This window comes from Clostridium tagluense (genome assembly GCF_003865095.1).
Classification (GTDB): Bacteria; Bacillota; Clostridia; order Clostridiales; family Clostridiaceae; genus Clostridium_AD; species Clostridium_AD tagluense.
Genome location: NZ_BHYK01000018.1, coordinates 1 through 57671 on the forward strand (window position 1 = coordinate 1; position 57671 = coordinate 57671).

47 protein-coding genes, 1 tRNA gene and 1 pseudogene (1 of these 49 running past the window's edge) are annotated in these 57671 nt (G+C 30.9%); 34 read left to right on the forward strand and 15 right to left on the reverse strand.

Annotated elements, in window-relative coordinates; all coding sequences use genetic code 11:
* The first annotated feature begins 422 nt into the window (after positions 1-422).
* Both Ctaglu_RS15280 and Ctaglu_RS15285 read left to right on the forward strand, forming a co-directional pair.
* Positions 423-2180, forward strand: coding sequence for an ABC transporter ATP-binding protein (locus Ctaglu_RS15280; RefSeq protein WP_125003216.1), 1758 nt, complete (start codon positions 423-425; stop codon positions 2178-2180).
* Position 2181: 1 nt separating this feature from the next.
* Positions 2182-3888 carry an ABC transporter ATP-binding protein gene (locus Ctaglu_RS15285; protein WP_125003218.1) on the forward strand — a complete coding sequence of 569 codons (1707 nt, stop codon included), beginning with the start codon at positions 2182-2184 and terminating at the stop codon, positions 3886-3888.
* Positions 3889-4099: 211 nt separating this feature from the next.
* Here the strand turns inward: Ctaglu_RS15285 and Ctaglu_RS15290 are convergent, their stop codons facing one another.
* Together Ctaglu_RS15290 and Ctaglu_RS15295 are read right to left on the reverse strand one after the other, a co-directional pair.
* On the reverse strand, positions 4100-4291 hold the full coding sequence (locus tag Ctaglu_RS15290; RefSeq protein WP_125003220.1) for a hypothetical protein: 192 nt from the start codon (positions 4289-4291) through the stop codon (positions 4100-4102).
* Positions 4292-4725: 434 nt separating this feature from the next.
* Complete coding sequence (locus tag Ctaglu_RS15295) at positions 4726-5574, reverse strand: hypothetical protein (protein WP_125003222.1); 849 nt, start codon at positions 5572-5574, stop codon at positions 4726-4728.
* Between the two features lie 350 nt (positions 5575-5924).
* Between Ctaglu_RS15295 and Ctaglu_RS15300 the strand changes: the two genes are divergently transcribed.
* A complete protein-coding gene (locus Ctaglu_RS15300) occupies positions 5925-6521 on the forward strand; it encodes a TetR/AcrR family transcriptional regulator (protein WP_185732730.1) in 597 nt (198 codons plus the stop codon).
* Positions 6522-6614: 93 nt separating this feature from the next.
* Here the strand turns inward: Ctaglu_RS15300 and Ctaglu_RS15305 are convergent, their stop codons facing one another.
* From Ctaglu_RS15305 to Ctaglu_RS15315, 3 genes are all read right to left on the reverse strand, one after another.
* Positions 6615-7934 carry an amino acid permease gene (locus Ctaglu_RS15305; protein WP_125003226.1) on the reverse strand — a complete coding sequence of 440 codons (1320 nt, stop codon included), beginning with the start codon at positions 7932-7934 and terminating at the stop codon, positions 6615-6617.
* A gap of 76 nt (positions 7935-8010) precedes the next feature.
* Complete coding sequence (locus Ctaglu_RS15310; protein WP_125003228.1) at positions 8011-8970, reverse strand: L-threonine 3-dehydrogenase; 960 nt, start codon at positions 8968-8970, stop codon at positions 8011-8013.
* 77 nt (positions 8971-9047) lie between these two features.
* Positions 9048-10241 carry a glycine C-acetyltransferase gene (locus tag Ctaglu_RS15315; protein ID WP_125003230.1) on the reverse strand — a complete coding sequence of 398 codons (1194 nt, stop codon included), beginning with the start codon at positions 10239-10241 and terminating at the stop codon, positions 9048-9050.
* A 157-nt stretch (positions 10242-10398) separates the two neighbouring features.
* Between Ctaglu_RS15315 and Ctaglu_RS25250 the strand changes: the two genes are divergently transcribed.
* Both Ctaglu_RS25250 and ppaX read left to right on the forward strand, forming a co-directional pair.
* On the forward strand, positions 10399-10548 hold the full coding sequence (locus Ctaglu_RS25250; protein WP_185732731.1) for a hypothetical protein: 150 nt from the start codon (positions 10399-10401) through the stop codon (positions 10546-10548).
* Between the two features lie 574 nt (positions 10549-11122).
* On the forward strand, positions 11123-11770 hold the full coding sequence (gene ppaX / locus Ctaglu_RS15320; protein WP_125003232.1) for a pyrophosphatase PpaX: 648 nt from the start codon (positions 11123-11125) through the stop codon (positions 11768-11770).
* A gap of 184 nt (positions 11771-11954) precedes the next feature.
* Here ppaX and Ctaglu_RS15325 read toward each other — a convergent pair.
* Positions 11955-13613, reverse strand: a pseudogene (locus Ctaglu_RS15325) (oleate hydratase); the annotation flags it as partial.
* Positions 13614-14024: 411 nt separating this feature from the next.
* On the opposite strand from Ctaglu_RS15325, the gene Ctaglu_RS15330 reads away from it, so the two are divergent.
* Positions 14025-14930, forward strand: coding sequence for an MBL fold metallo-hydrolase (locus Ctaglu_RS15330; protein ID WP_125003236.1), 906 nt, complete (start codon positions 14025-14027; stop codon positions 14928-14930).
* 46 nt (positions 14931-14976) lie between these two features.
* On the opposite strand, the gene Ctaglu_RS15335 is transcribed toward Ctaglu_RS15330, so the two are convergent.
* Positions 14977-15061 (reverse strand) — tRNA-Leu (locus Ctaglu_RS15335).
* A gap of 88 nt (positions 15062-15149) precedes the next feature.
* Positions 15150-15947 carry a hypothetical protein gene (locus tag Ctaglu_RS15340; RefSeq protein WP_125003238.1) on the reverse strand — a complete coding sequence of 266 codons (798 nt, stop codon included), beginning with the start codon at positions 15945-15947 and terminating at the stop codon, positions 15150-15152.
* A gap of 490 nt (positions 15948-16437) precedes the next feature.
* Here Ctaglu_RS15340 and Ctaglu_RS15345 point away from each other — a divergent pair, with 490 nt between their 5' ends.
* From Ctaglu_RS15345 to Ctaglu_RS15365, 5 genes are all read left to right on the forward strand, one after another.
* Positions 16438-17400: a methionine ABC transporter ATP-binding protein gene (locus Ctaglu_RS15345; RefSeq protein ID WP_125003240.1), complete on the forward strand. Its 963-nt coding sequence runs from the start codon at positions 16438-16440 to the stop codon at positions 17398-17400.
* Positions 17393-18058: a methionine ABC transporter permease gene (locus Ctaglu_RS15350; protein WP_253199364.1), complete on the forward strand. Its 666-nt coding sequence runs from the start codon at positions 17393-17395 to the stop codon at positions 18056-18058. Before Ctaglu_RS15345 ends, Ctaglu_RS15350 begins: the two co-directional genes overlap by 8 nt.
* Before the next feature lie 62 nt (positions 18059-18120).
* The gene (locus Ctaglu_RS15355; RefSeq protein WP_125003358.1) at positions 18121-18924 is read left to right on the forward strand and encodes a MetQ/NlpA family ABC transporter substrate-binding protein; all 804 of its coding nucleotides are present in this window, start codon (positions 18121-18123) and stop codon (positions 18922-18924) included.
* Positions 18925-18984: 60 nt separating this feature from the next.
* Positions 18985-20058 (forward strand): uroporphyrinogen decarboxylase family protein, encoded by a 1074-nt coding sequence (locus Ctaglu_RS15360; RefSeq protein ID WP_125003360.1) that lies wholly within the window; start codon positions 18985-18987, stop codon positions 20056-20058.
* Positions 20059-20238: 180 nt separating this feature from the next.
* Positions 20239-21687, forward strand: coding sequence for a lipopolysaccharide biosynthesis protein (locus Ctaglu_RS15365; protein ID WP_185732732.1), 1449 nt, complete (start codon positions 20239-20241; stop codon positions 21685-21687).
* Positions 21688-21746: 59 nt separating this feature from the next.
* Here the strand turns inward: Ctaglu_RS15365 and Ctaglu_RS15370 are convergent, their stop codons facing one another.
* Positions 21747-22424 (reverse strand): YARHG domain-containing protein, encoded by a 678-nt coding sequence (locus Ctaglu_RS15370; RefSeq protein WP_125003246.1) that lies wholly within the window; start codon positions 22422-22424, stop codon positions 21747-21749.
* A gap of 386 nt (positions 22425-22810) precedes the next feature.
* Complete coding sequence (locus Ctaglu_RS15375) at positions 22811-24529, reverse strand: methyl-accepting chemotaxis protein (protein ID WP_125003248.1); 1719 nt, start codon at positions 24527-24529, stop codon at positions 22811-22813.
* 368 nt (positions 24530-24897) lie between these two features.
* On the opposite strand from Ctaglu_RS15375, the gene Ctaglu_RS15380 reads away from it, so the two are divergent.
* The 13 genes from Ctaglu_RS15380 (at position 24898) to Ctaglu_RS15440 (ending at position 41461) form a co-directional block, all read left to right on the forward strand.
* Entirely contained in the window at positions 24898-25821 is a 924-nt protein-coding gene (locus Ctaglu_RS15380) for an NUDIX hydrolase (RefSeq protein ID WP_125003250.1), read from the forward strand.
* A gap of 137 nt (positions 25822-25958) precedes the next feature.
* Positions 25959-27449, forward strand: a complete 1491-nt coding sequence (locus Ctaglu_RS15385) for a nicotinate phosphoribosyltransferase (RefSeq protein WP_125003252.1) — start codon at positions 25959-25961, stop codon at positions 27447-27449.
* 43 nt (positions 27450-27492) lie between these two features.
* On the forward strand, positions 27493-30180 hold the full coding sequence (locus Ctaglu_RS15390; protein WP_125003253.1) for a sigma-54-dependent transcriptional regulator: 2688 nt from the start codon (positions 27493-27495) through the stop codon (positions 30178-30180).
* 307 nt (positions 30181-30487) lie between these two features.
* On the forward strand, positions 30488-30805 hold the full coding sequence (locus tag Ctaglu_RS15395) for a PTS sugar transporter subunit IIB (RefSeq protein ID WP_125003255.1): 318 nt from the start codon (positions 30488-30490) through the stop codon (positions 30803-30805).
* Positions 30806-30898: 93 nt separating this feature from the next.
* Positions 30899-32227, forward strand: a complete 1329-nt coding sequence (celB, locus tag Ctaglu_RS15400; RefSeq protein WP_125003257.1) for a PTS cellobiose transporter subunit IIC — start codon at positions 30899-30901, stop codon at positions 32225-32227.
* Between the two features lie 120 nt (positions 32228-32347).
* Positions 32348-32665, forward strand: coding sequence for a PTS sugar transporter subunit IIA (locus Ctaglu_RS15405; protein ID WP_125003259.1), 318 nt, complete (start codon positions 32348-32350; stop codon positions 32663-32665).
* A 52-nt stretch (positions 32666-32717) separates the two neighbouring features.
* Complete coding sequence (locus tag Ctaglu_RS15410; RefSeq protein WP_125003261.1) at positions 32718-34031, forward strand: 6-phospho-beta-glucosidase; 1314 nt, start codon at positions 32718-32720, stop codon at positions 34029-34031.
* A 91-nt stretch (positions 34032-34122) separates the two neighbouring features.
* Entirely contained in the window at positions 34123-34383 is a 261-nt protein-coding gene (locus Ctaglu_RS15415) for an HPr family phosphocarrier protein (RefSeq protein ID WP_125003262.1), read from the forward strand.
* A gap of 38 nt (positions 34384-34421) precedes the next feature.
* Positions 34422-35510 carry a DUF871 domain-containing protein gene (locus Ctaglu_RS15420; RefSeq protein ID WP_125003264.1) on the forward strand — a complete coding sequence of 363 codons (1089 nt, stop codon included), beginning with the start codon at positions 34422-34424 and terminating at the stop codon, positions 35508-35510.
* Between the two features lie 174 nt (positions 35511-35684).
* Positions 35685-36872, forward strand: coding sequence for a hypothetical protein (locus Ctaglu_RS15425; protein ID WP_125003266.1), 1188 nt, complete (start codon positions 35685-35687; stop codon positions 36870-36872).
* A gap of 18 nt (positions 36873-36890) precedes the next feature.
* Entirely contained in the window at positions 36891-37574 is a 684-nt protein-coding gene (locus Ctaglu_RS15430; protein ID WP_125003268.1) for a response regulator transcription factor, read from the forward strand.
* 82 nt (positions 37575-37656) lie between these two features.
* Positions 37657-39039 (forward strand): sensor histidine kinase, encoded by a 1383-nt coding sequence (locus Ctaglu_RS15435; protein WP_125003270.1) that lies wholly within the window; start codon positions 37657-37659, stop codon positions 39037-39039.
* Positions 39040-39376: 337 nt separating this feature from the next.
* Entirely contained in the window at positions 39377-41461 is a 2085-nt protein-coding gene (locus tag Ctaglu_RS15440; protein ID WP_125003272.1) for a methyl-accepting chemotaxis protein, read from the forward strand.
* 167 nt (positions 41462-41628) lie between these two features.
* On the opposite strand, the gene Ctaglu_RS15445 is transcribed toward Ctaglu_RS15440, so the two are convergent.
* Entirely contained in the window at positions 41629-42276 is a 648-nt protein-coding gene (locus tag Ctaglu_RS15445) for a hypothetical protein (protein WP_125003274.1), read from the reverse strand.
* Between the two features lie 386 nt (positions 42277-42662).
* Between Ctaglu_RS15445 and Ctaglu_RS15450 the strand changes: the two genes are divergently transcribed.
* Positions 42663-43796 carry an SPFH domain-containing protein gene (locus Ctaglu_RS15450; RefSeq protein ID WP_125003276.1) on the forward strand — a complete coding sequence of 378 codons (1134 nt, stop codon included), beginning with the start codon at positions 42663-42665 and terminating at the stop codon, positions 43794-43796.
* A 76-nt stretch (positions 43797-43872) separates the two neighbouring features.
* Positions 43873-44991 (forward strand): hypothetical protein, encoded by a 1119-nt coding sequence (locus Ctaglu_RS15455; protein WP_125003278.1) that lies wholly within the window; start codon positions 43873-43875, stop codon positions 44989-44991.
* Between the two features lie 119 nt (positions 44992-45110).
* Here Ctaglu_RS15455 and Ctaglu_RS15460 read toward each other — a convergent pair whose 3' ends face one another.
* Together Ctaglu_RS15460 and Ctaglu_RS15465 are read right to left on the reverse strand one after the other, a co-directional pair.
* Positions 45111-46106: an anti sigma factor C-terminal domain-containing protein gene (locus Ctaglu_RS15460; protein ID WP_125003280.1), complete on the reverse strand. Its 996-nt coding sequence runs from the start codon at positions 46104-46106 to the stop codon at positions 45111-45113.
* Entirely contained in the window at positions 46099-46602 is a 504-nt protein-coding gene (locus Ctaglu_RS15465) for an RNA polymerase sigma factor (RefSeq protein WP_125003282.1), read from the reverse strand. The genes Ctaglu_RS15460 and Ctaglu_RS15465 overlap by 8 nt, the downstream gene beginning before the upstream one ends.
* A 206-nt stretch (positions 46603-46808) precedes the next feature.
* Between Ctaglu_RS15465 and gpmA the strand changes: the two genes are divergently transcribed.
* From gpmA to Ctaglu_RS15485, 4 genes are all read left to right on the forward strand, one after another.
* Positions 46809-47546, forward strand: a complete 738-nt coding sequence (gpmA, locus tag Ctaglu_RS15470) for a 2,3-diphosphoglycerate-dependent phosphoglycerate mutase (protein ID WP_125003284.1) — start codon at positions 46809-46811, stop codon at positions 47544-47546.
* 152 nt (positions 47547-47698) lie between these two features.
* Complete coding sequence (locus tag Ctaglu_RS15475; protein WP_233439807.1) at positions 47699-49456, forward strand: sigma 54-interacting transcriptional regulator; 1758 nt, start codon at positions 47699-47701, stop codon at positions 49454-49456.
* A 273-nt stretch (positions 49457-49729) separates the two neighbouring features.
* Positions 49730-50968 carry a threonine synthase gene (thrC, locus tag Ctaglu_RS15480; protein ID WP_125003286.1) on the forward strand — a complete coding sequence of 413 codons (1239 nt, stop codon included), beginning with the start codon at positions 49730-49732 and terminating at the stop codon, positions 50966-50968.
* 29 nt (positions 50969-50997) lie between these two features.
* Positions 50998-52485 carry a pyridoxal-phosphate dependent enzyme gene (locus Ctaglu_RS15485; protein ID WP_125003288.1) on the forward strand — a complete coding sequence of 496 codons (1488 nt, stop codon included), beginning with the start codon at positions 50998-51000 and terminating at the stop codon, positions 52483-52485.
* Between the two features lie 178 nt (positions 52486-52663).
* Here the strand turns inward: Ctaglu_RS15485 and Ctaglu_RS15490 are convergent, their stop codons facing one another.
* The gene (locus Ctaglu_RS15490; protein WP_125003290.1) at positions 52664-52999 is read right to left on the reverse strand and encodes a hypothetical protein; all 336 of its coding nucleotides are present in this window, start codon (positions 52997-52999) and stop codon (positions 52664-52666) included.
* A gap of 266 nt (positions 53000-53265) precedes the next feature.
* Here Ctaglu_RS15490 and Ctaglu_RS15495 point away from each other — a divergent pair, with 266 nt between their 5' ends.
* The 4 genes from Ctaglu_RS15495 (at position 53266) to uppP (ending at position 57022) form a co-directional block, all read left to right on the forward strand.
* A complete protein-coding gene (locus Ctaglu_RS15495; protein ID WP_125003292.1) occupies positions 53266-53946 on the forward strand; it encodes a response regulator transcription factor in 681 nt (226 codons plus the stop codon).
* A 2-nt stretch (positions 53947-53948) separates the two neighbouring features.
* Positions 53949-55322: a sensor histidine kinase gene (locus tag Ctaglu_RS15500; protein ID WP_185732733.1), complete on the forward strand. Its 1374-nt coding sequence runs from the start codon at positions 53949-53951 to the stop codon at positions 55320-55322.
* A 154-nt stretch (positions 55323-55476) separates the two neighbouring features.
* Positions 55477-56157 carry a VTT domain-containing protein gene (locus Ctaglu_RS15505; RefSeq protein WP_125003296.1) on the forward strand — a complete coding sequence of 227 codons (681 nt, stop codon included), beginning with the start codon at positions 55477-55479 and terminating at the stop codon, positions 56155-56157.
* 76 nt (positions 56158-56233) lie between these two features.
* Positions 56234-57022: an undecaprenyl-diphosphatase UppP gene (uppP, locus tag Ctaglu_RS15510; RefSeq protein ID WP_125003298.1), complete on the forward strand. Its 789-nt coding sequence runs from the start codon at positions 56234-56236 to the stop codon at positions 57020-57022.
* Positions 57023-57079: 57 nt separating this feature from the next.
* Here the strand turns inward: uppP and Ctaglu_RS15515 are convergent, their stop codons facing one another.
* Positions 57080-57671, reverse strand: partial view of an amino acid permease gene (locus tag Ctaglu_RS15515; protein WP_125003300.1) — the final stretch only. Its footprint extends 869 nt past the window's final position; only the last 592 of its 1461 coding nucleotides appear in the window; its start codon lies off the right edge, out of view — the gene reads right to left on this strand; it ends in the stop codon at positions 57080-57082.

Consider the following 57671-nt stretch of genomic DNA (forward strand, 5'->3'; position numbering starts at 1 on the left):
CATTGGAATTCGCAAACACAAGAAAAGGCTATTGGAGAATTTCCAACAGCCCAATTATGACTCGCTCATTAACAAATGATACTTTAAAGAGACGTAACTACATATTCTTTTCGGATTATTATAGCCACGTTAAACCGTAAACTAATGAAACGCCGTATACCGAACGGTACGTACGGTGTTGTGAAAGGGGCGAAACATTTTAATTGTTAGCCTCTATTCGATTTTATGGGAACGTGAAAAGCTAAGCAAATCCTTGTTTGTTGTTAAAAAACTCTAAATAGCAATCCAAATTTAATAACTGATATTAAATATCAAATGAAAAGCAATTTCAAAAAGGTACATTTACAAATTAATGGAGTAGATAATATTTCTGCCATGAAGTATTCTTTAGTTACAAAAAAAAGAAATGGCAGGTGAAAGTTGTGAATGAAAAAAAACAAAATTCTTTATCAATATTATTTAAATGGGCAGGAAAAGAAAAATACAAGCTATACTTTTCTATGTTTTGTGGCTTTGTAAGTGGGTTAATGGTGATAGCTCCATATATTGCAATATACAAAATTATAGAAAATATATATTTTAAACAACTAACGAGAGAAATACTACTTCAATATAGTATTTTACTAACAATTTCAATTATATTAAGATATTTTTTTATGGCAGTTGGCATAGTAGCCTCTCATAAGGGAGCCTATAATGCACTTTATAATGTTAGATGTATGATTATAAATCATATGGCAAAAATACCTTTAGGATATCTTAATGAAAAAAGTGCTGGAGAAATTAAAAAAGTAATTAGTGAAGACATAGAAAAGTTGGAACTTTTCTTAGCACACCATCTTTCAGAAATTTTTATGTATTTAAGTGGACCAATAGCTATATTTGGTTATTTATGTACTGTAAATCCTATTTTAGCTCTTATTACGCTAATTCCAATACCTATTTGTGTATTATTGCAGTTTATGATGTTTAAAGGTCAAAGCACTAGAATGAATGAATTAAACAAGGTAACTGGAAATTTAAATTCAGTAATGATTGAATATATAAATGGAATGAAACTTATAAAAGCTTACGATATGGGGGCTGATTCTTATAAGAAGTATAAAGGAGCTATTGATGAGCAACATAGTTTATGGAAGAAAATTGCTTATAAAATGGGACCCTTGTATGCAGTTTTTGTAATAGTCCTTCAATGTGGAGTTGTATTTGTAATTCCTATAGGTGGGTTCATGTACAATCATGGAAGTGCTAAAGCTGGGGCTTTAATATTATTTGCATTTGTAGGAAGCCTTTATCTATCAGAACTTCGTCCGTTAATGGAACTTGGTTCAAATTTTTCTCAGGTTCTTAATGGAATTAATAATGCAAAAGCAATTATCGAAATACCTGCTTATGAAAAGGGGGACAAGGCGTTTCCAAATAATACAGAAATTAAACTTAAGGATGTAAGCTTTTCCTATGATGGAAAGATAAATATTTTAAATAAAGTTAACCTTACTATTAAAGCTGGCGAAAAAATAGCTTTTGTAGGAAGGTCTGGAGCTGGAAAAAGTACCATGATGCAGCTTATTTCAAGGTCTTTTGATACAAATAAGGGGAGAATTTTAATAGGCGGAAAGGATATAAAAGAGATAGATTATGAAACTCTTCTTCAAAATATATCCATAGTGTTTCAAAATACTTTCTTAACAAAAGAAAGCATACTTGAAAATATAAAAATGGGTAAAGAGGCAAGCCTTCATGAAGTAAAGACGGCAGCTAAAAAAGCACAGATTCATGATTTTATTGAAAGTCTTCCAGAAGGATATGATACGAAAGTAGGGAGTTATGGATCGCGTTTTAGTGGAGGAGAAAAACAAAGGATTGCCATTGCAAGAGCAATACTTAAAAATGCACCAATACTTATACTTGATGAAGCTACCTCAGCTGCGGATCCAGAAAAGCAACAGGAAATAGATGTGGCTATAGATGATTTGTGCAAAAATAAGACAGTAATTATTATTGCTCATAGACTTAATATAGTGAGAAAATGTGATAGAGTGGCCATAGTAGAAAATAATACAGTAACAGATATAGGAGTTCATGATGAACTATTAAAAACCAATGAGTATTATAGACAAATATGGGACTTTTATGATAAATCTAAGAATATTCAGTATTCTGTAAAGGCAGGTGAATAACATGGAAAATCATACGTGGATAAAAAAGGATAAAAGATTAATTGTTTCAATTTTTCTTAATATAATAGAAGGGATACTTACAGGTTCTGTTCTTGGAAGCATATTTTTAACCATAGATTCATTATTTCAAAATAAATTTGATTTAAGTAAGCTGATAAACTTATGTATATTAGTAGCATGCATATTCATTGTACGTTTAGTATTGTATTCTATAGGATATACATTAGGGCATGTGGGTGCGTCATCTACGGCAAAAGGTATAAGACTTTTCCTCGGAAATAAGATAAAAAATCTTCCTCTTATAAATTTTTCAAAATATAAGACAGGAGAATTTATTAATGTAGTAACTCATGATGTAAATAACTACGAAGATATCTTAGGCCATAAAACTGGAGAAATAGCTAAAAATTTAACTTTAAGTACTGTAACCTTATTATTTTTATGCAGTGTTGATATTAGTATTGGTGCAGTAAATTTAATTATTGCCTTGTTAATTATTCCTTTCATGATTATATCTTCTAAAATGGTAAAGAAGTATGGAGGAATGAAAAAGGATATACTCAATGATAATGTTAGTGATTTAGTTGAATATATAAATGGTATCCAAACCTTTAGAAGTTATGGACTTGGTGGAGTAAAAAATAAAAAAATAAATAGATCATTAAAGAATATAAGTGATATAAGTTATAAATTTGAATCTAAAGTAGTACCCATAGGTTGTATTTATAGGGTAGTAGAAGATATAAGTGTCCCATTATCCATTATTCTTGGAGGGTACCAATGGATTTTGGGTGAAATATCCTCTTCGCAGTATGTTATTTGTGTAATTTTAGCATTGTTTATATCACAACTTATGGGGAATCTATTTATAGATTTAACCAGTTATAAAAATCTTATGATTTCAAAAAAATCTATGGATAATTTGGCAAAACAAAAGGAAGATACTTACTTAGAAATTGAATTTGACCCAGCTAATTATGATATTGAATTTAAAAATGTTTCTTTTAATTATATAAAAGATCAACCTATTTTAAAAAATATAAGTTTTAAAGCCAAAAATGGTGAACTTACTGCTATTGTAGGAGATTCAGGATCTGGAAAATCTACAATACTTAACCTTATTTCAAAATTTTATGAAATAGAGCAGGGTGATATAAAAATAGGAGGAGTAAATACTAAGAATATCAATGGGGAGAGAGTCCTTAAAAATGTTTCAATGGTATATCAAGATGTTTTCTTATTTAATGATAGCATAAAAAATAATATAAGATTTGCAAAACCTGAGGCTTCAGACCAAGAAATAGTAAGTGCGTGTAAAGCTTCCAATTGTCATGAGTTTATTTCAAAGTTAGAAAAGGGATATGATACTTTCATTGGTGAAAATGGGAATAGGCTATCAGGCGGAGAAAAACAGCGTATTTCTATTGCAAGAGCGATACTTAAAGATAGTCCCATAATTCTTCTTGATGAAGCTACAGCATCTTTGGATATAGAAAATGAATTATATGTTAAGGAAGCAATATCAAAGCTTATAAGTAAAAATAAAACCTTAATTATAATTGCCCATAATCTTTCTGTAGTTAAAAACGCAGATAATATTTTAGTTGTATCTGATGGCAAAATTATTGAACAAGGTAATCATGAAAAACTTATAAAAAAACGTGGAAAATATTATTCAATGTGGGGAGTTGAAACGTCTATACATTGACGTGGTGTTAGTATTGCAGTTCCGCAGGAGATGATAAATAGGATGATATATTTAATATACCATCCTTTGTAGAAATATAAATATTTCTTAAACATGCACATTTTATACTGAAATTACATACAATATAATTGTTTAGTCTATATGATAGAGATACCGCAGGACACAACAGATTAAGAATCAGTAGTTTAAAATAGATAGTACGCCTAACTATCTATTTTATTTTTTCAGGGTCTTTAGCCACTTCGATACCAAACTCTGTTTCAGACTGATCTGGCAATTTGGTACGAGCCTTTATATTAAAATTTACTTTATCTTTAGAAAAACAAATTACTGCGGATGTCACACAAAGAACAGCTATTAAGGTAATACAAAACAGCATGAACATTTGGATACTATCCGACATTTAATTCTTACCCCCCTCCAAATTTGTTCCTGCGGTGTCCCATAATTAGGGAGGTATTAAATCTATTGTGAAAATATTAACTACATGTAAAAATATGGTATAAGTATAATATATACCTATTTTGAATTTAATTCAATATTTAATATAATACAATAAACTACAAGAAATATCCTTTTTTTGTTCGTTCTATCCTTCGTTTAGGTACTAAAATGTATTATATATTTTCATTTCTATGTTTGGAATACTGCTTGAATATTTAATCATTATACATAAAAAACATGCAATAAATAGCAATAAAAATTTTTAAGTTTTTGTTGCTATTTAGTATATTTGACTTACACAGTAAAAGCGAAAAGGTTATCCTTAGAAGTATCATTTTTATCGTAGGAAATGTCACCTTTATTTATTAAGAAATTTGTTGGGGGATTATGAGCTTAGGAGCTTATGGATTCAACTTGGCCACGGCGGAAGCTGACTCTAGATTTTCCAGTGTGAAGCTGCCAAGTGTGCCAGAATACATAAGGTATAATCAATATTGCGTTTATGATACCCCAATATTTCAAGACATTTGGATTGAACCATGCTGAAGAATCCATTATTGCAGGGAATAGGTTTGGTAGGCAGGCGCGAAATAGCATATGTGTTGCCAATGTGTATACCCTAGAAGTAATGTAAAGTTCTGGACGTCCTTTGATAATTGGATATATTTCCGCAGCCATTAGGATACATACTGAACTTGCAAAGAAACTATGACTTTCACCATACACGAAGCATAAATTCCAGGTTGTATATAGGAAGTTCCAAGCAATTGTAGTGTATGAGATTAGATCGCCACGGTCTCCATGCTCTGAGGATAGCTTCCAAAACTTTGGAGCATAGGGCATAGTTACGCAAAGTAAGAAACCACAGAGTGAGTTGAAGTAGTTTCCTGTTTGAAGATCTTTCACAGTGGCTTCCATGATATTAAGAAATAGAACACCAAAGAGGACCCAAAGCACCCAGTCTTTTTGCAGTGCTGTCCAAAATTTGCCCTGCCTCTTTTCATAGTGGGCAACTCTAGAAAATCCTAAAAATATGGTTGGAATTATAACGCTTATAATTTTAAACCAACGAAACCAACCTACTACTCCTCCTGACATAAGCCAAATCGGAAAAGTTAATAGTGATGCAAGCCAGAACCAGTTTGAAAACTTGCAGTATTTGCGCATGCAACCTACGATAAACATGAGTAATGTAAAATACGAAGCCATGGAAAGTACATACTTCCATACAGGAATGTTCATAATAATGCCCCCCTTTTTTTCATAAAATCACAAAATGCACAGAATACTAATATTTAGTAATCCGTCAAGTGAGGGACATTGAAATAAACAACAAGTCAGTATGTATGCTAGTCTATTTTCATGTCCCTAAGATAAATAATGCAGTTGTATTGTTTAAGATGTAAAGCATAACATAACAAGTGTTCGGTATAATAATTAGTATAGCACCATTTATACGATTGTCAATATATAACTGTGAAAAAATCCTATATTACAAAAAATAAGGAATATTTTATTTTTATAGAAGAGATGAAATGTAAGAAATATGTTATAATTGGATGGGAAACAATAGGCTTGGAGGTGTAAAGCACATGTCAATAGATGGGAAATCGCGTATTATTCAGGCGGCTAAGTGTGTCATTAGTCGAAGTGGTATAGCTGGTGCCACCATGCGAGGTATTGCTGAAGAGGCAGGTCTTAGTACCGGGGCTATATACCATTATTACAGAAGCAAAGAAGATATTCTTTATGAAGTAATGGATGAGAGTCTTTCTGAAACATTGCGCATAGCTGAGAAATCCAAGGGAGTAAAACGCAGTAGTGAGGAGCTTATTGAAGAAATATTTGAAAATATAGTTAAACGATTTGAAAAGACTGATGAAAATCGTATTCAGTTATATCTAGCTCAGGAAGCCATTCAGGGCAACTCTGAACTTAAAGAAAAATTCAAGGATAAATATCAAGAATGGGTAAGTAGGACAGAAGAATTAATGCAGCATATGTATGGGAAAGTACCTACTAAATATAATAAGGCATTGTCATCCCTTCTTATTGGAGCAATAGATGGCATTGTTATGCAATTTCTACTGGGTGCAAATCCAGCGGAATTAGATGACATTTTAAAAGTATATCATCATATTCTTAAAGATGGAATTCCAAATTTTTTAGACCAATTGGCTGAAATATAAAATGGACTTTAAAAAAACTTAAAAAAATTAAATTAAATAGAATATGAGCCTAAATTTTAATTCACTGCGAATTGAGATTTAGGCTTTTATATTTTATTTAGCAGTTTTATTTTTTCTCATATAATATATAGGTAATCCTATTGCTGTAACTACAAGACCTAATCCTGCATTAAGAGGTTGAGTAAACATAGTATTTATTATTATATAAAGTCCTCCTACTATAGCTATAATGGGAATTACAGGATAAAGAGGTACTTTATAAGGTCTTATAAGATCTGGTTTCTTCTTCCTAAGAACCATTACTGCAATAAATGTCATGACATAGAAAATCCAAAGTACAAATACTAACAAATCTGTTAATTGATTAAAATTTCCTGATAATGTCATTACTATTGCGATAACTCCAATTAAAATACCAGAGTTGATTGGAGTACTAGTTTTAGGAGTTAATTTTGATAACCATTTACTCCCCGGTAATTTATTTTCTAGTGCCAAAGCATATGGAACTCTCATTCCTGTTAGTATATTACCATTTAAAGTTCCAAATATTGATACCAAAATTCCAACGGTAATAACTTTTCCACCAGCTGCTCCAAAAAGTAATGTTGCTACATCTGTAGCTGGCGTTTTTGTTGCTGCAAGTGCAGATGCCGGTAATACAAATAGATACGCCATATTAATCAATATGTAGGCAGCCATTACAAATAACAGTCCACCAATAATTGCTTTTGGCAAATCTTTTTTTGGATTTTTTAATTCACCTGCTATATTTCCAACGTGTATCCAACCATCATAAGCAAACATGGTTGCTAAAAGTGCTGACCCCAAACTTGTAGCTATTGGATGGGTAGCAACTGACACTGGAAATAACCTTACTACTCCACCATTACCATTAATAAATCCAAAAACGATAATTGCAAGTATAGGAACCATTTTACCTATTGTAAATACAGTTTGAATATTTCCACCAACTTTTGCGCCTAAACAATTCATAACTATTAAAAATATAATGCTTATTATTGCTATTATAATTAACATTTCATCACCCAAGCCTAACAATGAAACCGCTTGGGTTGCAAATATTATTCCGAGTGCAGCTATATTGGCTGGGAAAGATATCACTGTTTCAACCCAACCTAATAGGAATCCCCAAACTTCTCCATATGTTTCCTCGAGCCAAACTATCATTCCACCAGTTTTAGGTATTGCAGCTGCCACTTCGGCTGCTGTAAGTCCTCCAGCTATAGTTATTAATCCTCCGATAATCCATGCAATCATTCCCAGGCCTGGTGCTCCCGTTGCAGTATAAATAGCTGTAGGTTTAAAGAATACTCCTGAACCTATAACCATGCCTATAACAACTGCACTTGCTGCTAAGAGGCCAATTTCTTTTTTTAATGTGTTTTTTCCCAATTAAATTTCCTCCCTTACATGTTATTTTAATGTACATTTTTATTAATTTAGGGTTATAGAACTTCTTAAATAAATATTATTTAGCGCCAATTCCTTTAGCACTTAATTTTTCAAGCATATCTGTAGTCATTTTTGCCAAATCATATTCAGCTTTAAAACCCCACTCATTTTTAGCACAAGTTGGATCAATTGAATTTGGCCATGAATTAGCAATTCCTTGTCTTATTGGATCTACATTATAATCCATAATAAAACCTGGTATATGTTTTTTAATTTCAGCAGCTATTTCTTCTGGTTCAAAACTCATAGCTGTAATATTAAATGCATTTCTGTGAATCAATTTTGAACCATCAGCTTCCATTATTTTAATTATTGCATTTATTGCATCTGGCATATACATCATATCCATTTTTGTTCCTTCACCAATAAATGAAGTGTATTTACCAGATTTTAATGCTTCATAATATATATCAACAGCATAGTCGGTTGTTCCTCCGCCTGGAAGAACTTCATAAGAAATTAGTCCTGGGAAACGTACTCCTCTTGTATCAACTCCAAATTTCTTAAAGTAATAATCACATAATAATTCTCCTGCAACTTTGTTTACACCATACATAGTTGTTGGTCTTTGAATTGTATCTTGAGGAGTATTATCTTTAGGTGTAGATGGACCAAAGGCACCTATAGAACTTGGGGTAAAGAACTGGCAATTTAATTCTCTAGCAACTTCTAAAGCGTTTACGAGTCCACCCATATTTAAATTCCAAGCCAGCAGTGGTTTCGCTTCAGCAGTTGCTGATAATAAAGCTGCTAAATGAACTAATGTATCTATTTCATATTTTTTAGCAAGCTCGAGCATAGTTTTATGATCAGTTACATCTAACAATTCAAAGGGGCCGTTCATAACTACTGGGTTACCCTCTAGCTTTCTTAAATCTGTAGCTATTACATTATCATTACCATAAATTTCTCTCATTTTCATTACGAGTTCTGAACCTATTTGCCCTAATGCTCCTGTTACTAATATTTTTTTCATTTGTTTCCCTCCCTATTAACTGATTATTGTTGACAATTTGTATTAATTAGGTGCTTTGCTGGAATTTGATATAAATTTTATTTTATAACATTCATTTCTCTACCAACTTTTGCATAAATAGCTAGTGCTTCATCTAACATTTCTTTTGTATGCGCTGCGGTGGGCATATTTCTCACTCTACCAGTACCTTTTGTAACAGTTGGGAATACTATTGATTTTGCGTAAACCCCTTCTTCAAAAAGTTTCTTACTAAATTCTTGAGTTTTAAGTTCATCTCCTATAATGCATGGAGTAATTGGAGTTTCACTATTTCCAATATTAAAACCAAGCCCTTTTAAACCCTTCTTTAAATAATTTGCATTCACCCAAAGTTTATCATGCAATTCAGTACTTTCTGTAAGAATGTTAATAGCTTCAATAGCAGCACCTGCTGCTCCTGGGGTTAGTGATGTTGAGAATAGGAATGGTCTAGCACGAACCATCAGCCAATCTATCAAGTCCTGTGTTCCAGCCACATATCCTCCTACAACTCCAATTGCCTTAGATAGTGTTCCGATTTGAAAATCAATTTTATCTGACAAACCAAAGTGATGCACAGTACCTGTACCTTTTCCCATTACTCCTGAACCGTGAGCGTCATCTACGTATGTTATTAAGTCGAATTCTTCTGCTATTTTTACAATTTCCGGAAGCTTAGCAACATCACCATCCATAGAGAATACACCGTCAGTAATAACCATAATTTTTTCATATAAGCCTGATTCTACTGCCTCTTTTGCCTTATTTCTTAAATCTACCATATCTGAATGTTCTACCCTTATGATTTTGGCACCAGATAATCTGCACCCATCAATTATTGATGCATGGTTTAAGGAATCTGAAAGAATAGCATCTTTTTTGTTCATTACTGCTGAAATTGCTCCCATATTGCAATTAAATCCTGACTGGAAAGCAATAGCTGCTTCTGTATGTTTAAATTTAGCAAGTTTTTGTTCTAATTCAGTATGAATTTCTAAAGTACCATTTATTGTTCTAACGGCACCTGCTCCTGAACCATATTTCTTAGTTGCTACAATTGTAGCTTCAATCATTCTAGGGTTAGTAGCAAGACCTAAATAGTTGTTTGAAGAAAGGTTTATTAATGTTTTGTCTCCAATTGTAATTATTGGTCCATTTTCGCTCTTTAAAACATTTATTACGTTATATAAACCTTTACATTTCAAATCATCTAAATTTTCTTTTAAGAATTTTCCTAATATTTTACTTCCCATGCTAACATACCTCCAAATTATTTTATATTGCCATAATATCTTAAGCCCTTCGTAAATACTAGGAGTAAATTATGGAAATGCGCCTGTTTAGATAGTTAGATATGGAGATTTTGAAAATAAAAACAGATGTTAATGAAGCCACCTATTAAAGAAAATAATGAAAAATTATAAGGAAGTTGTAATAGTTGCGGATCATTCTAAAATAGCAGATATTCAGAATGTTAATGTAATAGTTTCTGATGAAGAACCGCCTAATGAGTGGAGTAATAGTTTGAATGAATATGGAATTGAGTGGATTAAAGCATAATTTGTGTAGTGGGGTAGTAGCGACTACCTAAAAAAGGAGTTCAATTTATGAACTCCTTTTTAGTATATAATATATTTAATTTTGAACTATGTCGAGTGTAGCAACTGTTTTTCAATTAAAGTATTTTTCTTTGTCTTATAACATATCTTAAAGACCTCTTACTTATAAAACTGTACTACCCTCTAAAAACTCTGAAAATTTAATTTGAACCATTGGACTATCCCCTTTCTATTAGCAAGTTTTTGTTTATCTAATGAAAGTTAATATCTAAGTGGAATCACTTCCACTTGTTGTACTGGTATTAAATTTTGTTATTTTGTCTATGAATTGATAATAACATGGAAAAAGGTATTTGTAAAGAGTTATTTTTAAATAATAATTAATATTATATAAATAATAAAAAATTGGGGAATGAGGGTGTAGTGTTTAGGTAAATAGTGCATAAGGTAAGAAAAAACGATATAATAAAATAAGTTCAGAAACTAATTGCTATTGTAAATAAGTGATGTAGAATTGATAATATAAAAAAATATTATAGTAACTCTGCTACTGGAGTTAAGAAGGAGAAAATTTTATGGCTATTCGGAATATTTTGTTTGATTTAGATGGGACGTTGTTAGATACTAATGAATTAATTATACAATCATTTCAACATACTTATCAAAAGCACTTGAATAAACAGGTGGATAAAGAGAAAATCATTAAAAACTTTGGGGAAATTTTAAAAATTACATTAGATAGGGAATTTGGTGTGGCAAGTGAAGAAGCTATTAAAACATATAGAAGCTTTCAAATTGAAAATTTCGAAAAGCTAATTACCATCCACAGTGGTATAAAGGAAGGGGTAATAGAGCTTCATAAACAAGGGTATAAGCTTGGAATAGTAACCTCGCGTTTAAATGATTCCGCCCTTAGGGGATTAAACCATTTTGGACTTAAAGATTATTTTGAAAGTATTGTAGGAGCAGATAATACTGATGTACATAAGCCAGATCCTACTCCAGCATTTATGGCTTTAAAGGAATTGGGAGGAAAACCTGAGGAGACATTGCTTGTGGGTGATAGTCCCTACGATATTTTATGCGGAAAGAATGCAGGGATTGCATCTGTGCTTGTTGGGTGGAGTGCACTACCTATGGATCTTCTTCTTAAGTATGAGCCTGATTATGTTGTAGATAGCATGGAAGAACTGGTGTCATTGGTTGGAAAATTAAAGGATTAATCCGAATTATCGGATTAATCCTTTCTCAATTGATGCATATAGTCTTTGATGGATATTTAGATAATTCATTCTGCGGTAAGCTAATTCAAACAATTTGTTGCCAATTAAGGGCGTACCATTTGGTATTGTAGCCAAAGCTGAAAAAGATGGTTTTAAAGCCCATGACTCCTTAATATTATTTAAATTATTTTAGTAATGATTTTATTGCAACTAGTTCTTCACGTAGGTTACCATCCTTCATCATTTCAAGTCCGGAATTAAGTAGTACGCGAACATCATGCTGTCCTTTATAAATAGGGGTTAGTCTTTTATTTAGATTTAGGAATTTATAAACAGCAATTTGTGCACCTCTTACGGAATAATCCATAGTAAATACTACATCATCTTTTATTTCACAGAATTGTCCAAGTAATGCTAAGTTAGTTGAACCTTCTGGTATGTTTGCTGGTCTATCACCCTTTGCTCTAGTTAAAAATTGTGCCGTTGTAAAAGGTAATATACATGGAATACAAATAGATGTTTTAAGAATCTTCTTCATATCATCTTTAAAGTTTAGGTGATATAATACCTCAGTTAATATTTCCTCACCAGTACAATCTACCATTCTCTTCTTTATGAAATCACCCTTTGCATATGGGAACAGTGAATATCCCCAGATAATTTGTACAGTATCAGGTTGATTAAGAAAATGTGGTTGATTGTGTAAAACTATTGTCATGAGCCATGAGGAATCTCTAAATGTCATATGAGCACCAGTACCGGGCTTATTTCCTGAGAATTCTACTATTTTCTTAAACATTGTTGGGTCTTTAAGGGTAACTGTGAAAGACTCCCACATTGATTCTTCTACACGGTCATCAAAAACCTGTGGCTTACCAAACTCAGGACGTCCATTGGCTATTTTCTCCCAAAGCTCCCATGCTCCACCTACATGTTTGTCATTAATTTTTGCCGGAGTAGTCATAGATCCAAGGCTTGTACCAGCAGTTAAAGAACCAATAGTAACAAAAGCAAAATCCTTATTTCCAATTTCTATTCTAGTTTCTTTTCCGTTTTTAACACATTTGAATGCTGTAACTGTAGTTTCAGTATCTGATGGCTTAAATTCTAAATCAGTTACGCTACAGTTTAATTCAAAATTAACACCTTGTGACTTTAACCATTCTGTCATAGGTAATAACATTGAATCATATTGATTGTATGGTGTACGGCGTATTCCAGATAAATCTTTTAAACGTGGTAATTCTTGAATAAATCTATGAATATATCTCTTCAATTCTACAGCACTGTGCCAAGTCTCAAATGCAAAGAGTGTAGTCCACTGAAGCCAAAAATTTGTTTTGAAAAATGAGTCTGGGAAACACTCTTGAATAGTTTTTGTGCCCAAAGAATCTTCTGAGTTTACAATTATATCCATCAATGCAAGTCTATCAGCGCGAACAAACCCTAAAGTTGATACATCAGTTATTTTAGCATCATTATCTATTAATCTTGCCTTTGCAGAGGTATGAATTTTTTTGTTAAAAGCATTAAATTCATCCAAGATTGAAACTTTAGGATCGGTTAATGAAGGTATACTTTCCATTATTCCAAAAGTACAAGCATAAGCTTCCCTATCAAACATTCTTCCACCACGAATTACATAACCATGCTCAGCATCACCATTTCCATCCATACTACCACCTGTTATATTTAATTCTTCATATATATGAATATTTTTACCTGGTACATGTCCATCTCTAATTAAATATATTGCAGCCGCCATCGATGCAAGTCCAGCACCAACCATGTAAGCATTTGTTTTTTCTACATCAATAGTTTGATCAAAATTAAATTTCATTTTAAACCCTCCATTTGAAAAATTATGCCATAAGCTATGAGCCTAAACAAATTTTATATTTACCAAGTTGTCAACTTGTTATAAGACCAGTATAAATCTAACCATAAATATTGGGTACAATCACTTTTGTAAAACTGTCTGAAAATTATACATATATGTTAAAGTGTATGGTTTTGCTTAAAAACTATAAAAAAAAGCCAATTGGCATTGATTATAAATATTCTGATGGTATTAATCCATCTTATACTGTATTATAGAAATACAAAACGTGAGATTTAAAATTTATTATTAATGTTTGTCATGAATGAGTTTTACTAAAAAAAAGAAAATGTACGTTAATAATAAAAAAAGAAAGGAAGTGACTATTTGGTGTTTTTGTGTACTAATAGCACACTATCTCGCTAAATATAATACATGGAAATAAAAGAAATAAAGGGAAATACATTTTGTATCGATACTGGAATGACATATATACCTTTTTATAAAATTAATAATGAAGAAATTATTATGTTGGATTCAGGGTGGGCAGAAGGTGAAAGAGAAGGAATAGATAAGCTTTTGGAAAAAAATAAGTTTAAGGTAGCTGCTATAATATGTAGCCATGCACATATAGATCATGTAGGAAATAATGAATATTTGAAGAAAAAATATAACTGTACTATAGCTATGCCAACCTATGAAGCTCTTATTTGCAGTTCCACAGTGAATCTCAAACTTTATTATAATATCCAAACATTATCCGAAGTTACAGAGCATTTTGGACATATGGTTTGTGAAACGGACATTATGATTTCGGATAACCAAGATAGCATAACTGTTCGGGATATTAAATTTAAGATTATACATACACCAGGGCACAGTCCAGCACATATATGTATCACTACCCCTGATGATGTTGCATATCTAGGGGACACTCTTATAAGTTATGAAGTAATGAGGGGTGCTAAAATGCCCTACGCTTATATACTCAGTGAGGATTTGAAAAGTAAATTAAAGCTTTATGACTTAAAATATAGCAAGTATGTGGTGGCACACAAAGGTATGTACGATGATATTACAGAACTGATAACTGATAATATAAACTTTTATAAGGGCAGGGCTTCAAGAATATATACTGTCATTGAGGGTTCTATGACAATGGAAGATATCCTCAAGGCTGTTATTGAAAATTTTAATATTCATGTAAAAAGCAAATATAGATATACCATAATAGTAAGAATGTTAAGGTCTTATGTTGAATATTTAAATGAAACAGGAATGATAGAGCTAAACATGGATAAGGGATTTCTTAAATATTCAAAAGCTTCATCATATATGTAGTAAATTTTGAGAAATAAAAAAAGCACTCATAAAATGAATACTTTTTTGGTGCAGATGACAGGAATTGAACCTGCACGCCGTAAAGCGCTAGATCCTAAGTCTAGTGCGTCTGCCAATTCCGCCACATCTGCGTAAATTATTATCAATGAAAACGTTTCATTGATAATAATTATGATATCATCTATCCCTATATATGTCAACATAATATTTTATTTATTTTTAAAGTAAAGCATTTATTATTTTGGTTTCATTGTCTTTAGTTATTGTGCCTACAGCAACAAGGGTATCTAGCCTTCTATGCAATTCTAGTTTTTGTGAATCATCATTGGAAATTTTAGCAAGATTTATTACCGCGGCCCTTTGATCACCATTGATAGTTCCTATTGAAATTAACTTATCAAGTTTGGATAGCAAAATATCATTAATAGTTTTAGAGGTAGATTTTTTACAATAGGTAAAGCTATTTAATATAGTGATTTCTTGATTTTTACTTATAATTTTATTTGTAACAAGGGTATCAATATCTATAAGCCCCTCTGTGCTAGCTTCAGAAGTAGGAAATAAATTCATAATTTCTTTTTTCTGAAGCTCAGTAATAGTTCCCAAATCTATAAGGCTGTTTAGTCTAGAACTAAAATTATCCTTAATAGCTTTTGAAATAGAATTTTTATAATTTGCAAAAAGATTGGTTATAATAGCTTCATCTGTTTTAGAAACCTCTCCAGTAGTAGATAATTTATCAATACTTGGGTTTGGTATTGGTTGTTTATAAGTTACAAGATATTTTATCACAGAGGCTTTTTGAAATTGATTAATACTGCCCGAAGTAACAAGACCATCTAATTTATTTATAATATTGATACTGTTTTTATAATGTTGCGCATTTGAAGTGTTGGTATTTCGTGATTCACTATTTGATGAAGTAAGTGCGTAAGCGGATGAACCTGAACCAGATACTGATACTATAATTGCTAGTGCAGCAATTTTGTTAAATTTAACTTCTTTTATTTTTTTCATTATTATTTCCTCCAATATGTATATTTTATTGTGTGAAATCTGAAATTTAATCATAAATATACCATATCTATAGCCTATTACATTTTAATGACAATGGGGTGGCAAAATTATTAACTTTTAATGAAGGCTATAAAAAACAAACTCTAGATTTTCATTGGGCTAAAAATCACTAAAGGTCAATTTTATAAAAGTCAAGTTTTATAGGAAAAACTTATTGTAAATTGATCATCTATTGGCATTTCTTATAATTATAGAAAATGTTTAATCATGATGATACAATACTAAAGTATCATATGGATATAGATACTATATAATATGGTTTTGAATTGCTTTTAAGATTTAAAGAGCGAGTGGCTGTCAAAAAGTTTGGCAGTTTATTTTATGTTCAGCGTGCTTGCTCAGTTTATAAGATAATATGGAGGCTCTTAAAAATTACAGTAGAAGCATTAGATTTTATAAAAAAAAAAATATTTAAAAGGAGCTACAATAAATGATAGAAATATCAAATTTACAAAAATGTTATGGAGATATAAAAGTATTACGTGATATAAATGTGGAAATAGATGAGGGAGATATATATGGCCTTTTAGGAGTAAGTGGAGCAGGGAAATCAACTCTTTTAAGGTGTATAAATGGACTTGAATCATATGAAGGTGGCAGCTTAAAAGTAAATGGTGTAGAAGTAAAAGATTTAAAAGAAAAGGAACTTAGAGAGTTTAGGAAAAATATAGGGATGATATTTCAACAATTTTCTCTACTTGAAAGAAAAACTGTATATGAAAATGTAGCATTGCCTATGAATTGTTGGGGATATAAAAAACAAGATATAGATAAAAAAGTAAAAGAGTTATTAAATTTAGTAGAACTTGGAGATAAGTTAAATTCTAAACCTAGGGAGTTAAGCGGAGGACAAAAACAAAGAGTTGCTATAGCGAGAGCACTTACGCTAAATCCACAAATATTATTATGTGATGAAGCAACGTCATCATTAGATCCGAGTATAACAAATTCTATTTTAGAATTGCTTAAAAAGATAAATAAAGAGCTAGGTATAACTATAGTAGTAGTTACACATCAAATGAATGTAGTAAAAAAAGTGTGCAATAAAATGGCAATATTAAGCAGAGGAAATTTAGAAGCAAAAGGAACAGTAGAAGATATATTTATGGACAAGCCTAAGGTTTTAGAGGAACTTTTGGGAGAACCAGAATATAAGATAAAACCAAAAGAAGGAGTAAATATAGAAATAATAGAGAGAGATAATATTCAAGACCATTCACTTTTATCTAGCTTAGCAATAGAGACAGGTGTTAAATACTCTTTGGTATGGGGAGGGACAGATAAATACAGAGATAAGATATTAGCATCTTTTATTATAAATATAAATGAAAATGATAAATTAAAAGTTACAAATTATTTAAATAAACAAGATATTGAATGGAGGGATGCATAAGGTGGATGAAATTTTAATAATGATGGATAAAATAATTGTTCCTAGTTTATGGCAAACAATATATATGATAATATTATCCACGTTTTTATCTACTGTAATTGGATTTATATTAGCCATAGTACTCGTAGTAACGGATGGAAAAGGCCTTAAACCTAATAAAATAATTTATGGTATGTTAAATGCAATAATCAATGTATTAAGATCAATTCCATTTATTATACTTGCAGTAGCTATAATACCATTTACAAGAAGTATTGTAGGAACATCTATAGGAGAGAATGCAGCCATAATTCCATTAACAATAGCTGCAGCACCATTTATTGCTAGATTAATAGAAAGTAGTTTAAAAGAAGTAAATCCTAGCTTAATAGAAGCAGCTAAATCTTTTGGGGCTTCAACTAGTCAGATAATATTTAAGGTAATGATAAAGGAAGCTATACCATCAATAAATTTAAACTTAACATTGGCTACAATAACTATATTAGGGTTAACAGCAATGGCAGGTGCAGTAGGAGCTGGAGGATTAGGAGCGGTTGGGCTTACATATGGTTATCAAAGTTTTAATGATACTGTAATGTATACGACTTTAGCTTTATTAGTGATAGTAGTTGGAATTATACAATTTGTAGGAAATGCTATTTATAAAAAATTAAAATAAAAATATTTTACACATTTTGAGGAGGATTTAAAATGAAAAACAAAAGCATAGGAGGATTTAAAATGAAAAAGAAAAGTATGGTAGGTATTTTAGTGGCTCTAACATTAACACTGGGAATGGTTGGTTGTGGAAGTAAACCACAAGCAAGCAAAGAAACAAAGGGTAAAAAAATTATAACAATAGGAACTTCAGTTATATCAAAGGATGTTTTAGAAGAGGCTCAGAAAGTATTTAACAAAAAAAGCAGTATTTACGAAATGAAAGTAAAACTATTTGATGATGCAATAACACCTAATATGGCAGTTGATGATGGAAGCATAGATGGTAATTTTTATCAATATGAAGATTATTTAAACAATTTTAATAAGGATAGAAAGACAACGTTAAAGCCATATGGTAAGCCGGTTTTCGCATTTCAAATAGGGTTATATTCGAATAAGGTTAAGAAAATATCTGATATTAAAGATGGAATGACAGTTGCAGTATCTAATGATAACTCTAATAGAGCATTAGCATTAAAGCTATTGGAGAAAGAAGGAGTAATTAAGATTAAAGATGACATTAAAGTACCAAATGTTTTAGATATTGCTGAAAATAAACATAATTTAAAATTTGTTGAAATGGAAAGACTAAATTTAGCAAATGCATTAAATGATACTGATATGGCTATAGTTATGGCGGATGTTATGCTGAAAGCTGGTAAAAATTCAGAAAATGCTTTAGCTTTTGCACAAGAAGAAGGTATTGTTTTAGTAACAAAAGAAGAAAAAGAGTGGGCAAAGGAAGTTGAAGAAGCTTTAACTAGTAATGAAGTTAAAACCTTTATAAAAGAAAAAAGTAAAGGAACAAAAATACCTCTATTTTAATTTATGAAATCTAATGATAAAAAATTAAAATACTATAAATTAGAAAGGGAAGGTGGAAGAGTGGCAATTTTTAGAGATGAAATGACGTCTATTGAGAGAAGAGAAGCTTATTTTAGAGGAGAAGAAGTAGATAGATTACCTTGTGCTATTATGTTTGAAGAAACAGCAGCAGTATACGCAGGTATAAATGTTAAAGAATATTATTTTGATTCTGATAAAATGCTTCAAGCTGAAAAATTTATAGTAAGAGAATTTGGAGCAGAAAGCTGTGGAATTAATGTAACATTAAGAGGAATGGCTGAAGCTCTTGGAAGTAATATAGGATATAGCGCTACAAGAGCTTCGTTTTTAATAGATCCTGTTTTAAAAGATTATAAAATGTTAGAAAGCATGGATATTGTAAATCCTTATAAAGACGGTAGACTTCCAATAATATTAGAAGCATTAGGTAAGATAAAAAAGGAATTAGGAAATGAGGCAAGTGTAGGAAGTGGAGTATCAGGGCCTATTAGTGCAGCTGCTTTAGTTAGAGGCACGGAGAATCTTATGAGAGATTTTATACAAAACAAAGAAGGCCTACATAAGCTATTAGAATTTATAACAGAGTGTAACTTGGCTTATGTTCGAGCAGTTTATAGGGAACATGGATTAGTCTGTGGTATAGGGGATCCAGTATCCTGTGGGAATTTATTAAGTCCTAAGCTGTTTAATGAATTTTCAAAGCCATATCTTAAAAAAACTATAGATGGAATATATAAGATAACAGGTAAAAAGCCATCCCTTCATATATGTGGAAAAACAAAAGGGATTTGGAGTGAATTACGTGATTTGAATATATCAGCTTTTAGTGTTGATAATTGTGAAGATATGGAAGAAGTGAAAAATGTACTGGGGAACAAGATGTGTTTAGTTGGAAATATTGATCCTGTTTCTGTCATAAGAAATGGAACAGTTGAGGATGTGTATAGAGAGGTTAAAAGCTGTATACAAAAGGCAGCGGATAGTCCAAAAGGGTATATAATTGGAACAGGATGTGATATTCCTAGCGGTGCTCCAATTGAAAATATAAAAGCAGTTATAGAGGCAACTAAAAAATATAGTGGTAGAGTTTCTATTGGAAAAAGAAATAATTAGAATATTAAAATGGTTATAATTTATAGAAAAGTATACAATATAATCCTGTTAAGGAGTATAATTAACACTGCATATGAACTGCTGTCCATATGCAGCTTTTTTTTATGTTTTCTTGAGATTAAGGCATCCTCAAAATAACAAATTAGCATAATGGAAATACGATCAACAGGGGGCATACTTATGAGAACAAGTAAACTTATTAAAAATTCTGCAATATATACTATTGGAGATTTATTGCCAAAAGTAATTTCAGTTTTGATGATTTCAATATATACAAATCCGGCTATCTTAAGCATTAGCCAAAAGGGAATAGTAGATCTTATAATGCCTATTGGATCTATATTTTCTACTTTCTATTTATTAGGGTTAGATGCAGCGCTGAATAGATTTTATTATAGTGATAAAGATGAAGAAAAGAGAAAAGTACTTATTAGTACTTTATGGATATTTTTATTTGCATATACTTTGATATTAAGTGTGGGTTTAATTATATTTGGACAAGGATTAAGTAAGTTAGTATTTAAGAATATACCCTTTGACCCATTCTTTAAATTAATGATTATAAATTGTTTTTTTTCAACTTTTACTATAATGCCATTAACTCTTTTCAGAATGAAAGAACAAGCATTAAGATTTGGTATATTCAACATATTAACCACATTTTTAAATGTAAGCTTTTGTATTTATTTTGTAGTTTTTTTAAAACAAGGAGCAGAAGGAAATATAAAGGGATATATACTGTGTAATTTGGTATTTGCAATAGTATATCTAGCATTAACATTTAAGGATTTAAAATGTAAAATTTCCTTACCTATTTTAAAAGAAAGCTTAAAGTATGGTATTCCCCTTATTCCACATGCTATCGGCGGATGGGTTCTTAATGTTTCGGATAGGTGGTTTATTGATAGATACAGAGATCTTACACAGGTAGCCATTTATGGATTAGCCTATCAAATAGGTTCATTACTAGATTTCTTAATTGGAGCAATAAATAAGGCATATGTGCCATTTTTCTTTAAAACTATAGATGAGGATGAAAATGCTAAAACAATATTTGAAAATATATTAAAATATTATTCAGTGTTAATACTATCATTAGGTTTAGGCATTGCTATGTTTTCCAAAGAAATTATTATATTATTGGCTCGCAGTAATGCTTACATCGTAGCATATAAGATAATACCTATAATTGCATTAGTTTCAGTTGTTCATGGATACTATTTTATGAGTGTGAATAGTATATTTTATGCTAAAAAGACTAAGTTTTTAGCAACGGTAACAGCTATATCAGCAGTTATTAATATAGTACTTAACTTTATATTTGTTCCTAAGTATGGGATGTATGCAGCAGCATATACAACGCTAGTAGCATATTTATTTTCTTCTATTGCCACCTATATTGTTGCACAAAACTGTTATTATATAAAATGGCATTGGAATGTTATTATTACGAATATGGCAATATGTTTGGGTGTTTATTTTGTAAGTATGATAGGGTTTGGTAATATATTTATCAATATTTTTTACAAAACAGTTATATATATGGGATATATTTCAGTATTATTTATGTTTAAGATACTTTCCTTTGATAAGTTTTTATATTATAAAAGCAAGATTTTGAAAAGATAAGAGGTATTTAGCATATAAATAAATTTAAGGGACTGATATCATATCAGTCCCTAGGGTAGTTATTTTTCATATTTTGAAATTAATTGTATGTTATACATTTCTATATCGGTTAATTCTCCATCAGAGCCTTGAAAGTCAGGATTTGGTTTATACCAAGATTTTTTTTCGAAATAACTCTTAAATTGTTCAGCTTTAAATACAAAACCATGTCTAGCATAGATTTCATTTCTAGCCAAGGTTAAGTTTTCTTTGACTAATTTAGAAACATCAGATTCTGTTAGATTTTCACTTGCACTTTTAGGAAAAATGTAATAATCCGGGGAATTGAGGTTACTTATATCTGTTTTATCTGCAGATGCAGGAACAGCTGGTTTTATATTAGCATCTTTTTTAGTGGTAGTATCAGTAGGTGTAACCTTATTTTTTGTGGTTGTCTTCTCCGATTTTTTAGAACTATCAGAGAAAAATTTTGAAACTGAAATGTAATAGCTTCCAAAGCCTACAGATAAAAGGAGTATTAAAATACCAAGTATAATAAAAACTTTTGGTTTAGTAGATTTAGTATGAATTTTTTTTGAATTAGTTTGGTTAGTATTAATTTCTTTTGAAGAAGTATTAAAATCTAAGCTTGGTTTTTTTTCAGTAGGTATTAAATTATTATATATATTTTTACTACCACATTTTCTGCAAAAATTCGTGCCATCTTCTAATTTATAGCCACATTTAGAACAATACATAAATTATCCTCTCCTCACTAAGGTGTATAATAGATAGTATACTAAAATAAAGGTAGCTTTTAAAGCTTATAAGATAGAAAACCCAACAATTCATAATAATTTTATATTGTGAGCTTCCTTTATATACATATTTTTCACCTAAAGGACTATCAATAATGAGAATAGAAAGGTTATGTAAACTAAGAAAGTTTAACTGTAGTGGTGTGAGGCAAGCACACCTAACTTTGAACCGGAAATTAAAATGAAGTCCTGGACTTATAAGTCCAGGACTTCATTTTTAGGACATGGTCTTTGTACACTTTAGTGATACCCGTATTTACTTCAATGCAAATTCCATTATTGCTAATTTCCATAAATGCAATGAATAAAAAACATAAAATAATAAATTATATTTTAAACTTCTGAATTATCTCAGTAAGCTTTTGAGAAAGTTCTGCTTGTCCTTGTGCTGTTGATGCAACTTGTTGTATAGCAGCTGTAGTTTCATCTATGCTCTCTTTTATTGTTTCTGATTGTTCGCTTGATTTTTGTGATGTCTGGGCCATGTTTTGAATAGATTCACTTACTTGCCCAACTGTAACAGTAATACTCCTAGACATAGAAGTAATTTCCTCAGATATTTTGCTTACAATATCTGCATCATTATAATACTGATTACCTATTTCTACATAGGCATCAAATTGTGCTTGTACATCTGTATTGATAAACTTTAATATATCACTACCTGTATCTATACTGCTTTTAAATGCTTGATGAACTTTCACAATAGTTTCTTGAATGCTTGTTACTGCTTGTGAAGATTGTTCTGCAAGCTTTCTTACTTCGTCTGCTACCACTGCAAAGCCTTTGCCATTTTCTCCTGCTCTTGCTGCCTCTATTGCAGCATTTAATGCAAGTAAATTTGTTTGATCTGCTATACTTCCGATGGTATCTGCCATAAATTTTATACTATCTACTACTTTTCCATCTTCAATTGCTTTTAACATCTTATTTTGTTTTTCAGTATATATTTTTCGAGTCTCCTCTAAAGCTTTCTGACTATTACTTTGAACTTTTATAGCTCTTTCTTTAGACTGTTTTGCATTATGACTTCCTTCCATAGCTTTTGAAGTTAGTTCATTAATACTTGAATCTACTTCTTCCACAGAGGCACTTATTTCCTCTGTGGCTACACTGGAAAGTTGAGCACCAGAAGTAATAGTATTTATTGCTTCATCAATAATTTCAGTTTTGCAAGATAACTCTTCAACAGTTGCGGATAACTCTTCTGAGGAAGCACTTAAATCCTGTGAATTTTCCATAATTATTTTTACTAAGCTACTCATGTTTTCCTGTGCAGCATTTAAAGCTATAGCTGTTTGTCCAAATTCGTCTTTCATTGTAATCGTGATTGCAGTTGAAAAATCGTAGCAAGATAACCTACTAGCTAAATCTTTTATTTTGTTTAATGGACCCACTATTTTCTTACTTAATATGTATGCCATAAAAATTATAATTAAAAATGCTATAGTTGTATAAATTATAATAGAATTTTTAACACTGTTAAACTGAGCTATATTATCTGAATTTTCCTGTTCAGCTGATTTCCCATTTATGTCGATGCATTCTTGTAGTTTTGAAAGCATAGCAATTGTAAGTGTAGCTATATCTGAATTATAGATTTTAGTTGCTTCATCATAATTATTAGATTTTACAAGTTCTATTACCTTATTTTTTGATTCTCTATATTTTAATAAGTGATTTTTAAAATCATCATAAATTTTATCCTCTTTTTTTGATATTGTATTTATACTATCGTATTCACTCATATATTTTTCATCTTTTTTACCTAAATCATCAATAGTTTTTATCAGATTATCTAAATTACTTCTATCTCTTTCGAAAATGATTTTTAGCATATTAGAATTAGTTTCATTTATACCACCACGCATTTCTTCTAAATCCCTAATAGATATTAAGTTATTACTGTACATTTTATTTCCATTTTTACTTATTTTTGAAGAACTTAATATACCCTCTACTCCTATTAAAACCATAAAAATACAAATCACTGAAAATACAAATATAATTTTTTTTCTTACACTTAAATTTACAAAAAAATTCATTTTGACGCTTCCCTTCTTTTTTATAATATATTTTGAAATCATGGTGATTATTAGAAATCTATGAAAACTAGAATATGTAACTATATATTTTCTTTAGAACTATTTTCAAGGTTGCACAAACAATTGAATATTAACATATTATTGTATCAAAAAGTCGAAAATATATACAAGATGCCTATAGGGCGTTTATATAGCTATTTAGTAGGCCTGAATTACAACCAAATCATGAAAAGATTAAATCTTTAGTAGTTGTTTCAAATGTATTGACTTTGTACTAAAATGGTGCTAAGGTTATAGTATCAAAACAATACAAAGGTTGCTGATTCTACATAGTCATAAAAATAACAAATAAGAAAGGAAAACTGATTATGAGAAATATAGATATGAAAAATAAAGACGGATTAACTGAGAAGCAGTTTTTAGATAGTTACATACCAGGAGATTATGATAGGCCAGCGAATACAGTGGATATGTTACTTTTCACGGTAGATGATGTACCCGTAGAGGGGAAAGACCCAGATAAAGCACTAAAATTGCTTTTAATAAAAAGGGCAGACCATCCATACATGGGATGCTATGCTATTCCAGGAGGGTTTGTACATATTGATGAGGCCTTAAGTACTGCTTGCTTTAGAGAATTGAAAGAAGAAACTAATGTTGAGAGCGTATATTTTGAACAGTTAAAAACTTTCGGTGATTTAGTACAGCGGGATCCAAGGATGAGGGTTATTTCAATAGCTTATTTAGCATTAGCTGATAAAACTAATATTAAGGAAGTAGCGGGAGATGACGCAAGTTTTGCACAATGGTTTACAGTAAGAAAGGATTTTATTTCTTCTAATAATTCAGGAATAGAGAGAGTGGATACCTACAATTTAACTTTTGTTTCTGATGACGGTGAGATTAAGATAGGGTATCTTGTCACTGAGAGATTTATTAAAAATGGTGTTATTTCAATTAAAGTACCTTCTTATGAGCTTTTAGGATGGAGTAAAGAGGGACTTGCCTTTGATCATATTGATTTGGTGTATTGTGGCATTGAAAGATTAAAAAATAAAATAGAATATACACCTATAGCATTTACCCTTCTACCTAAATATTTTACGCTAAGAGAAATTCAAAAAGTTTATGAAGCAATACTACATTTAGAAAAGCCTTTTTCAAGAGCTAATTTTAGAAGAAAAATTAAAAAAATGGTAATAAAGACTGAAAAAGAAAAATTAACATCAGGAAGACCTGCAATCTGTTATATGTTTAATGAAAGTTGGGAACATAGTTTTTTTGATGAATAATGGAAATAAAATATTAAATTAAAAAAGAGGGATTTATATGATGGCTTTAATGAAAGTTATTTCACTATGGGAAATGCAATCAAATGGTATAGAAGTAGTAGATAGTATAATTTAACAATTAAGAGGGAGCGATATAAATGAGTAAAATATTAAACAAATTCAATCTTAAAGATGAAAGAAACCTTTCAATGTTAATGGATTTTTACGAACTAACAATGTCAAATGGATATTTTGTAAATGGGCTTTCAGATACTATTGTGTATTTTGATATGTTTTACAGAAAGAATCCAGATGGAGCAGGTTACTCAATAGTTGCAGGATTGGAGCAACTTATTGATTTTATCAAAAAGCTTAAATTCACTGGAGAAGATATTGACTACTTAAGAAGTAAAGGAATTCTAGCGGAGGAATTTTTACAATACTTATTAACCTTTAAATTTACTGGAGATATTTATGCAATACCTGAAGGAACACCGGTATTTCCGAATGAAGCACTTGTAACTGTTAAATCTAAGGTAATTGATGCACAACTTATTGAAACAATGCTTTTATTAACAGTTAATCATCAAAGCTTAATAGTCACTAAGGCCAATAGAATTGTTAGGGCTGCAAAAGGGAGACCAGTTTTAGAACTGGGAGCAAGAAGGGCACATGGAGCTGATGGAGCTATAATGGGCGCAAGAGCTTCTTATATAGGTGGCGTTGCGGGTACCGCAACTGTAATGGCAGAAACAATGTTTGGAGTTCCTGCAACTGGTACAATGGCCCATTCCTGGATACAATTATTTGGAGATGAATATAAGGCATTTGAAACCTATGCAAAAACTTACCCTGATTCCTGCACACTGCTTGTTGATACTTATAACGTTTTAAATAGTGGTATTCCTAATGCCATTAAAGTTTCCAGGGATGTGCTAGAACCTATTGGAATGAGATTAAAAGCAATTAGGCTAGACAGTGGGGACCTTGCATACCTTTCAAAGCAAGTAAGGATTATGCTTGACGATGCAGGTCTTACAGATTGTAAGATAGTAGCTTCAAACAGTCTAGATGAATATATCATTACTGATTTATTAAATCAAGGTGCTGAAATAGATATATTTGGTGTTGGTGAAAGAATGGTTACCGCTAAATCAGAACCAGTATTTGGTGGAGTTTATAAATTAGTAGCTGTTGAAGAAGATGGAGAGATTTCACCAAGAATTAAATTAAGTGAAAATGAAGAAAAAATTATCAATCCAGGATACAAAATGATTTGGAGATTATATGACAAAGATACACATAAGGCAATTGCTGATGTTATCACGTTGGCGGAGGAGGTTATAAATGAATCAGTACCTTATAATATCTTTGACCCAGTTTATACTTGGAAGAAGAAAAAAGTCACTAATTTTTATGCTAAAAAGCTTCAAGTTCCAGTTTTCCTTAAGGGAGAATGTGTATATGAATTACCAACCATAGAAGAAATAAGAATTTACTGTAAAAATCAAGTAGACAGCATATGGGAGGAAGTTAGGAGATTTTCTAACCCTCATAAATACTATGTAGATTTATCTTTGGAACTTTGGCTTGTTAAACAGGAATTAATTCAAAGGTATAGGAATTCAGAAGAGAAAAACAAAAAATAATTTGTTATTCCCCCAAAAAAAATAATAATAGAGGGGTGTAAATATGAAGAGAATTGATATTATTTATGAAAATTTAAAAGCTATATGTTATCAAGATGGAATTAATGCAAACTATTTAGCAGAAGCATTAGGGCTTACTAGAGCGAATGTAAGTAGTGATTTAAATAAATTATGTGTTGAAGGTAAAGTAAAAAAAAGTAATAGTAGACCTGTATTATTTACTGTTAATTATGAAAAGGTTCAGTGCAAGAATGAATGTGTATTTGACAGATATTTAAGAGAAAATAATAGTCTATCAGTAGCAGTGGAGTACGCTAAGGCAGCTATATTATATCCGCCTAAAGGAATGCATACGCTTATTTTAGGCGAAACAGGTGTTGGAAAATCAATGTTTGCAGAACTAATGTACAGATATGCATTAGAAGCAGGTAAAATCAAGAAGGATTCTCCATTTATAATTTTCAACTGTGCAGATTATTCAAATAATCCACAACTTCTTTTAAGTCAGTTATTTGGTGTGAAAAAGGGCGCATATACTGGGGCTGATAGCGATAGGCAGGGTTTAATAGAAAAATCACAGGGGGGGATATTATTTTTAGACGAAGTTCACAGATTACCATCTGAAGGTCAGGAAATGCTCTTTACAGTTATGGATAAGGGTATATTTAGAAGGCTTGGAGAAAGCGAAAAGGAAAGAACCTCAGAAGTGATGTTCATTTCAGCTACTACTGAAAATCCAGATTCTAATTTGCTTACAACTTTTACAAGAAGAATTCCTATGATTATAAAAATACCTAGCTTAAAAGAACGCGGATTTCAAGAAAGATTTAAGTTAATAAGAACTTTTTTCACAGAAGAATCTCATAGGCTAAGCAGAGATGTTTCAGTGTCCATTAATTCCTTAAGAGCACTTTTTAGTTATAATTGCAAAAATAATGTTGGACAACTTAAAACAGATATTCAGCTTTCTTGTGCTAAGGCATATGCTGATTTTTTAAGTAATAAAAAACAGGTCGTAAAAATAAATAGCTCTGATTTGCCTGTTTATGTTAGAGAAGGTTTATATAAGGAAAAGGAGCATAGGCAAATTTGGAATAGTATTATTGGTATAGATAACAAGTATTACGTGTTTAATAATGAATCTAATGAGGAAATTTTCGATTTTGAGAAAAAACAACAAAGCATATATGAGATTATTGATGAAAAAGCTAATGAATTAAGAGCTAAAGGAATTAGTGATATTTGTTTAGAAAAAACAATGGAAGAAGATATTGGCAGATATTTTGCGCAATATATAAGTAGAGTAAACAATAATATAAATGTATCTAATATTAAAAATTTAGTAGATCCATTTATTGTGCATGTGGTGGAAGAGATTTTAAAGTATAGTGAATTAAAGTTAAATAAAAATTTTAGCCAAAAGGTATATTTTGGCCTATCATTCCATATAAAAACCCTTGTTGATAGAGTTAAAAATAATAAAATAATAATTAATCCTCAAATTAAAAAAATTAAAAATGAATATAAAAATGAATTTAATGTAGCATTGGAATGCTTAGAGATAATAGAAAGCAATCTAGATATAAAATTACCAGTGGATGAGGCTGGATTTATAGCCATGTTTTTTGTGTTAGACCATAAAAACATTGAAAATACAGTTAATAACTCAGGTGTACTTGTTATAGCACATGGAAATAGTACTGCTACATCCATGGTGCAAACTGCTAATACTCTCTTAGGAATAGAGTATGCTGTGGCTTTTGATGCACCGCTTGATGTTAGTGCTAATGAAATCTTAAATAAAGTAAGAGAATATGTAAGAAAAGATACTAGAAAAGCTGGATATATTTTTTTAACTGATATGGGGTCATTAACTACTTTTGGTCAAGTTATAGAAAAAGAATTTAAAATTCCAGTTAAAGTAATTTCTTTGGTTAGTACGTTGCATGTTATTGAAGCAACAAGAAAATCATCTCTTGGATATAAATTAGATGATATATATAGTGATTGTTATGACATAATGCCATTTGTTGAAAACGAAATCATAGAAAAAACAAAGTGTAAAACAATGGCAATAGTAACAATATGCATGACTGGAGAGGGAAGTGCAATAGCAATTAAAAATTTACTTTTGGATAACTTAAAAATTGATGATAAATTATGTGAAATTATTCCACTCAATTTAATTCATAAAGAAAAAATTGAGAGTAGAATAATTACACTTGGTAAGGAAAAGGAAATTATAGCAATAGTGTCTCATTTTAATATAAATACTGAAATACCTCAATTTAGCTTAGAACAAGTTATAGGGTTAAATGCTATTAGTGACATACAAAAAATAGTTGATATTCAAAGTACCTATTACGGTATGGGAAAAACCTTAAAAAATCATTTGAAAAATGTTGAGGGGGAAAAAGTTTTTGAAGATGTAGAACAATTTATTTCTAAAATTCAGAAAAGTATAAAAGAAAAAATAGCTGTTGAAGATTTAATTGGTATTACCCTTCATATTAGTTGCATGATAGACAGATTAAAATCAGGAGAAAAATTTATACAATATGGGGATAAAAATAAATACATCCATAACAATAAAGGATTATATTATATAGTGAAAAATTCATTGTTCTTTATACAAGAAAAATACAAGATAAATATAATGGATGATGAAGTATGCTATATTATGAATATAATAGAAAAAAGGAAAATGCAATTTGAAAAGCTTGAAGAATAAAACACTATTTAAATAGTGTTTAAAAAAATGCATTGTAAACGAAATCATTAAAACACTAAGTGAATTATTGAAACACTATAAAATATATTGAAAAAAAATAAAACAGTGTAAACTGTAGACCATATTATGGTTAGACGTAAGTTTCAATTTTGTAAATATTTTGGATTAAAATAAGTAGCAACAATAATGGGTCCATAGCTGTAAATGGTTTGTAGGACTATCTATTAATTTAGCAACATGGTGTTTTGGCACAGATGTTGCTATTACTATATATATACAAATTTAAAATGTGATGGGGGGGGTGGAAATGAATATTTTATTATGCTGTGCAGGTGGAATGTCTACAAGTTTGCTAGTGAAAAAAATGCAAGAAGCGGCAGTACAAATGGGTATAGAGTCAAAAATATGGGCTATAGGGGAAGCTCAAGTAGTAGATAATATACAAAATGCAGATGTTTTATTATTAGGACCTCAAATTAGGTTTAAACTTAATGATTTGAAAAAAATGGGAAAAGAGCAACACATCCCTGTTGAAGTAATTAGCATGATTGATTATGGCAGAATTAATGGAAAAGCTGTACTTGAGTATGCAATGAAGTTAATTGAACTTCAGAAGGAAAGTTAGTTCTATAGGAAAAGTGAAAATTACGGTGATTTATCATTGTTAAGGTGAGTAATAATTAATAATAATTATTATTAATTACAAGGGGGCATTAATGTGAATAAGATATTAGCATTTCTTGAGAAAAGACTCATGCCAGTTGCATCTAAAGTTGCGGCCCAAAGACATATGCAGGCAATGAGGGACGGTATGGTTTTAGGCATGCCACTTTTAATTGCAGGTTCTATATTCTTAATTTTATGTAACATACCTTTACCTAATGGTGCATGGCCAAAGTGGTTAGCAAGTACATTTGGACCAAATTTTCAGGTAATGTATTTAGCAGCGCCAGCTCATGCTACTTTTTGGATATTTTCTCTAATAGTGTGTATGGGTATTTCTTATTATTTAGCTCAAAGTTATCATGTTGACCAACTACCAGCAGTAGTTATAGCCTTAGCATGCTTTTTCACAGTAACGCCACAGGACTGTGGAGGCGTAAAAGGTGCATGGGGAGTTTCGTTTGGTAATATGGGTCCTGGAGGAGTTTTTGTTGCAATTATAGTTGCATTTATATCAACAGAGGTATATAGACGTGTTATACAAAAAAATATAACTATAAAAATGCCGGAAAGTGTACCGCCAGCAATTGCAAAATCATTTGCAGCAATGATTCCAGGTATAGCGTGTATTTTTACTATGTTCATTATTCATTGCTTATGTGGATTAACACCTTATGGAAATTTACACGCACTTATTACTAAATTAATACAAATACCACTTAGTAATTTAGGCACAAGTTTACCAGCAACATTACTTATTGTATTTTTAATTCATTTATTATGGATATGCGGACTTCATGGCGCAATTATAGTTGGTGGATTAATGGAGCCAGTATGGTTAAGTTATATGGAAACAAATTTAAATTTATACAAAGCAGGTAGTCCAGTTACTCAAATTATTAGTAAGCAGTTTTTTGATTCATGGGTTTATGTAGGAGGATCAGGAGCTACTTTAGCATTAGTTATTTTAATGGTAGTAAGGGCTAAAAGTAAGCAAGGTAAAACTTTTGGTAAATCAGTTATTGGAAGTTCATTATTTAATATTAATGAGCCAGTTATATTTGGTATGCCAATTGTAATGAATGCGTTACTTATTATTCCATTCATATTAACACCATTAGTGTTGGTTGTAGTTACTTATTTCTCCATGAAGTGTGGATTTGTAGCAAAACCAGTGGGAATAGTTGTACATTGGGCCACACCACCGATTATTGGAGGATTTCTAGCAACAGGTGGAAAAATATCGGGAGCTGTTCTTCAAATAGTTAACTTCGGAATAGCAATGGTTATATATTATCCTTTCTTCCTTGCATGGGACAAAAAGTGCGTACAAGAAGAAAGTCAAGCTACAATTACTTCATTGAAACCTAATGTGAATATGTAATATTTTTTAAATTGAGAATTGAGAGTGGAGAATTGAAAATTAAGATGGATTTTTCCCTTAGGAAAAATATAATTAACTCTCAATTTTCAATTCTCAACTAATAAAAAGGGGATGTTAATTATGGACAATGTGGATAATCAAGAAGTAATAATGCAACTTATAGTTTTAGGTGGAAACGCTAGAAGCATAAGTATGCAAGCAATAGTAGAAGCTAAAAATGGTAATATTTTAAAAGCAAAAGAAACCCTTAAGGAAGCATCAGTAGAATTAAACAATGCTCACAAAATTCAAACACAATTAATACAAAAAGAAATATCAGGACAAGGAGTGGAGATATCTCTATTAATGATACATGCCCAAGATCATTTGATGAATGCGATAACAGTAAAGGATTTGGCAACAGAATTTATTGCTTTATATGAAAAGATAGCAGACTAAGTAAAATGGAGTTATGCATGGCTATATGCGATATAAAGAGGAGAGTGCATATATGATGGGACTTAAAATTGTTACAATAGGTGGGGGTTCAAGTTATACACCAGAATTAATAGAGGGATTTATAAAAAGATATGATACATTACCAGTAACAGAAATTTGGCTTGTAGATATTGAAGAAGGCAGAGAAAAATTAAACATAATATGTGAATTAGCCAATAGGATGATTAAAAAATCAGGTTTACCAATTAGTGTTTATGGAACTTTAGACAGGACAACTGCTTTAAAGGATGCTGATTTCGTAACTACTCAAATACGAGTAGGGGGACTAGAAGCCCGAATTATAGATGAAAAAATTCCGCTGAAATATAAAGTTATAGGACAAGAAACTAACGGACCGGGGGGGCTATTTAAGGCTCTTAGAACTATCCCAGTTATATTAGGCATAGCTACGGAAATGGAAAAACTATGTCCTAATGCATGGCTTATAAATTTTACTAACCCAGCAGGGATGGTTACAGAAGCAGTTTTAAAATATGGAAAAATTAAAAAAGTAGTAGGGCTATGTAATGTACCGATACATATGGAAATGAATATTGCAAAAGCTTTAGAGGTAGAACCAAACCGTATCCGTGTAGATTTTGCAGGATTAAACCATATGGTTTATGGACTAAATGTATATTTAGATGGGGTGCGCGTTACTGAAAAGGTTATAGACACTATACTTAATGGTGATGCATATATGTCTATGAAAAATATAATAGATTTAGATTGGGAAAAAGATTTTATAAAGGCGTTAGGGGTAATACCTTGTCCATATCATAGATATTATTATAAGGCAGATGAAATGCTAAACAATGAATTAAGTGAAGCCGAGACCTTAGGAACAAGAGGTGAGGTTGTAAAACAAATTGAGAAAGAATTATTTGAACTTTATAAAGATCAAAATTTAGATATAAAACCACCACAACTTGAAAAACGTGGAGGTGCTTATTATAGTGATGCGGCTTGTAGATTAATTGAATCAATTTATAATGATAGGAAAGATATCCAAGTAGTTAATACTAGAAATAATGGTGCGATTTCAGGTATTCCGAGAGATTCAGCGGTTGAGATAAGCTGTGTTATTACAAAAGAGGGACCTGTCCCATGCACCCTAGGTGAACTTCCTATAGCAACACAAGGGCTTATAATGCAAATTAAAGCTTTTGAAATTATATCAGTAGAAGCTGCAATAACAGGTGATTATCATAAAGCATTATTAGCAATGACTATTAATCCATTAGTTCCATCTGATACTTTGGCTAAGAAAATACTTGATGAAATGCTTGAGGCACATAAAAAATACTTACCAATATTTTATAAATGATGATTTAATGGTGATGTTAAATAAAAGTAATTATTCTTACAATTATAAAAAAATATTGATGTTAGATAATTTATGGAAAGGAGGAAATACATTGAAAAGTGAAAAAGTAATTTTGGGAAATGAGGTAGGACTTCACGCAAGACCTGCTGCTTTACTTATAAAGGAAGCATCAAAATATAAAAGTCAGATAAATATTATAAAAGAGGAAAAAAATTATAACGGAAAAAGTATAATATCAATTTTATCAATGGCTGCAATAAAAGGTGATGAGTTAACCGTATTAGCAGAGGGTGAAGATGAAGCTGAGGCAGTAAATTCACTTAAAGAATTTATAGCAAATTATAAGGACTAACTAGATTTTCTGAAAATATAATTGTGGAGGCAATAAAAATGAATAAACTTGGAATTTCAGTGTACCCTCATAATGGGAACAAAGAAAAAAATTTAGCATATATTAAACTTTCAAGTGAATATGGATTTAAAAGGATGTTTACTTGCTTAATTTCTTTAGAGGATAGAAATTTAGAAAATAGCATAATTGAATTTAAAGAAATGGTGGCTTTTGCAAATGAATGTGGTATGGAAGTAATTGCAGATGTGGAACCAGCTGTGTTTGAAAAATTTGGAACGACTTTTAAAGATTTATCATTTTTTAAAGAACTAGGTGTATATGGTATAAGATTGGATTTAGGTTTTAGTGGGATAGAAGAATCTATTATGACCTTTAATCCCTATGGATTAAAAATTGAATTAAATATGAGTAATGGAAGCAAATATGTGGATAATATTTTATCTTATAAGCCTAATGTGGATAACATTTTAGGCTGTCATAATTTTTATCCTCATCTTTATACTGGATTAAGTTATGAACACTTTACAAAGTGTAGCAAACAGTTTAAAGAATTAGGCATTAGGACTGCTGCTTTTATAAATTCTAATGTAGCTAAGTTTGGACCTTGGCCTTTATCAGAAGGCCTTTGTACTTTAGAAATGCATAGAAATTTACCAATAGAAATACAGGCTAAGCATTTACTATGTACTGGAGTAATTGATGATATAATAATAGGCAATGCATTTGCAAGTGAAGAGGAATTACAAAAATTAAGTAGGATAAACAAGGATATGTTGCAATTTACAGTAGAATTGCAGGACAATATTCCGGAATTGGAAAGAAAAATTGTTTTGGAAGAGTTTCATTTCAATCGTGGTGATGTATCAGAGTATGTTGCTAGATCCACGCAAAGTAGAGTCAAGTACAAAAATTGCGAATTTCCCCCTTTTAACACTCCTGATATTAAAAGAGGAGATGTTTTAATTGAATCCTCCTTATATACAAGGTATGCAGGAGAACTTCAAATTGCATTAAAAGATATGAAAAATAGCGGTAAGACTAATGTGGTTGGAAAAATTGCAAAAGAAGAAATCTTTTTATTAGAATATTTAGAGTCTTGGATGAAATTTGGGTTTGTAGAAAAATAGCTATAATATCAATTGATAAAATTAACTGTAAAGTTAGCCTTATCAATTTTTTTTTGTTTTAGCCAAGAATTTTTTACTTTTCTCTAACTATTTTTTATTTCTATGTAACTATTTAATTTTAAATAAGGTTTAGAATAGAAGCATAGACAGGAAAAAAATTAAGGGGTGTTTTATATGAATAGAAAATCTATATTAACTTTATCGCTAGTGGCGTCTTTAATGTTTACAGGGGGATGTAGTGTACCAAGTCCAAGTGAAGTAATAGTGTCACCAAAAATATTAGAATCACAGGTTAAAAAGGAAGACATAAATTCAATAGCAAAACAATTTTTACCTATTAAATCAAAGCTAGTGGATGTATCAAAGATAGCTACCGGAAAGCCTGTTATTAAGGTGGATCTTGATAATGATAAAAAAGATGAAATTATAGGTTTTTTTAATACTCCACAATCCTTTCAAAATGGGTTTGTTGTAATTAAAGAAAAAGAAGGAAAATGGAATAAAATATATGAGCACAAAGGTCAAGGAAATGAAATATTAAAAAGTGAGTTTATAGATATGTATGGAAAGGATAAAAAAACTTTGCTATTTGGAAATCTCATTTCTACCAATGGAAGGGCGATATATAACTTATTTACCTTTAATGATGATAAGATAAACAAAGTGGATTTAGGAATATGGAATAAGATGGAGGTAGTAAGTGCTTCTTTAGAAAACGATAAAAAGGGATTTGTGTTTGCAGGATGGTCATTATATCTTCCGTATAAATGCTATGGAGTTTTTTTAATTAGATTTGATGGTGAAAAACTTACCTATGCTAAAGATTTATATCCACAATATTTCAAAAAAGTAGTAAAATATTACAAAGACATAATGTCTAAGGGTTCCAACGATGTTTCACATTGGTATTTTTTAGCTAATGCACAGGTGAAATCAAATATGTATAATGATGCTCTTAATTCTATTAAAAAAGGTATTGATGCTATGAATGATGAAAATGGACCATCTAAAGGATTTGAAGATGATTTTTCTGTACTAAAGGCACAGGCACTAAATGGGCTTAAAAAGTATAATGAAGCAAAGCAGTTATCTGAAGAGGTGGCTATAAAACAACTTAAGAAGCTAGACAAAAATAAAAAGGATAAAGACGATAAAGATAGCTTAGGGTACATACAAGAAGAAAATATATTACAAGATATTTATTTGGGACTTGTAAAGTCATGTTATGGGCTAAAACAAGATGATGAGGGACTACAATATTACCAAAAATATTTGGTTATAGCTAAAAACCTTCAAAAAAAGGAATTCTATATATGTAAAGTTGTAAAAGAAAGTATAGAGCCATTAGATGAAATAAAATAATGATTTGGGGTGGAATTAATGAATGAAAAGGTTCTTGTTGTTGAGGATGAAAAACACATTAGAGATTTTATAACTTTAAATTTGTCTTTAAGTAGATTTCAAGTTATAGAAGCATCCTCAGGGGAAGAAGGGTTAATTAAGTATGAAGCTGAAAAACCAGATGTAGTAATTCTTGATATATTGTTACCTAATATAGATGGCTATGAAGTATGTAAAAGATTAAGAGAAACCTGTTGCCTTTGCTGTATAATAATGCTAACAGCAAAGGCACAGGATATGGATAAAATAATAGGGCTTGATATTGGGGCTGACGATTATATGGTCAAGCCCTTTAATCCTATGGAACTTATATCAAGAATAAATGCTAATTTAAGAAAAATAAAAAGAAATAACCTTAATTCAGATGTTCTTATCTATAGACAATTGAAACTTAATAAATCATCCCAAAAGTTTTATAAAAATCATTTAGAAATAGAATTCACATTTAGAGAGTTTTCTCTTATAGAAGTATTTATGGAAAGTATAAACAAAGCACTTTCTAGGGAAAAACTTTTAGATTTAGCTTGGGGAGAAGACTTTTTTGGAGAGATAAAGACTGTTGATGTTCATGTAAGGAGAATAAGAGAAAAAATAGAAGATAATCCATCAAAGCCTATTTATATACAAACAGTTTGGGGAGTGGGGTATAGGTTTGGGAAATAAGGCACATAAAAACAAATAACAAGTCAAAGATGCTAGCATACTGAATTTTTATTTATTTTTATGTGTTAAAGGAGGGAATGCGTTGAGAAGTATTAAGACAAGGCTTACAGTAAGTTACTTAATACTTATAATTTTAATTGTAGTTATATTTGAGTCCATACTTATGGTTAGTATAAAAAAATATTATAATAATACCATTGAAAATATATTAAAGAACCAAGCTGAGATTTCAAGTAATTTTTACGGAAAATATTTTGCGGATACAGATATTTCAACGGCATCTAATGATATAACAGGTAATTTCTCTTATTTAACAGACGCAGAAATTCAGATAGTGGATACAAATGGAATTGTAATTAATGATAATAAAGGAGTTTCAACTGGGATAAAGATAAAATCTCCAGACATTGACCAAGCAATAAAAGGGGGAATAGGGGTATTCAAGGGCAAATCAAAAGAAAGCCAAGAAAGTATAATGGCAGTTTCAAAGGCTTTAACATCAAATGGTAAAGCAGTTGGAGTTATACGATTTATAACATCAATGGAAATGGTAAATAAACTACTTAAAAATATATTTTTTATGTTTGTGCTAATAGGAGTCCTTGTTATTTTAGCCACAGCAATACTGAGCCTTATCATGTCGAAAACAATTGTAGAACCGTTAAAAACTGTAACAAATGCAGCTAAAGAAATGGCTAGTGGTAAATTTTCAACAAGAGTAGATAAAAAATATAATGATGAAGTAGGTATAATGGCGGATACTTTAAATTATATGTCTGAGGAAATATTAAAAAATGATAAATTGAAAAATGAATTTATCTCATCCATATCACATGAACTTAGGACACCATTAACATCTATAAAAGGTTGGGCTTTAACATTAAAAAGGAAAGAATTTATTGATGAGGTTAAAAAAGAAGAAGCACTTAATATTATAGTTGAAGAAAGCGAAAGATTATCACTAATGGTTGAGGAACTTCTAGACTTTTCAAGATTTCAATCTGGCAGGATTACTCTTCACATAGATAAAATTGATATAGGAAAACTTTTAAAAAATATAATTATGGAATTTCAGCCAAGAGCACAGAAAAGTGGAATTATACTAACTTACAATATTTGCGAAACGATACTTATTGATGGAGATAAAAACAGGCTAAAACAAGTTTTTATCAATATACTAGATAATGCATTGAAGTTTACAAATGAGGGGGAAGAAATTTGTATATGCTATGTAGAGAATGAGGAAAATATAGCAATAACTATTAAAGATAACGGTATAGGAATAAATAAAGAAGATTTAAAAAACATTACCAAAAAGTTTTACAAAGGAAATTCAAAAAAATCAGGAAGTGGACTGGGACTTGCAATATCAAATGAAATAGTAAATCTACATAAGGGTGAATTAAATTTTGAAAGTGAATATGGAAAGGGAACTAAGGTTGAAGTTAAATTGCTTAAAAAATAAGCAGAGCATCAAATGTAGTTTTTATTGTGGTAATTGAATCATACTGAGCAAGGTGGCCTTACTCAGTTGATTTACATAAGGTATATAGACTAGCTTCTTAGGTAGTCTATATACATTTTTGGCTTTAAAAATTGTTCTCTCGGGTGCTTCCATTATAGTAACTAGTGTGTCTGACAAGAAGAGACACTTAGTTATTTAGGAAATAATTGATAATGAAAAAAGGAGTTTAATTAATGAATTTTATCTTAAGAATGATGCTAATGTAAAAAAACATATAAAGGATTTTAAAATAAAACCGATAAATGTATAAACTAAAAATAAAAATTAGGAGGAAATTATGAAACAAGCTAAAGATTCAAGCTTTACATTATTTAATAGAGCAAAGAAAATAAATACAATTATATTAACATCAATTTTACCTGTATTTTTAATAACTGTTATGGCTATAGGAATCTTTGCTTATAATAATTCGAAAAAAACAATAAACAGTGAGATTGAGCAAAAAATGACTCATCAATTGAAAGAAACAATAAATTCCATACAAACAGACTTACAAAAAAATGGTCAAATTCCAGCTTCAATATCAAAAAGTGTGGAATCTATGGGTAAAATCATGAAAAAAGATAATTTTGTTTCTCTTACACAAAAGAGTATAAGTACCAATGAAGACACTTTTGGACTCGGAATATGGTTTGAACCTTATAAATACGATGCAACTTTAAAGTATTTTTCGCCATATGCATTTAAAGAAAATGGAAAACCCAAATATTCAGATGAGTATATAACTACACAATATGAATACACTAAAGAGGAATGGTATACTTTAGGTAAAGATACTAATAAGGTTGTTGTTTGGTCTTCTGCATATGTTGATGCCGTAACTAAGATTGCTATGGTAACAGCTACAGCTCCTTTTTATGATGACAATCATAATTTTATTGGAGTTACTACAGCTGATATGAGTTTAGTAGCCATTCAAAAAAAAATAGCTGGAATTAAGGTTGGTAATGCTGGGAAAGCCGTCCTTTTAAGTGGTGACGGAACATATTTAGCAGGTACTAGCAAAGAAAATATAATGAAATTAAAGGTTAGTGATAATTCTAATAAAGCTATAGCTGAAGTAGGTCAAAAAATTGTAAAAGATAAAAATGGGAATGCTGGGTATAAAGATGTGGACGGTAAAAAACAAGTCTATTATGAATTAGTACCGGAAACAGGTTGGATAGTTGCATTAGTAATGCCTGAAAGTGAACTTTATGCATCACTCCAAAATCTATTGTTAAAGATTACTGCAATTCTAATAGTAGCTTCAATTTTAATTATTATCGTAGTTCTTCTATTTAGTTCATACATAACAAAAAACATAAAGAGGGTAAATGATCTTTCTTTCGCTATTGCAGAAGGGGATTTAACGAAGATATTAGATATTAATAGTAAAAATGAATTAGGGGAAATGGGAAGTAATTTAAATAAAATGACTAATAATTTAAGAAAGCTAGTTACGAGTACCATAGAAAGTTTAGAACAGGTTGTAGCAACATCAGAAGAGCTTACAGCAAGTTCAGATCAAACTCAGGAGTCAGCAGAAGAAATATCACTCGCTATTCAAAAGGTTGCCAAGGGAAGTGAAAAGCAGGTAGTAATTGCCCTTGATGCATCAAGAGTAGCAAAAGAGATATTTAAAGGTATAGAACAAATATCACAAAATGTTCAAGAAGTTACCAATGTTTCACTAGCTACATTTACCAAAGCTGAAAAAGGTAATGGAGTTGTAAATTCTGCTGTCCAGTATATGAATAATATTAGTGAAAAAGTAGCTATTTCATCACAAGTAGTGTCAGTATTAGGAGATAAATCTACGGAAATAGGAAGTATAGTATCCTCAATAACGTCTATTGCAGAGCAAACTAATTTACTCGCTTTAAATGCAGCTATTGAAGCGGCTAGAGCAGGGGAGCAAGGTAGAGGTTTTGCTGTTGTTGCTGATGAAGTTAGGAAACTTGCAGAGCAATCAGCGAGGGCTGCAGGAAATATATCTGGATTAATACATGAAATTCAAAGTGAGATTGTAAATGCGGTGCAAGCTATGAATAATGGTACTATAGCTGTGAATGACGGAACTAGAATGGTTAGTGAGGCAGGTAAATCCTTTGCAGATATATTGCAGGATGTTAATTCTATGTCATCTCAGATGCAGGACATAGCTGCTGTAGTAGAAGAAATAAGTGCAGGTACCCACAATATGCTTGAGGGTGTTGAAAATGTATCGAGAATATCTAATGAATCATCAGAAAATTCTCAAAATGTATCAGCTAGTTCACAGCAGCAGACAGAATTAATGAAAGAAGTAGCGAGTGCTGCTGAAAACTTAACTACCATGGCTGAAGAATTACAAAATTCCATGAGCAATTTTAAATTGTAATGCTTTATGATTTTTCGAAATACAAAAAAAGGGAGTTCATTTAATGAACTTCCTTTTTTAAAATATATATCATTATTTTAACGACATTTCCGCAGGAGATGATTTAACTCCTGAAAAACAATTGTACTTAAATATCTAATGCTAATGAAGAGTTTGAATGTAGCTTCTTAGGTGAAATATGCTAGATTAATTATATCTTTTGAACGTCTTTGATTCCAAAGTAAGTCTAAATTTATATCTCGACGCTCCCCATAGGTGGAAACTGAAAGATAATATATATTATATTTTGAATTAAGCAATAAATCAGTAATAGTCATCCAGTGCCAAGTATATTCTTTGAATTCCACTAGTGGGTGTTTAAGAACTAGGATAGCAATGGGAAGTTTTTGAGATAGCGCCTTAGAGATAAAGTTTATAGCGTCTTGCATAGTAGAGGCATTATCATCTAAAATATGAGGGACCAAAGATACACCTCTTTTTTTTGCAAAAGCTAAAACACTATCAGAGAACTTTCGAACAGAGGTAAGTCCAAAGATTCCTGGCTTTACGTATTTTCGGATTTCAATCATATGAAAAGTAAAATCCACCTTATTTGCAATACCCTTATAGGGATATAGCGCATGATATTTATCCTCAAAAGTTTGAGCTAAATATGCAGTTATATTTGCTGCAGCAACAGGGCCACAACCGCTAAGTTTATGAAATTTCTTTGGAAACCAGTACTGGCTTCCACCATAATATGAAGTTTTTGAATCATATATATTAAATTGAATCTCTTCAAAGTTAGTACTTTTAGGCGTAATGAAACTTTCCATGGTTATCACCCCTTTATAGGATTTTTAAATTATTTTGTATTAGATTGCAATAGTCAAGATTGATTTTGTTTATTATCTAATATACTATAGTTCTTATTAGGTGTAAACAAGGTTAATATGGAATATAAATAAGATAAAGTTTGTGAATTTAATATATTATATTCTTAATTATAAAATGGCTCATATTTATATAAAGTATACTCATTCATTTTTAGTAAGTTAAATTATAAATATATATAGCAAAATAATAATGGTACCGCTTATGGGGTGTTTATAAGAAATAATGTCGTAAAAAAGGGATTTTGTAAGTGGGTATAGAAAATTATAAATAGATGAATTTATTAAAATTGTTATGTGCTCTTAAGGATTAATAGGAGGTTTTATATATGGGATTATTTGACTTTATTAAAAATCAATTTATTGAAGTAATAGAATGGACTGATAATACTACAGATACAATGGTATATAGATTTCCCGTAGAAAACAAAGAGATAAAAATGGGAGCGCAATTAACTGTAAGAGAATCTCAACTTGCGGTATTTGTTAACGAGGGTGTTATAGCAGACGTATTTTATCCAGGTAGATATACTTTATCTACTGAAAACATGCCTATAACTACTAAGCTAAAATCATGGAAGTATGGCTTTGATTCTCCTTTTAAAGCAGAAGTGTATTTTGTTAATTCAAAACAATTTACAGATCAGAAGTGGGGTACGTCAAATCCTATAATGATGCGTGATAAAGAGTTTGGAATGCTTAGATTAAGAGGATATGGTATTTATTCTTATGGAGTTGTTAATGCTGAAATATTCTTAAAAGAGGTTTTTGGAACTAATCAGCAGTTTGATACTGAAAGCATTTCAGGACAACTAAAACGTACTATTTTATCAGGTATTACAGATTTATTAGGTGAATCTAAAATAGCTGCACTGGATCTTGCTATGAATTATGATGAGTTAAGTGAGCAAGCTAAAAATAAATTACAACCTAAATTTTATGAATTTGGATTTGAGCTTAAAACCCTAATAATTGAAAATATATCTCTTCCAGAAGAAGTTGAAAAAGTTATGGACAAGAGAACCTCTATGGGAGTGCTTGGAAATCTAAATCAGTATACTCAATATCAGGCTGCAGAAGCAATAAGAGATGCTGCTCAAAATCCAGGTGGTATGGGTGGCGTAGGAGCTTCCATAGGAGCTGGGGCAGCTATTGGTAATATTATGGCAGAATCACTAAAAGGAAATTCGTATTCGCAAAATTCTTCTGAGATTAGTACAGTTGAATGTCCTCATTGCCATTCAAAAGTATCCAGCAATCATAAATTTTGTAATGCATGTGGAAAATCATTAGAACAGTTGAAGAATAAATGTAATAAATGTGGAGCAGATGTTGATAGTAATGCAAAATTCTGCCCTGAATGTGGTTGTTCTCAGAATTTAGAAAAGTTTTGCTCAAATTGCAGAGCTAAAATGTCCCCAAGTGCAAAGTTTTGCCCTGAATGTGGAACTTCAAATGCTTAAATCTTAAAAAATACTATGAGGGAAAATATATTAGCTTAATGATAATTTTTCAAGAGATGTATTAGGGGGAGAGAATATGGGTGAAACACCTTGTGCTGAAAATAATACTATTAAACAGGAACAAACAGAACGTTTTCTTTGCTCATCTTGTGGTGGAAACATGGTATTTGAGCCTAAAAAACAAAAATTAGTATGTCTATATTGTTCAAATGAAAGTGAAGTTAACTTTGAAAAAACAAATATAATTGAAAATGACTTTTATATTGCAGAGAATACTAAAAATAAGAACTGGGAAAATGAAAAAAGAATAATTAAGTGTGAGAGTTGTGGAGCGCAGACCTTGCTTGATGAAAATAGTACTGCACAGTTTTGTGCCTTTTGTGGTTCTTCACATATAATAAAAACCCAGGAAGTTGCAGGTATAGTGCCAGAGTCACTAATCCCCTTTGTTATATCCAAAGATGCTGCAGGAGTATTATTTTCAAATTGGATAAAGAAGTTATTTTTTGCTCCTAGAGCACTTAAATCTAATTATAATATGAACAAAATGAAGGGGGTATACATACCTTTCTGGACATATGATAGCCATACATTTTCAGATTATACTGCAGAAAGAGGCACCTATTACTATGTAACTGAAACTGAATGGGTTGAGGAGGATGGTGAAAGAAAGCAGGTTACAAAGCAAGTTAGAAAAACATCATGGAGCTATGTATCTGGAGATTATTCTAAGTTTTATGATGATATTTTAATTAATGCGTCAGCGCAAATTAATAATCATATAATAAGTAAATTGGAACCCTTTAATCTAAAGGAACTTGTCTTGTATAAACCAGAATTTTTATCAGGGTTTTTAGCTGAAAGGTATAGCATAGATTTAAAATCAGGTTGGAAAATAGCTGAGGAGAAAATAGAAAGTGATTTAAGTGGTGAAATTAGGCAACATATAGGTGGAGATGAAGTCAGAAACTTAAGCTTTTCAACTGCCTATGATGCTATAAAATTTAAGCATATTTTATTACCTATATGGATTTCTGCGTATATTTATAAAACTAAGGTATACAGGTTTATGATAAACGGGCAAACCGGTGAAGTTGATGGTGAATCTCCAGTTAGTACTGTAAAAGTAATGTTACTAATTTTAGCTATTCTAGCTGTTATTGGTGGAGCATATTTTTATTTTTCAAATAAGTAGGAGGTAGCCTATTTTATAAATAAGCCTTATAAAGAATTAAGAACATAAATAAACAAAAGCTGTCTCACCTAGAAAATATTTTCTTGGTAAGACAGCTTTTTTAGTGAATATTTCAAAAATCAATATTTACTTGTAATTACTCCGAAGGAGGAAGCTTTAATAGCGGGGTTTCCTATTAATACTTTAAGTTCGGATTTTGTGCCATACACTATAACGCCGAGGATTGGTACACTATTGTAGTCTTTATAGCCTTTAGCCATCATTGCGTTGTATATTAAGTTGTATTTTTCTAGTTTTGAATTTTTTAGTAACTTTAATAAGTCAGTATATCCTGTTTCAAAGTGTTGGGGTTTAACATTTACGCCGAGGGCATTATGCTCATCTATATAAGCACCATTGCTAGAGGATAGATCTGCTTCTTGTTTGCTTGTTTTCATATCTTCATTTGTAAAAGCATCTAGCCAGTACCAGGATATATTAAATTTACTATTATTTAAAAAAGATATTAACTCATAATGCTTGTATGGTTTATCAAAAGATATAGCTACTTCAATAAGTTTATCATCTGAAAATTTATCTAAATTACTTAAGTCATCTTTATATCCTTTATAGTTAATTTCAGGGTGAAAGAACATCATTCTTCTATAACCATTCTCTGAATAATTAACAGGCCAGCCATCTTGGGGTTCATTTATAGTGGGTCCGCCAGAATATCTAGTTAGAGGAAAATTGGGCGAATACCCTAAAAATTTTAATACAGGGTTGTTGAGAGAATAACCAAACATAGAAGGTATTTCCCGTATTACTACAGACTTATAACCTATAGCTTTAGAGACTTTGTAAGTGCCTTTACCACCTAAAAACCCAATATTATCTATAGATTGACTTATAAAACCATTTGGTACAGAGAGTTTAACGAATTCTTCATTATCCTTGAAGGATTGTTCACTCATTTTTAAACTTAGCTTAGTATTAAAATAAGAACCTAGAGTTATTACAATGATTGTCACAACTAAAGATATTATAGCGGTCCTTATTGTTGATTTTATTTTTCCCATTTTAATTGCCTTATTTAATTTCTTTTCATCAAATAATTGATCTAAGTTATCATTCATGCATTAACCACTCCTTTTCAAATTTTTTCCTAGATCTATATAGGTAGGTTTTAACTACAGTTTCCTTAATTCCTAAAAGTGTTGCTATGTCTTTATAAGAAAGTTCCATTTCATACTTTAAAATTAGCAAATTCTTATTTCCATCTTTAAGTTTATTAAGACAATTTTTAACTTCATTGCATCGTTCTTTTAAAAGTAGCCTTTCTGTGAAGTCTTCCTCCTTTGTAAAATTGTTGTAAAATTCTTCTTCATCAATACTTAGTAGGTATTGCTTTTTATGTTTTTTTATTCGGTTTCTAAATTCATTAAGAGCTACCGTAAACAACCAGGAGGAAAGTTTTTCTTTTGATATGCCATCCATGTATTGCATTGCCTTCAGAAAGCTATCTTGAATAATATCTTCAGACTCTTCTTTTGTGCATCCATTTTTAATTAGATAGCCAAAAATAATTTTGGCTTGTCTTTTATATAAATCCAATAACAACTGGCTATCCATCTTTCCCTCCTTTTTTAGTATCTTTAAAAGCTCCTTATACTAATAAGACAATTTTATCATTAAAAGGTAAACAAAGTTAATAAAAAATATTTGAATTTATTTTTATACAGTTGGTTTTAGCTTTATTGGATATGTACAATGATTTGGAGTATAATAATCTAAATACAAATAATCGTAGTATATAAATTAGTAAAGGAGTGATTAAGTTGATTAAGCTTGTATTAATAAGACATGGTGAAAGCCTTTGGAATAAAGAAAATAGATTTACCGGTTGGACAGATGTAGATTTATCAGAGAATGGTTTAATTGAGGCAAGGAAAGCAGGTGAAATTCTTAAACAAAATGGATATGCCTTTGACATAGCATATACTTCTGTATTAAAAAGGGCAATTAGAACTCTTTGGATTGCACTGCATGAGATGGATTTAATGTGGATTCCTGTATATAAGTCATGGAAACTCAATGAAAGGCATTATGGCGCTCTGCAAGGGTTAAACAAGACGGAAACTGCAGAAAAATATGGAGATGAACAAGTTCATAAATGGAGAAGATATGTAGACGTAAGACCACCAGAACTTTTGAAAACTGATGACAGATATCCAGGGAAGGAATTAAAATATAGTGAATTAAGAGAAGACCAGATTCCTACAACTGAAAATTTAGAGGATACTATAAAGAGGGTAATGGAGGAATGGTTCCAGGAAATAGCCCCTCAAATTAAAGAAGGTAAGAAGGTTATAATTTCTGCACATGGAAATACTTTAAGAGCACTAGTAAAATATCTGGATAACATATCCAGTGATAATATTGTAAATTTGAATATACCTACAGGAATTCCACTTGTATATGAACTAGATGATAATTTGAAGCCTATTCGTCATTATTATTTAGAGCTAGATGGCAAGTTGCCTCAAGATGCAATTCCAAAAACATTTAAGGAATAAAATTAGACTTGCAATACTAAAAAAAGCCTGTATCTTAATTTACTTACTAATTAAGATATAGGTTTTTTATGTCTTTACTTAAATATACAAAAAGTTTAAAATCAGTATTAGGTACAGTTTAAATTATTATTTGCGAAGGAGGAATAACAGTATTGAACTCCATATTGAAAAACATACAGGAAGCAGTAATTAAATATGCAAATATTATATCCCAGATTCTTCAGGTAGAAGTTGAAATAGTAGATGATAATTTAATTAGAATAGCAGGTACAGGAATCTATAAAGATAAAATAGATGAAGATATATCGAAAGAAGGGTACGTTTATAGAAAGGTTATAAAATCTGGAGAATCACAGATTATATATGAGCCAGGAAAAGATAAACTTTGCATCCCTTGCCCTAAAAGAGAACTCTGCGGAGAAGAATTTGAAATGAGCACACCTATAAAGTTAAATGAGGACACTATAGGGGTAATTGGTTTAATATGTAGTAACAACGATCAAAAGGAACATCTAATGGCAAGCTTTGATATATACATGGCCTTCCTTCATCAGATTTCTGAGTTTATAAGTAGTACCGCCTATGAAAAAAGAGAAAAAATGAGAGCACAGACCTTGCTACAACTTCTGAATTTTGTTGTAGATAAAATTGAGCAGGGTGTAATTATACTAGACAAAGACAATTGTATTACCAATATAAATGAAAATGGTTTAAAAGAACTAAATTTATCAGGAAATTTTATAAATCATAAAGTTCAAATTAAGATAGGTGGAGATAACGTTTTTGATCTTCAGGAATACAAACTAATGGTAGATAAAGAGGTTTTCTTTGTTATTGGTAGCATATACCCTATAAAATTTAATGAAGCGCAATATGATAGGATGTTTTTCTTTCAGGATGCAAAAAAATTCAAAGAAAAGTTATCAAATTTTACGGCCTTTAATAAAATAATAAAGAGTGTGGACATTTTTGGGAAATCAGAACAAATTTTAAAATTAAAGCAAAAGGTTAAGAAAATTGCAATGTCTTCATCTACAGTTCTTATAACTGGAGAAAGTGGTACTGGAAAAGAGATGTTTGCAAGAGCTATACACGATGAAAGTAACAGGAAGGACAAGCCTTTTATTGCTATAAATTGTGGTGCTATTCCAGATATGCTTCTGGAAAGCGAACTTTTTGGATATGCGAAAGGCGCATTTACAGGTGCAGATCCTATGGGTAAAATGGGCAAGTTTGAATTCGCGAGTAAAGGTACCATATTGCTAGATGAGATTGGGGATATGCCTCTTTACCTTCAAGCTAAACTCTTAAGAGTCCTGCAAGAGAGAAGTATTACAAGAATAGGTTCAAATAAAACTATTGATATCGATGTTAGGGTGATAGCCGCAACAAATAAAGATTTAGTAAAAGCCATAAAGGAAAACAAATTTAGAGAGGATTTATACTATAGATTAAATGTAATCCCTCTTGAAATTCCTCCACTAAGAGAAAGAAAGGAAGACATAAAACTACTTATAGAAACTTTTATTGAAAAATATTGCAGTTTATTCAATAAAAACTTTTTAGATATAAAATTAGGGGGTGACATATGGCAAATATTTTATAACTACGAATGGCCAGGTAATGTACGAGAACTAGAGAATACTGTGGAATATATTATTAATATGATGGGTACTGATGGTATAATAACAAAAGAAATTTTACCTAAAAGTATTTTTCATAATACAATTAATATTTTTAATAATGAGGATGAGATATATACACTTAAATATCTTGAAAAAAACGCTATAAAAAATGCACTGGAAAAGTGCGGTGAAACCACTGAAGGTAAAAAAAATGCAGCTATGAAACTTGGTATAGGAATAGCGACATTATATAGAAAAATCGAAGAATATAATTTATCAAAATGATAAATTATTATTCATTAACACTTTGAAAGATTGAAAATTCAGAAAAAGAGTATTTTTATCATAATGATAATATTTATCATTATGATATTTTTTTTTTAAAAATTGAAAAAATACCTACTTTAAGCGTTGATATCAGCTATGTAGCTACTCCATAATTTGGCACAATTGTTGCTTGGTAAATTATAGATTCACAATTTAAATTTCTCATATATAAGTATGAATAAACTTGTCTTTACAGCTTGTGTAAAAAAATAAAAAAGGCAGAGGTGAAACATGAAAAAAATTAAGTACTTGAAATGCTCTAAATGTGGAGCGGTTGTAAGCGAAGAAGTCATGTATAATTGTCCTCATTGTGGCACTTCCGGCACCCTTGATGTCATTTATGATATGGAGCTCATTAAGAATGAGCTGACTAAAGAATATTTAAAGGAAAACAAAAATACTAATATATGGAGGTACCTACCAATTCTTCCTTTGGAGGGATTAACAGGAGCGGCACCGCTTCAAATAGGAATGTCGCCTTTATATAAATCTAGCAGACTTGAAAAACTTTTAAATATAAAAAATATTTATGTGAAAGATGAAGGAAGGAATCCTACTGCCTCCTTTAAGGACAGAGCTTCAGCAGTTGGTATTGCGAAAGCTATTGAACTTAAAAAAAATGTGATATGTGCTGCTTCAACAGGCAATGCAGCATCTTCAGTATCTGGCTTTGCCGCTTGTATGGGAATTGAAAATTATATTTTTGTTCCAGAGACAATTCCAGAAGGAAAGCTTGCACAACTTTTAGTATTTGGAAGCAAAGTAATCCTAGTAGATGGAGATTATGACACAGCCTTTGATTTTTGCCTAAAGGCAGTAGAACATTTTGGATGGTATAACAGAAGCTGCGCCATTAACCCATATTTGGTTGAGGGAAAGAAAACTGCAGCTTTTGAAATATGTGAGCAGCTAGATTTTAAAGTTCCTGATAAGGTAATTATGTCCGTTGGTGATGGTTGCTCTATTGCAGGAGTGTGGAAGGGTTTCAAAGAATTCTATGACCTTGGGTTAATTGATAAGCTACCAGTAATGGTATCAGTACAAGCTGAGGGGTCAAATCCTGTGAACAGAGCGTTTAGAAACAATAAATTCGAATTTGATTATATAGCTCCAAAAACAATAGCAGACAGTATTTCTGTAGGTATACCTAGAAATGGATACAAGGCACTTAATGCCCTAAATGAAAGTAAGGGAATTGCGGTAGATGTAAGTGATGAAGAAATATTAAATGCTATGACAGTTCTTGCAAGACATACAGGGGTATTTGGAGAACCTGCGGGTGTAACAGGTTTTGCAGGACTTATGAAACTAGCAGGTGAAGGAGCTATAGGGCCAGATGAGAGTGTAGCCTTTATCGTTTCTGGTAGTGGCCTCAAGGATGTAAAATCTGCTCAAATGGCAGTTTTAAAGCCAGACAAGGTAAAACCACAATTAGATTTGCTTATAAAATATTTTGAAGAAAATAAATAAAATTATATATACACAGAGGAGGATTTTAAGTGAAAAATTTAATAGATTTAACAATCAATGAAGATCAACTTAAAAAAACCGTACAAAGTGCTAAAGAAAGAAATGTTGTAATACCAACTTTTGCTCAGATGAAGGACCCAAGCAAGATCCCAGCTGAAATTAAAGAGAAATTAAAAACCACTGGTTTATGGGATATTGATCCTGTTAATTTGTTCAGAATTTCTTGGAAAAATCAACCTGTAAAAGAGGGTGGATTGTACAACGATTTACCAAACTATATAGAAATTCCTTCTGAAATATCAGGTGTTAAGGCAAGGATTTTTGCTATGGTTGGAAAGTACTTTCCAGTTGGATGTCATAAGGTTGGAGCAAGTTTTGCTTGCCTAGTTCCACGTTTAGTTACTGGACAATTTGATCCTACTTATCATGAAGCAGTTTGGCCATCAACAGGTAATTACTGCCGTGGTGGAGCTTACAATTCTGCATTACTAGGATGCAAAGCTGTTGCGATATTACCTGAGAATATGAGCAAAGAACGTTTCGACTGGCTTTCAAAAGTAGCTGGGGAAGTTATTGCAACTCCTGGTTGTGAAAGTAATGTAAAAGAAATTTATGATAAGACATGGGAACTTAGAGAAACTAGAGATAACGTTGTTATATTTAATCAGTTTGGTGAACTTGGTAATCATTTGTGGCACTATGAAGTAACGGGTAATGCAATGAACGACATTGTTAAAGCTGAAGCCGGTGAAAATGGAAGACTTGCCGGTGTATGCTTAACCTCAGGTTCAGCAGGTACACTTGGAAGTGGAGACTTCTTAAAAGATCAATACCCAAATGCTAAAATTGCAGTTGGCGAAGCACTTCAATGTCCAACACTACTTAATAATGGCTTTGGAGATCATAGAATTGAGGGTATTGGTGATAAACATATTCCTTGGATTCATAATGTCCGTAATACAGATATGGTTGTTGCTATTGATGATAATGATGCATTAGCAATGTTTAAATTATTTAATGAACCAGCTGGTAAGGCCTATTTAAAACAGCAAGGTATTTCAGAAGATCTAACTTCTAAACTTTCATATGTTGGTATATCTGGTGCCGCAAATATCTTAACTTGTATTAAATTTGCTAAGTATTATGAGTTAACGGAAAATGATATGGTAATGACTGTTCTTACAGATTCTGCAGAAATGTACGGATCAAGACTTGCAGAAATGCAAACAGAAAGAGGCAGGGATTATTCAGAAGTTGATGCTGCAATCGACCATAACAGAAGTGTTTTAGGTGTTAGAACAGACAGCATGGAAGAGTTAACATACCAAAGTAAAAAACGCATTCACAATCTTAAGTACTACACTTGGATTGAACAACAAAAGTACGATTTGGATGAGTTAAATGCACAATGGTATGATTATGATAATTATTGGGGTGAATTACATCAAATGGGACCAGAACTAGATAAATTAATTGAACAATTTAATGAGAGAACTGGACTTACAAAGACGAAATAATCCAAAAAAAACAGAAGTTATCGTCTCAGCAAATTTAGTGAAAAGCAAATAAAATATAAAACGCCAGTTGGTTTGCAGATTAAAATGCAACTTGCCTGGCGTTTTTTGATGATTAGCTTTTTAAAGCTTGTCCTACAAAAATGATTACTTTAATAAACTAAAAATTGATTTTATAATTTTAGCCCTTAATTACAGGTACTTCTTTTTCCCATTCAGCAATGTATTTAGCAAATTCCTCTTTCATAACAGGTATGCGAGTTGCCACCTCACCACAGTGAAGGCATTTGTCATTTTTAAATCCTTGCTCAGAACATTTATTTGAAAATTCTTGGTCACATCCATAGTTTCCACATTCTGAACATCTGAATATAGGGTTTTTACAAGGATGCTCATCTTTATTTCCGGTACAGATGGCAATATTTGCTTTTTCTCCATCTGTCATTTCAATATGACGTTTCTGATTCATATGGCCGCCTCTCATCCAGTGTTTGTTATTTGCGAATATTTTTGGCATAAAAATCACTCCTTCGTATAATTATTTTTGTGTGAATAGTATGATTATTGACCTAATAGATACTAATGTCAATGGACAAATTATTAAATTTTATTATTAAAATTATTTATAATTCAACGGGGAGTTATGGAATCTTCACCAAATTTAAATAGTGAATAAAGAAAAGATGGGGATGAATATGGCTAAGAATGTGATAATAGTGTATATTAGTAATATATAGTGGGCTATTAGCTCGCTATTTTACAGTATAAAAGGATGGTGTTATCTTGAAGGATTTTAGAATTCTTTTAGTGGAAGATGAAAAACTAATGTCAATGTTCGTTGAAATGGAATTAAATCATGAAGGATATAATGTTGATTTAGCCTTGGATGGACGAGAAGGTCTAAATATAGCTGAGGAAAATCAATATGATTTAATACTTCTTGATATTATGATACCAGGAATTAATGGAATTGAGGTTTGCAGAAGAATAAGACAATCGTCCATGGTACCTATAATTATGCTTACTGCAAAAAGCGATATATCAGACAAGGTCTTAGGTCTGGATGTAGGTGCAAATGATTATCTTACAAAGCCCTTTGCAATAGAAGAATTATTGGCAAGAATAAGAGTGTATGAAAGGAATAAATCCATAAGCAATAACAGAGATGAAATCAAAGTTAGAGATATTGTCATGGATAATAAGGCTCATAATGTTAAGCGAGATGGCAAGGAAATTGAACTTACCAAAAAGGAGTATGACCTTTTAGAGATGCTGTTAATAAATAAAGATGTTGTGCTTACACGCGCACAATTAATTGAGAAGGTATGGGGTTATGACTACATAGGGGATACTAATGTAGTAGATGTGTTTATTAGGTATTTACGAAGTAAAATTGATGATGGATTTGAAGATAAACTTATAACTACTATAAGAGGGGTAGGATATGTTGTTAAAGGTGAATAATTATGAATTTTAAAATCATTAAAAGTGCAAAAGTTTCTGTAAAATTAACTATAGTTTATGCTGTGATGTTCTCACTCGTATTGCTGATTTTAAATGCTTCAATATTATATGGGACAAAATATTACTTGTACAGCCAGGCAAATAAGCAAATAGATGATGTTAAAATAATGGTATTAAATAAGGCTGTGTCAAAGACAAAGCAGGTAGATTTATCCGATGAAAAAATAATTTCAGATGTTCCATCTAAAGAAAATATATCCATAAGGATAGTAAAAGAAGATGGAAAGGTATTAAACATATCAAAGGAATTTAATTATAGTATTAAAACTGAAGAACCACTTGATAAAGTGAAAAAATTCAAAGAGAATGATAAGCATCTGGTATTTAAAAATTTAAGAATTGAAACTGTGAAAAATGGACCTGCGTATATTCAAATAGTGAAGGATATGGAGAATGAATATGACTTCATGAAAATTCTATTTGCACTTATGGCAATAGCTGACTTTATAGGGATTATTGCTTCGATTATATTAGGATATAGTATAAGCAAAAAAATGTTGGAACCTATTGATTATATAACTAAAGCTGCTGATAATATTAGTATTAATAATTTAAGGGAAAGAATAGAGGTCACAGGTCCCGATGATGAACTTAAAAGACTAGGTAATACTTTTAATAAAATGATAGATAGGCTCCAGGGAGCTTTTGACAGGCAAATTCAATTTGTATCCGATGCATCCCATGAGCTTAGAACTCCTATTGCAGTTATTCAAGGGTACGCAAACCTACTTGATAGATGGGGGAAAGATGATAGGCAGGCCTTAGAAAAATCTATTCATGCTATTAAGCTAGAAAGTAGTAATATGGAAAACTTAGTTGAAAAACTATTATTTCTTGCAAAAGGTGATAGTGGAAATCAAATAATAGAGAAAAGTGAATTTTGGCTAAATGAGCTTATTTCCGAAGTGGTGACTGAAAGTGTGCTTATAGATCCTAGTCACATAATATCCAGTGGAAAAAATGATGCTGCATTTATATTCGCAGATTATAAAATGATAAAGCAAATGCTTAGGATATTTATTGAAAATAGTATTAAATTCACACCAGAACAAGGGAAAATTGATATAAGTTCAGAAATTCAGAATAAAACAGTAAAAATTACTGTTAGTGACAGTGGCGTAGGAATACCAAAAGGCGAAATTCAAAATATATTTGAAAGATTTTACATTGTAGATAAATCTAGATCTAAAGAAAAAGGTGGCACAGGCCTTGGACTATCTATTGCTAAATGGATTGTAGAGGTGCACAAAGGAACTATAAATGTAGAAAGCAAGGAAGGTAATGGAACAAAAATAAGTATAATATTAAACATCTAGATTTCAGATTTATCTGTTATCTAGGTGTTTTTTATTATTGATATCATACTTCTTAAGCTAAATCTAAGACTCTTTTAATCTAATTTTAATGTTTAAAATATATAATATAAAAATTGGAAGATTAGAAGCAACTTTCAACGAAAGGGGAAAAAATATGGGTATTGTAATTAACCTTATAAATGCATTAATGCATATTGATAAGTATTTAGCTTTAATAATACAGCAGTATGGAATATTAACATATGTTATTCTTTTTTTAATTATCTTCATTGAAACAGGATTGGTTGTTATGCCAATTTTGCCAGGAGATTCAATGTTATTTGCAGCAGGAGCACTTGCAGGGATTGGATCAATGAATATATTTACTCTTTTAATAGTAGTATATATTGCAGCGATACTGGGGGATACTGCTAATTATCATATTGGTAAAAAGATTGGGAAAAAGATACTCGCGAAAGAGGAAGTAAGGTTTATTAACAAAGAGTATTTAAAAAAAGCTCAGGAATTTTATGAAAAACATGGTTCAATGACAATAGTAATAGCAAGATTTATTCCTATAATTAGAACCTTCGCACCTTTTGTAGCTGGTATTTCCGAAATGAATTACTCAAAATTTATACCTTATAATATGATTGGTGGTGGAGTATGGGTAAGTTTATTCTTAGGCATGGGTTACTTCTTTGGTAATCTATCTTTTGTGAAAAATCATTTTTCTTATGTGCTAATAGCTATAATAATTATTTCATTACTGCCTGGAGCTGTAGTGTTTATAAAAGAAAAGAGAAAAAGAAAGAGAAATAATGAAGATGATATCCTTAGCACAGAGAGCAGATAGCTCATGAAAAGTTCGTTGTTTTTATAAAAAAATAGTATAAAATCATTATAAAATTTTAAAGCAGAGGAGGATGTATATGAATATTTTACAAGCTATTGTTTATGGAATAGTACAGGGAATTGGCGAGTTTCTCCCGATATCTAGTACAGCTCATTTAGTATTAATTCCATGGATTTTTGGATGGAATGATCCTGGCGTTGCTTTTGATGTAGCATTACATCTAGGGACTTCAGCAGCAGTAATTCTATTCTTTTGGAAAGATTGGATTAAATTAATTAATGCTGGAATTCGCAAACCTAAATCAAAGGATGGAATGTTATTTTGGCTACTTGTTTTAGCTACAATTCCTGGCGGTTTATTTGGAGTTCTATTAGATAAATATATGGAAGTCTTTAGAAATCCTGCGCTTATTGGAGTTACGCTTATTATTTTGGGTATAATATTATATTATGCTGATAAAAATAGTGATGAAAAAATTAAATTAGAAGATATTGGACTTAAAAGAAGTCTTATAGTTGGTATTTCTCAAATATTTGCAATAATACCAGGTGTATCACGATCAGGCATTACTATGTCTGCAGGACGTTATTTAGGAATGGAAAGAGAAGCTATAGCTAAGTTCACTTTTCTACTATCAACTCCCATAATAATTGGAGATGCATTATATCATGCCACAAAAATGGGAACGGTTACCATAGATAAAACTCCATTTATTGTAGCTGTTTTAACAGCTGCAGTAGTAGGCTTTTTAAGTATTAAATTTTTACTGAATTATTTAAAGACTAAAGGATTTGGGGTATTTTCAATATATAGATTTGTTTTAGGGGTTGTAGTTATAGTTACATATTTTGCTAGATTAAAATAATAGAAGTAACAAAAGAGCTAAAGCGTGCACGCTTTAGCTCTTTTGCTACAACTTTCTTTAACTTATATCCTCTGACCCATTTATAGCATTTTTCTTATTAGATATCTTTGCAATTAAAGGTAGGATAAGTCCGAGTCCCAAAAGAACAAATGGTGTTAATAAATTAAGTACAAGTTGGAAAGTATACTCTGATGTGTTTGCTTTTGATTTTGGAAACATTCCCATGATACATGCAAATGCTGTAAATGAAAAACACCACAAACCAATGAAGAAGGCTATCTTATCATTTTTTATAAATTTATATTCAGATAAGAATTTCTTTTTAGCAAAGCCTCTTAAAGCCATATATGCTAAGAATACCCACAAATACCTTATTGGCATAACAATTGAGTTTAGGTCTAATAACCAGTTGAATAAAGTATTCATATCTCCAATACCTAAGGCTGGTACAATTATTAAAATTCCAACTAAAACTGCAGTCATTTTATATCCATTAATTGGAGCTCCATATTTATTTGTTTTCATTAGGCTAGCAGGAATGTATTTTTTATCTCCCTCTGCAAATAATATTTTTAAAGGGGCATCAATTGAAAATGCTAATGCAGAAATTTGAGCTAGCATATTTGCAATTGCATATAATATTAAAAGT

Coding starts and splice junctions, on each gene's coding strand:
- Ctaglu_RS15285 (WP_125003218.1), top strand. CDS start 2,182: ATGGAAAATCATACGTGGATAAAAAAGGATAAAAGATTAATTGTTTCA.
- Ctaglu_RS15290 (WP_125003220.1), bottom strand. CDS start 4,291: ATGTCGGATAGTATCCAAATGTTCATGCTGTTTTGTATTACCTTAATA.
- Ctaglu_RS15295 (WP_125003222.1), bottom strand. CDS start 5,574: ATGAACATTCCTGTATGGAAGTATGTACTTTCCATGGCTTCGTATTTT.
- Ctaglu_RS15300 (WP_185732730.1), top strand. CDS start 5,925: ATGTCAATAGATGGGAAATCGCGTATTATTCAGGCGGCTAAGTGTGTC.
- Ctaglu_RS15310 (WP_125003228.1), bottom strand. CDS start 8,970: ATGAAAAAAATATTAGTAACAGGAGCATTAGGGCAAATAGGTTCAGAA.
- Ctaglu_RS15315 (WP_125003230.1), bottom strand. CDS start 10,241: ATGGGAAGTAAAATATTAGGAAAATTCTTAAAAGAAAATTTAGATGAT.
- Ctaglu_RS25250 (WP_185732731.1), top strand. CDS start 10,399: ATGAAAAATTATAAGGAAGTTGTAATAGTTGCGGATCATTCTAAAATA.
- ppaX (WP_125003232.1), top strand. CDS start 11,123: ATGGCTATTCGGAATATTTTGTTTGATTTAGATGGGACGTTGTTAGAT.
- Ctaglu_RS15330 (WP_125003236.1), top strand. CDS start 14,025: ATGGAAATAAAAGAAATAAAGGGAAATACATTTTGTATCGATACTGGA.
- Ctaglu_RS15340 (WP_125003238.1), bottom strand. CDS start 15,947: ATGAAAAAAATAAAAGAAGTTAAATTTAACAAAATTGCTGCACTAGCA.
- Ctaglu_RS15345 (WP_125003240.1), top strand. CDS start 16,438: ATGATAGAAATATCAAATTTACAAAAATGTTATGGAGATATAAAAGTA.
- Ctaglu_RS15350 (WP_253199364.1), top strand. CDS start 17,393: ATGCATAAGGTGGATGAAATTTTAATAATGATGGATAAAATAATTGTT.
- Ctaglu_RS15355 (WP_125003358.1), top strand. CDS start 18,121: ATGAAAAAGAAAAGTATGGTAGGTATTTTAGTGGCTCTAACATTAACA.
- Ctaglu_RS15365 (WP_185732732.1), top strand. CDS start 20,239: ATGAGAACAAGTAAACTTATTAAAAATTCTGCAATATATACTATTGGA.
- Ctaglu_RS15370 (WP_125003246.1), bottom strand. CDS start 22,424: ATGTATTGTTCTAAATGTGGCTATAAATTAGAAGATGGCACGAATTTT.
- Ctaglu_RS15375 (WP_125003248.1), bottom strand. CDS start 24,529: ATGAATTTTTTTGTAAATTTAAGTGTAAGAAAAAAAATTATATTTGTA.
- Ctaglu_RS15380 (WP_125003250.1), top strand. CDS start 24,898: ATGAGAAATATAGATATGAAAAATAAAGACGGATTAACTGAGAAGCAG.
- Ctaglu_RS15385 (WP_125003252.1), top strand. CDS start 25,959: ATGAGTAAAATATTAAACAAATTCAATCTTAAAGATGAAAGAAACCTT.
- Ctaglu_RS15390 (WP_125003253.1), top strand. CDS start 27,493: ATGAAGAGAATTGATATTATTTATGAAAATTTAAAAGCTATATGTTAT.
- Ctaglu_RS15395 (WP_125003255.1), top strand. CDS start 30,488: ATGAATATTTTATTATGCTGTGCAGGTGGAATGTCTACAAGTTTGCTA.
- Ctaglu_RS15405 (WP_125003259.1), top strand. CDS start 32,348: ATGGACAATGTGGATAATCAAGAAGTAATAATGCAACTTATAGTTTTA.
- Ctaglu_RS15410 (WP_125003261.1), top strand. CDS start 32,718: ATGATGGGACTTAAAATTGTTACAATAGGTGGGGGTTCAAGTTATACA.
- Ctaglu_RS15420 (WP_125003264.1), top strand. CDS start 34,422: ATGAATAAACTTGGAATTTCAGTGTACCCTCATAATGGGAACAAAGAA.
- Ctaglu_RS15425 (WP_125003266.1), top strand. CDS start 35,685: ATGAATAGAAAATCTATATTAACTTTATCGCTAGTGGCGTCTTTAATG.
- Ctaglu_RS15430 (WP_125003268.1), top strand. CDS start 36,891: ATGAATGAAAAGGTTCTTGTTGTTGAGGATGAAAAACACATTAGAGAT.
- Ctaglu_RS15440 (WP_125003272.1), top strand. CDS start 39,377: ATGAAACAAGCTAAAGATTCAAGCTTTACATTATTTAATAGAGCAAAG.
- Ctaglu_RS15445 (WP_125003274.1), bottom strand. CDS start 42,276: ATGGAAAGTTTCATTACGCCTAAAAGTACTAACTTTGAAGAGATTCAA.
- Ctaglu_RS15450 (WP_125003276.1), top strand. CDS start 42,663: ATGGGATTATTTGACTTTATTAAAAATCAATTTATTGAAGTAATAGAA.
- Ctaglu_RS15455 (WP_125003278.1), top strand. CDS start 43,873: ATGGGTGAAACACCTTGTGCTGAAAATAATACTATTAAACAGGAACAA.
- Ctaglu_RS15460 (WP_125003280.1), bottom strand. CDS start 46,106: ATGAATGATAACTTAGATCAATTATTTGATGAAAAGAAATTAAATAAG.
- Ctaglu_RS15465 (WP_125003282.1), bottom strand. CDS start 46,602: ATGGATAGCCAGTTGTTATTGGATTTATATAAAAGACAAGCCAAAATT.
- thrC (WP_125003286.1), top strand. CDS start 49,730: ATGAAAAAAATTAAGTACTTGAAATGCTCTAAATGTGGAGCGGTTGTA.
- Ctaglu_RS15490 (WP_125003290.1), bottom strand. CDS start 52,999: ATGCCAAAAATATTCGCAAATAACAAACACTGGATGAGAGGCGGCCAT.
- Ctaglu_RS15500 (WP_185732733.1), top strand. CDS start 53,949: ATGAATTTTAAAATCATTAAAAGTGCAAAAGTTTCTGTAAAATTAACT.
- Ctaglu_RS15505 (WP_125003296.1), top strand. CDS start 55,477: ATGGGTATTGTAATTAACCTTATAAATGCATTAATGCATATTGATAAG.
- uppP (WP_125003298.1), top strand. CDS start 56,234: ATGAATATTTTACAAGCTATTGTTTATGGAATAGTACAGGGAATTGGC.